This window comes from Jiella mangrovi (genome assembly GCF_017815135.1).
GTDB classification, from domain to species: domain Bacteria; phylum Pseudomonadota; class Alphaproteobacteria; order Rhizobiales; family Rhizobiaceae; genus Jiella; species Jiella mangrovi.
The window spans coordinates 54,563-111,517 of record NZ_JAGJCF010000015.1; the positions used below are offsets into that span (position 1 = coordinate 54,563).

The 56,955-nt window shown below is 64.5% G+C and carries 53 protein-coding genes (2 of these 53 only partly in view); 21 read left to right on the top strand and 32 right to left on the bottom strand.

Annotation, left to right across the window (positions count from 1 at the left end):
• A protein-coding gene (locus tag J6595_RS17125) for an outer membrane protein (RefSeq protein WP_209595941.1) crosses the window boundary here: on the bottom strand, positions 1–657 show its 5' portion. 132 nt of this gene lie to the left of the window's left edge; 657 of the gene's 789 nt are visible here — the first part of the coding sequence; its start codon is at positions 655–657; its stop codon lies off the left edge, out of view.
• Between the two features lie 529 nt (positions 658–1,186).
• Between J6595_RS17125 and J6595_RS17130 the strand changes: the two genes are divergently transcribed.
• A complete protein-coding gene (locus J6595_RS17130; RefSeq protein ID WP_209595943.1) occupies positions 1,187–1,633 on the top strand; it encodes a c-type cytochrome in 447 nt (148 codons plus the stop codon).
• 109 nt (positions 1,634–1,742) lie between these two features.
• Here J6595_RS17130 and J6595_RS17135 read toward each other — a convergent pair whose 3' ends face one another.
• From J6595_RS17135 to J6595_RS17150, 4 genes are all read right to left on the bottom strand, one after another.
• The gene (locus tag J6595_RS17135) at positions 1,743–2,306 is read right to left on the bottom strand and encodes an NUDIX hydrolase (RefSeq protein ID WP_209595944.1); all 564 of its coding nucleotides are present in this window, start codon (positions 2,304–2,306) and stop codon (positions 1,743–1,745) included.
• 140 nt (positions 2,307–2,446) lie between these two features.
• A complete protein-coding gene (locus J6595_RS17140; protein ID WP_209595946.1) occupies positions 2,447–3,112 on the bottom strand; it encodes a DsbE family thiol:disulfide interchange protein in 666 nt (221 codons plus the stop codon).
• Complete coding sequence (gene ccmD, locus J6595_RS17145) at positions 3,109–3,300, bottom strand: heme exporter protein CcmD (RefSeq protein ID WP_209595948.1); 192 nt, start codon at positions 3,298–3,300, stop codon at positions 3,109–3,111. Before ccmD ends, J6595_RS17140 begins: the two co-directional genes overlap by 4 nt.
• A gap of 22 nt (positions 3,301–3,322) precedes the next feature.
• A complete protein-coding gene (locus tag J6595_RS17150; RefSeq protein WP_209595950.1) occupies positions 3,323–4,084 on the bottom strand; it encodes a heme ABC transporter permease in 762 nt (253 codons plus the stop codon).
• A 272-nt stretch (positions 4,085–4,356) separates the two neighbouring features.
• Between J6595_RS17150 and J6595_RS17155 the strand changes: the two genes are divergently transcribed.
• The 4 genes from J6595_RS17155 (at position 4,357) to J6595_RS17170 (ending at position 6,481) form a co-directional block, all read left to right on the top strand.
• Positions 4,357–5,382 carry a GGDEF domain-containing protein gene (locus J6595_RS17155; protein ID WP_209595952.1) on the top strand — a complete coding sequence of 342 codons (1,026 nt, stop codon included), beginning with the start codon at positions 4,357–4,359 and terminating at the stop codon, positions 5,380–5,382.
• Positions 5,383–5,493: 111 nt separating this feature from the next.
• Positions 5,494–5,763 (top strand): type II toxin-antitoxin system Phd/YefM family antitoxin, encoded by a 270-nt coding sequence (locus J6595_RS17160; RefSeq protein ID WP_209595954.1) that lies wholly within the window; start codon positions 5,494–5,496, stop codon positions 5,761–5,763.
• Positions 5,760–6,026, top strand: a complete 267-nt coding sequence (locus J6595_RS17165) for a Txe/YoeB family addiction module toxin (RefSeq protein ID WP_209595956.1) — start codon at positions 5,760–5,762, stop codon at positions 6,024–6,026. Before J6595_RS17160 ends, J6595_RS17165 begins: the two co-directional genes overlap by 4 nt.
• Positions 6,027–6,085: 59 nt before the next feature.
• The gene (locus J6595_RS17170) at positions 6,086–6,481 is read left to right on the top strand and encodes a hypothetical protein (RefSeq protein WP_209595958.1); all 396 of its coding nucleotides are present in this window, start codon (positions 6,086–6,088) and stop codon (positions 6,479–6,481) included.
• Positions 6,482–6,556: 75 nt separating this feature from the next.
• Here J6595_RS17170 and ccmB read toward each other — a convergent pair whose 3' ends face one another.
• The 3 genes from ccmB to J6595_RS17185 form a co-directional block, all read right to left on the bottom strand.
• Positions 6,557–7,216 (bottom strand): heme exporter protein CcmB, encoded by a 660-nt coding sequence (gene ccmB / locus J6595_RS17175; RefSeq protein ID WP_209595959.1) that lies wholly within the window; start codon positions 7,214–7,216, stop codon positions 6,557–6,559.
• Positions 7,217–7,448: 232 nt separating this feature from the next.
• The gene (gene ccmA / locus J6595_RS17180; RefSeq protein ID WP_209595961.1) at positions 7,449–8,186 is read right to left on the bottom strand and encodes a heme ABC exporter ATP-binding protein CcmA; all 738 of its coding nucleotides are present in this window, start codon (positions 8,184–8,186) and stop codon (positions 7,449–7,451) included.
• Between the two features lie 4 nt (positions 8,187–8,190).
• The gene (locus J6595_RS17185) at positions 8,191–8,805 is read right to left on the bottom strand and encodes a pyridoxamine 5'-phosphate oxidase family protein (RefSeq protein ID WP_209595963.1); all 615 of its coding nucleotides are present in this window, start codon (positions 8,803–8,805) and stop codon (positions 8,191–8,193) included.
• Positions 8,806–9,219: 414 nt separating this feature from the next.
• Between J6595_RS17185 and acnA the strand changes: the two genes are divergently transcribed.
• Positions 9,220–11,979, top strand: a complete 2,760-nt coding sequence (acnA, locus tag J6595_RS17190) for an aconitate hydratase AcnA (RefSeq protein WP_209595966.1) — start codon at positions 9,220–9,222, stop codon at positions 11,977–11,979.
• 326 nt (positions 11,980–12,305) lie between these two features.
• Complete coding sequence (locus J6595_RS17195) at positions 12,306–13,106, top strand: DUF1223 domain-containing protein (protein WP_209595968.1); 801 nt, start codon at positions 12,306–12,308, stop codon at positions 13,104–13,106.
• Positions 13,107–13,177: 71 nt separating this feature from the next.
• Here the strand turns inward: J6595_RS17195 and J6595_RS17200 are convergent, their stop codons facing one another.
• Positions 13,178–14,179, bottom strand: a complete 1,002-nt coding sequence (locus J6595_RS17200) for a 2-hydroxyacid dehydrogenase (protein ID WP_209595969.1) — start codon at positions 14,177–14,179, stop codon at positions 13,178–13,180.
• A 211-nt stretch (positions 14,180–14,390) separates the two neighbouring features.
• Here J6595_RS17200 and J6595_RS17205 point away from each other — a divergent pair, with 211 nt between their 5' ends.
• Together J6595_RS17205 and J6595_RS17210 are read left to right on the top strand one after the other, a co-directional pair.
• Positions 14,391–14,969: an SH3 domain-containing protein gene (locus tag J6595_RS17205; RefSeq protein WP_209595971.1), complete on the top strand. Its 579-nt coding sequence runs from the start codon at positions 14,391–14,393 to the stop codon at positions 14,967–14,969.
• 95 nt (positions 14,970–15,064) lie between these two features.
• Positions 15,065–16,069, top strand: a complete 1,005-nt coding sequence (locus J6595_RS17210) for an adenosine kinase (RefSeq protein WP_209595973.1) — start codon at positions 15,065–15,067, stop codon at positions 16,067–16,069.
• Between the two features lie 284 nt (positions 16,070–16,353).
• Here J6595_RS17210 and J6595_RS17215 read toward each other — a convergent pair whose 3' ends face one another.
• Complete coding sequence (locus J6595_RS17215; RefSeq protein ID WP_209595975.1) at positions 16,354–17,649, bottom strand: capsular biosynthesis protein; 1,296 nt, start codon at positions 17,647–17,649, stop codon at positions 16,354–16,356.
• Positions 17,650–18,158: 509 nt separating this feature from the next.
• Positions 18,159–19,307 carry a ribonuclease D gene (gene rnd / locus J6595_RS17220; protein WP_209596119.1) on the bottom strand — a complete coding sequence of 383 codons (1,149 nt, stop codon included), beginning with the start codon at positions 19,305–19,307 and terminating at the stop codon, positions 18,159–18,161.
• A gap of 230 nt (positions 19,308–19,537) precedes the next feature.
• Here rnd and J6595_RS17225 point away from each other — a divergent pair, with 230 nt between their 5' ends.
• Positions 19,538–19,912, top strand: a complete 375-nt coding sequence (locus J6595_RS17225) for a SecDF P1 head subdomain-containing protein (protein ID WP_209595977.1) — start codon at positions 19,538–19,540, stop codon at positions 19,910–19,912.
• Between the two features lie 178 nt (positions 19,913–20,090).
• The gene (gene aspS / locus J6595_RS17230) at positions 20,091–21,878 is read left to right on the top strand and encodes an aspartate--tRNA ligase (protein ID WP_209595980.1); all 1,788 of its coding nucleotides are present in this window, start codon (positions 20,091–20,093) and stop codon (positions 21,876–21,878) included.
• A 19-nt stretch (positions 21,879–21,897) separates the two neighbouring features.
• On the opposite strand, the gene J6595_RS17235 is transcribed toward aspS, so the two are convergent.
• The 5 genes from J6595_RS17235 to J6595_RS17255 all read right to left on the bottom strand — a co-directional run bounded on the left by J6595_RS17235 (position 21,898) and on the right by J6595_RS17255 (position 26,112).
• On the bottom strand, positions 21,898–22,197 hold the full coding sequence (locus J6595_RS17235) for a hypothetical protein (RefSeq protein WP_209595982.1): 300 nt from the start codon (positions 22,195–22,197) through the stop codon (positions 21,898–21,900).
• Between the two features lie 112 nt (positions 22,198–22,309).
• Entirely contained in the window at positions 22,310–23,584 is a 1,275-nt protein-coding gene (locus tag J6595_RS17240) for a PAAR domain-containing protein (RefSeq protein ID WP_209595984.1), read from the bottom strand.
• A 65-nt stretch (positions 23,585–23,649) separates the two neighbouring features.
• Positions 23,650–24,162 (bottom strand): 2'-5' RNA ligase family protein, encoded by a 513-nt coding sequence (locus tag J6595_RS17245; RefSeq protein WP_209595986.1) that lies wholly within the window; start codon positions 24,160–24,162, stop codon positions 23,650–23,652.
• 7 nt (positions 24,163–24,169) lie between these two features.
• Entirely contained in the window at positions 24,170–24,730 is a 561-nt protein-coding gene (locus J6595_RS17250) for a DUF421 domain-containing protein (RefSeq protein ID WP_209595988.1), read from the bottom strand.
• 185 nt (positions 24,731–24,915) lie between these two features.
• Positions 24,916–26,112: a hypothetical protein gene (locus J6595_RS17255; RefSeq protein WP_209595989.1), complete on the bottom strand. Its 1,197-nt coding sequence runs from the start codon at positions 26,110–26,112 to the stop codon at positions 24,916–24,918.
• A gap of 235 nt (positions 26,113–26,347) precedes the next feature.
• On the opposite strand from J6595_RS17255, the gene parC reads away from it, so the two are divergent.
• Positions 26,348–28,597, top strand: coding sequence for a DNA topoisomerase IV subunit A (gene parC / locus J6595_RS17260; protein WP_209595991.1), 2,250 nt, complete (start codon positions 26,348–26,350; stop codon positions 28,595–28,597).
• Between the two features lie 135 nt (positions 28,598–28,732).
• Here the strand turns inward: parC and J6595_RS17265 are convergent, their stop codons facing one another.
• The 5 genes from J6595_RS17265 to J6595_RS17285 form a co-directional block, all read right to left on the bottom strand.
• On the bottom strand, positions 28,733–29,662 hold the full coding sequence (locus J6595_RS17265; RefSeq protein ID WP_209595993.1) for a DMT family transporter: 930 nt from the start codon (positions 29,660–29,662) through the stop codon (positions 28,733–28,735).
• 100 nt (positions 29,663–29,762) lie between these two features.
• Complete coding sequence (locus J6595_RS17270; protein ID WP_209595995.1) at positions 29,763–30,512, bottom strand: arginyltransferase; 750 nt, start codon at positions 30,510–30,512, stop codon at positions 29,763–29,765.
• Positions 30,513–30,529: 17 nt separating this feature from the next.
• Positions 30,530–32,356: an SLC13 family permease gene (locus J6595_RS17275; protein ID WP_209595997.1), complete on the bottom strand. Its 1,827-nt coding sequence runs from the start codon at positions 32,354–32,356 to the stop codon at positions 30,530–30,532.
• Between the two features lie 148 nt (positions 32,357–32,504).
• Positions 32,505–32,975 carry an RDD family protein gene (locus J6595_RS17280; RefSeq protein ID WP_342453236.1) on the bottom strand — a complete coding sequence of 157 codons (471 nt, stop codon included), beginning with the start codon at positions 32,973–32,975 and terminating at the stop codon, positions 32,505–32,507.
• 152 nt (positions 32,976–33,127) lie between these two features.
• Positions 33,128–34,408 (bottom strand): NAD(P)/FAD-dependent oxidoreductase, encoded by a 1,281-nt coding sequence (locus J6595_RS17285; protein ID WP_209595999.1) that lies wholly within the window; start codon positions 34,406–34,408, stop codon positions 33,128–33,130.
• A gap of 246 nt (positions 34,409–34,654) precedes the next feature.
• Between J6595_RS17285 and J6595_RS17290 the strand changes: the two genes are divergently transcribed.
• Both J6595_RS17290 and J6595_RS17295 read left to right on the top strand, forming a co-directional pair.
• Positions 34,655–35,368 (top strand): class I SAM-dependent methyltransferase, encoded by a 714-nt coding sequence (locus J6595_RS17290; protein WP_209596001.1) that lies wholly within the window; start codon positions 34,655–34,657, stop codon positions 35,366–35,368.
• A gap of 150 nt (positions 35,369–35,518) precedes the next feature.
• The gene (locus J6595_RS17295) at positions 35,519–35,950 is read left to right on the top strand and encodes a MarR family winged helix-turn-helix transcriptional regulator (protein WP_209596003.1); all 432 of its coding nucleotides are present in this window, start codon (positions 35,519–35,521) and stop codon (positions 35,948–35,950) included.
• Between the two features lie 3 nt (positions 35,951–35,953).
• Here the strand turns inward: J6595_RS17295 and J6595_RS17300 are convergent, their stop codons facing one another.
• On the bottom strand, positions 35,954–37,270 hold the full coding sequence (locus J6595_RS17300) for an NAD(P)H-dependent oxidoreductase (protein WP_209596004.1): 1,317 nt from the start codon (positions 37,268–37,270) through the stop codon (positions 35,954–35,956).
• A 198-nt stretch (positions 37,271–37,468) separates the two neighbouring features.
• Here J6595_RS17300 and J6595_RS17305 point away from each other — a divergent pair, with 198 nt between their 5' ends.
• The 3 genes from J6595_RS17305 (at position 37,469) to J6595_RS17315 (ending at position 39,787) form a co-directional block, all read left to right on the top strand.
• Entirely contained in the window at positions 37,469–37,690 is a 222-nt protein-coding gene (locus J6595_RS17305; RefSeq protein ID WP_209596006.1) for a hypothetical protein, read from the top strand.
• A 391-nt stretch (positions 37,691–38,081) separates the two neighbouring features.
• Positions 38,082–39,359 (top strand): 5-aminolevulinate synthase, encoded by a 1,278-nt coding sequence (gene hemA / locus J6595_RS17310; protein WP_209596123.1) that lies wholly within the window; start codon positions 38,082–38,084, stop codon positions 39,357–39,359.
• A 50-nt stretch (positions 39,360–39,409) separates the two neighbouring features.
• On the top strand, positions 39,410–39,787 hold the full coding sequence (locus tag J6595_RS17315; protein ID WP_209596008.1) for a cupin domain-containing protein: 378 nt from the start codon (positions 39,410–39,412) through the stop codon (positions 39,785–39,787).
• A 43-nt stretch (positions 39,788–39,830) separates the two neighbouring features.
• On the opposite strand, the gene J6595_RS17320 is transcribed toward J6595_RS17315, so the two are convergent.
• The 7 genes from J6595_RS17320 to J6595_RS17350 form a co-directional block, all read right to left on the bottom strand.
• Positions 39,831–40,934: an AbrB family transcriptional regulator gene (locus J6595_RS17320; protein ID WP_342453237.1), complete on the bottom strand. Its 1,104-nt coding sequence runs from the start codon at positions 40,932–40,934 to the stop codon at positions 39,831–39,833.
• Complete coding sequence (locus J6595_RS17325) at positions 40,931–42,100, bottom strand: pyridoxal phosphate-dependent aminotransferase (RefSeq protein ID WP_209596018.1); 1,170 nt, start codon at positions 42,098–42,100, stop codon at positions 40,931–40,933. The genes J6595_RS17320 and J6595_RS17325 overlap by 4 nt, the downstream gene beginning before the upstream one ends.
• Positions 42,101–42,514: 414 nt before the next feature.
• On the bottom strand, positions 42,515–44,647 hold the full coding sequence (pnp, locus tag J6595_RS17330) for a polyribonucleotide nucleotidyltransferase (protein WP_209596020.1): 2,133 nt from the start codon (positions 44,645–44,647) through the stop codon (positions 42,515–42,517).
• Positions 44,648–45,064: 417 nt separating this feature from the next.
• Positions 45,065–45,334, bottom strand: coding sequence for a 30S ribosomal protein S15 (rpsO, locus tag J6595_RS17335; protein WP_209596023.1), 270 nt, complete (start codon positions 45,332–45,334; stop codon positions 45,065–45,067).
• 266 nt (positions 45,335–45,600) lie between these two features.
• Positions 45,601–46,224, bottom strand: a complete 624-nt coding sequence (locus tag J6595_RS17340) for a sulfotransferase (protein WP_209596026.1) — start codon at positions 46,222–46,224, stop codon at positions 45,601–45,603.
• A 337-nt stretch (positions 46,225–46,561) separates the two neighbouring features.
• Complete coding sequence (locus J6595_RS17345; protein WP_245198665.1) at positions 46,562–46,909, bottom strand: DUF2147 domain-containing protein; 348 nt, start codon at positions 46,907–46,909, stop codon at positions 46,562–46,564.
• A gap of 222 nt (positions 46,910–47,131) precedes the next feature.
• Entirely contained in the window at positions 47,132–47,470 is a 339-nt protein-coding gene (locus J6595_RS17350) for a DUF2147 domain-containing protein (RefSeq protein ID WP_209596028.1), read from the bottom strand.
• Between the two features lie 490 nt (positions 47,471–47,960).
• On the opposite strand from J6595_RS17350, the gene J6595_RS17355 reads away from it, so the two are divergent.
• The gene (locus J6595_RS17355; protein WP_245198667.1) at positions 47,961–48,236 is read left to right on the top strand and encodes a sel1 repeat family protein; all 276 of its coding nucleotides are present in this window, start codon (positions 47,961–47,963) and stop codon (positions 48,234–48,236) included.
• 67 nt (positions 48,237–48,303) lie between these two features.
• Here the strand turns inward: J6595_RS17355 and J6595_RS17360 are convergent, their stop codons facing one another.
• Together J6595_RS17360 and J6595_RS17365 are read right to left on the bottom strand one after the other, a co-directional pair.
• On the bottom strand, positions 48,304–49,416 hold the full coding sequence (locus J6595_RS17360) for a pyridoxal phosphate-dependent aminotransferase (RefSeq protein ID WP_209596029.1): 1,113 nt from the start codon (positions 49,414–49,416) through the stop codon (positions 48,304–48,306).
• Between the two features lie 123 nt (positions 49,417–49,539).
• Positions 49,540–50,067: a gamma carbonic anhydrase family protein gene (locus J6595_RS17365; RefSeq protein ID WP_209596031.1), complete on the bottom strand. Its 528-nt coding sequence runs from the start codon at positions 50,065–50,067 to the stop codon at positions 49,540–49,542.
• Positions 50,068–50,291: 224 nt separating this feature from the next.
• Between J6595_RS17365 and J6595_RS17370 the strand changes: the two genes are divergently transcribed.
• From J6595_RS17370 to J6595_RS17380, 3 genes are all read left to right on the top strand, one after another.
• Positions 50,292–51,428 carry a metallophosphoesterase family protein gene (locus J6595_RS17370; protein WP_245198669.1) on the top strand — a complete coding sequence of 379 codons (1,137 nt, stop codon included), beginning with the start codon at positions 50,292–50,294 and terminating at the stop codon, positions 51,426–51,428.
• 1 nt (position 51,429) lies between these two features.
• On the top strand, positions 51,430–54,093 hold the full coding sequence (locus J6595_RS17375) for an AAA family ATPase (protein ID WP_209596035.1): 2,664 nt from the start codon (positions 51,430–51,432) through the stop codon (positions 54,091–54,093).
• A gap of 428 nt (positions 54,094–54,521) precedes the next feature.
• Positions 54,522–55,730 carry a porin gene (locus J6595_RS17380; protein WP_209596037.1) on the top strand — a complete coding sequence of 403 codons (1,209 nt, stop codon included), beginning with the start codon at positions 54,522–54,524 and terminating at the stop codon, positions 55,728–55,730.
• 735 nt (positions 55,731–56,465) lie between these two features.
• On the opposite strand, the gene J6595_RS17385 is transcribed toward J6595_RS17380, so the two are convergent.
• Positions 56,466–56,955 carry the 3' portion of a glucokinase gene (locus J6595_RS17385; RefSeq protein ID WP_209596039.1) on the bottom strand. It continues 536 nt past the right edge of the window, so the window shows 490 of its 1,026 coding nt (coding positions 537–1,026); its start codon lies off the right edge, out of view; it ends in the stop codon at positions 56,466–56,468.

The window sequence follows — 56,955 nt, forward strand, 5'->3', positions numbered from 1 at the left end:
CGTGTAGAGATACTCGACACCGAAGGACAGATTCTGCGTCGCCATGTAGTCGACGCCGGCGCCGACCGCGTAGCCGACCGAGTGCTTGTCGCTGTCGGTCGTGAAATCGTAATCTGCGAATTCCGAACCGGCCGCCGTCGAGGGCGTTGAGGTGCTCTGCTTGACGTCGCCATAGGCAAGACCGCCGGTGCCGTAGAACAGGACGTTGTCCATGGCGTAGCCGAGGCGGGCGCGGACGGTGCCGAGATAGTTCAGCTTGGTCTCTGACGAGAATTCAGAACCGTCCGGTGTGGTGTAGGAGGTGTCTTTCTTCCGGTTGATGTAGTTGAAGTCGGCGACGGCACCCAGAACGACGTTGTTCTGGAACTGGTAGTCGTAGCCGATGTTGGCGCCGCCGATGAAGTTGCCCGTGTCATCGCCGTCGACGTCGCCCTCACCGAAGGCGGCGTTGCCGCCGGTGTCGAAGCTGGCATCGCCGTTATGGCCGAAGACACCGCCGGCCTGAACGCCGAGATTGAGGCCGGTCCAGGTGGTGGTCTGGGCGATCGGCTCGATCACCATCGGGGCCGGCGCCGGCGGCTCGGGCGCGATGATGTCGGCAGCCATGGCCGGGGTTGCGAACGCTGCGGTGGTCAGAAGCAGTGCAAAGCGTTTCATGTGTCATTCTCCTAGGTCGCGGGTCGCGACGGAAAGGCAGGGGGCTGGCCTCCTGCATGCGTCGGATTCAGCTGTCAGCCGAATTCGGAACGATCCCTGATCACTTTGGTTGGCTGAATGATGGCAGGAATGCGGTCTTATTTCTGCTGTTGCAAAAGGGTCTCAGCCTGGGTTGCCGTCGCGATTTCGATGGCCCCAAATGCGGCATAAAGCCTTTATAATCGCTGAAAAATCTAAGTTAATTAAAATTTCCTCAAAAGCGTCAGGGGTTTACGAGTATGGCGAAAGTGTGGAGACATTATTCCCAAGCGGAAGCTGCCAAACGCCGTCGGTTGCATTCCCTGGCGACTGCTATCGCGGTCAGGGCGGACGCTCCGACCGCCGGCGAGGCGACCGTGCCCCACCATGCGTTTGGTCGCAGACATTGGATTCGTTCGAAACTTTGATTGCCAAGCCGAGCCAGGCTCCAATATTCTGAGGCCGTGGGTGCTTGGACAATGCGACCAGGTTCGTACGATTGGGAGGTTTCATGCGTAAATTCAGTCTCGTTTTCGCCTCGACGGCGCTTGCTTTCGCCGCCGGTGCCGCTTCGGCCCAGGACATGGGCGATCCTGCGGCCGGCGAGAAAGTGTTCAACAAATGCAAGGCATGCCACGCCGTCGGCGAAGGCGCGAAGAACAAGATCGGACCGCAACTGAACGGCATCGTCGGCGAAAAACCGGGGGCCGACCGGGGCGGCTACAAGTTCTCCAAGCCTTTCCAGGAGTGGGCCGCCGACAAGACGGCGTGGAATCAGGAGCTGCTGACGACCTGGCTTTCGGACCCGCGCGGCACGGTCAAGGGCACCAAGATGGCCTTTGCCGGCCTGAAGAAGCCCGAAGAGATCAACAATGTCATCGCCTATCTGGCGAGCTTCGACGAAGGCGGTGCCAAGCGCGATCCGGCCGAGGCTCTGAAAGCCGCCGCCTCGCAATAAAGACAGCATCGGCCGCGGCTTGTGGCCGGATCATGAAAGAGGGCGGTCCCGTCCGGGGTGACGGGGCCGCCCTTTTGTCATGTGCCGGGAAACGGGCCGTTGCGGCAGCTCAGACTTCGCCATCGGCGATGGGCTGGCCATCGGGCATCCGGCTGCCGCTCTCGCCGGGCGGGTTGGAGAACGGCACCGGCGGCGCGCCGGCTTCGGCCTCCGCGTCATGGGCGAGCGCCCAGTGCACGGAGGGGAAGGCGAGCTCGCCATAGGGGATCGCCGCTGGCTCGAACAGCTGAACCTCCAGGCTTTCGGGGCCGGGAGCGACGTGCGCCGTCTTGAGCTTCGCCCGATAGATCAGCTGCACCTGGCTGATGCGCGGCACCGAATAGACTGCGAGGAGCCGCTCGATGCCAAGATCCGCTTCCGCCTCCTCCATGGCCTCGCGCCTTGCCCCGTCCTCCGGTGTCTCATTCAGCTCCATGTAGCCGGCCGGAATGGTCCAGAAGCCGCGCCGCGGCTCGATCGCGCGGCGGCAGAGCAGGATCCGCCCCTCATGGCGCACCACCGAGCCGACGACGATCTTGGGATTTTCATAGGCGACGTAATCGCAATGGTCGCAGATCCTGCGCGGCAGGTTGTCGTCGTCGGGCGTGCGGAGGGAAAAGGACGGATCGATCATCGGCCTATAGATGGTCCGGCATGGTCATCGGGAAATGGGGGATGCTGTCGGTCGACGGGCCGGCGGGTTTCCTCGAGTCGGTCCATCACGGAGATGCAACCGGGTGGTTTCGCGGGCGGGGCGAGATGCGTCGTCATTCTTCAGCTCGTCGGCGCGCGGGCCTTCGGCTCGCGCTTCAGCGCCTCTTCGACGGCGGGCATCAGCCCGGTCTTGATCGATTCCGGCGAGAATGGGCCGGTCTGCTTGTAGAGGATCTCGCCATCGGGGGCGATGAGGAAGCTTTCGGGCACGCCGTAAACGCCCCAGTCGATGGTCGCGGCACCCTTCTGGTCGACGCCGATGGCGGCATAGGGATCACCGAGATTGTTCAGGAAGGCGCGGGCGTTTTCCGGCTTGTCCTTGTAGTTGATGGCGACGAGCCTGAAGCGCTTGTCCTTCGACAGCTGCATCAACAGGGGATGCTCTTCCCGGCAGGGCGCACACCAGGATGCGAAGACGTTGACGAGAACCGGGCGGCCGTCGCCGGGGCCCGAAAGATCGAGGCCGGGCGTCGGCGAGCCGTCCGGCAAGGTCGCGCCTTCGAGCGCCGGAAGCACCGTCATCGGCGCGGTCTTGCCGATCAGCACCGAGGGGATTTCCTTGGGATCATGCCCGGAAACGAGCTGATAGAGAAACACGCCGGCAAGGCCGAAGAACAAAAACAGCGGCAAAAGGACGACAAGCCGCGGTCCGCGACGCCGGGCCGGCTGGGGCTCGTCGGCCGGGGCGGTTTCAAGAAGTGTGTCCTTGTCCGCGCCTGCCGTCACTGCCCGGCCTCCGAAGCGCTGCCCGCGGCGCTTGCCTGCGACCGGCGGCGGATGCCGCGGGCGTCGAGGCTCCTCAGGGCACGGCGCTGGGCCCGCGCATCGAAGAGGATCCAGGCGAAAAGCGCGGCGATGGCGACGGCGGAGATGCCGTAGGCGCTGGCGATGAAGGCGGAATATTCGGCCTGCATGATCGATCTTTCGAATGTCGGCTCAGGCTTCGGCCCGCCGGGCGGCGAGGCGCGACAGGGCCGCGACCCGGCGGCGCAGGATTTCGGTGCGCATCGCCGTCAGATGCAAAGCGAAGAAGAGGAGGGTGAAGCCCAGCGCCGAGATGAGCAGGGGCGTCAGATAGGCAGCCGGCATCGCCGGCCCGCCGACCCGCAGAACGCTCGCCGGCTGGTGCAGCGTGTTCCACCAGTCGACGGAGAACTTGATGATCGGAATGTTGACGAAGCCGACGAGGACGAGGATCGCCGCCGATCTGGCGCTCTTGCCCGGCTCATCGAGCGCCCGCGTCAGGGCGATCAGCCCGAGATACATCAGGAACAGGACGAAGACGGAGGTCAGCCGCGCGTCCCAGACCCACCAGGTGCCCCACATCGGCCGGCCCCAGATCGAGCCGGTGATCAGGCAGAGCGCCGTGAACACCGCGCCGATGGGCGCTGCCGCCTTGACCGCGACATCGGCGAGCGGATGGCGCCAGACGAGGGTGCCGAGCGCCGAGATGCTCATCACCGTCCAGATCATCATCGAAAGCCAGGCGAAGGGCACGTGGATGAACATGATCTCGACGGTCGAGCCCTGCTGATAGTCGGCCGGGGCCGTCAGGCCGAGAAAGAGGCCGATGGTCAGCGCGATCAGCGCCGCTCCGTAGAGCCAGGGCTGGAGCCTGCCCGACAGCTCCAGAAAGCGGGTCGGGTTGGCGAGGATCGAGAAGCGCGAGGGTTTGGCGCTGGCGGGAACATCGGTCATAAGACGAATTTAGACGCTCTCGAAGAGGCGGGCAAATGGCGCTTTCGTCATTTTGCACGAAAGCGCTGCCGCGTCGCCTGCCCGAGGCGACGGGAGTCTGGTCGGGCTGTGATTAAAACGAAGTTCACACTTGTGTCCTAGAAACGCAAAGGCCGCTCGAGACTGCGGATACAGATTGTTGGACTGCGGCTTATTCTTTTGAATGCTTCGGGTGGTCTGTTCGACAGCAGTCCTGTTCAGAAACCGAGATCTGAAAGAACGAGCGTCAAGCTTTGGCGAAAGAACCGATCATCGCTGATACTGTCGAGGCGTTCCGGCGATCGATCCTTCTCGCTTTGTTGGGTTTCACGAGCAGTTTCGGCCTGATCTTTGCCATCCTTAATTACTACAACGACAATTATGCGGCGATGATCGGCGAGATCGCCATGGGAAGTTTCGCGTTTTTTCTTATCCCGGTCGTGAGAAGAACGAGCCATCTCATTCGATGGTCCTTTATTTATCTCGTCCTGTTCAATTCGACGATGATGCTGATCCTGACGACGCCGATGGCGGCCCCATCCGTCTTCGCCTGGGTTCTCCTGATTCCGATCCTGTCGCAGATGCTTCTCGGCCGGGCCTTGGGCGGCGGCGTCACCATCGTCTTCATGGCGATCGCCTATTCGATCTACGTCATGCGCTATTCCGAGAGCGCGGTGAACGGCAATCCCCGCGCGCTGTTCAACATCGCCGGAGTGGCGATGTGCATCTTCGGCTTTTCCTTCATCTATGAAACCTCCAGGTCGCGCGCGGAAAAGGCGCTGAAGCGTCAGGCCTATACCGATCCTCTCACGGGCCTTGGAAACCGGGCTTATCTGCATGAGCGGTTCGAGGAGGAGAAAACGCGATACGAGCGCGACGGGAGCGCCCCCGCCATCCTGCTTCTCGACATTGATTTCTTCAAGAAGATCAACGATTCCTACGGCCATGAGGCCGGCGACAATGGCCTGAAGGCGATGTCCGCCCTGTTGATCGCCAACATCCGACAGAACGACGACGTCTTCCGCTACGGCGGCGAGGAGTTCTGCGTGCTTCTGGCGAATGCCTCCGCGCAGGAGGCGCGGGATACGGCGGAGAAGCTGCGCCGGATCGTCGAGACCTCGTCCTTCGACGAGTCCGGAGAGGCGTTGCGCCTCACGACGAGCATCGGCGTCGCCTCCTGTCCGGGCGATGGCACCGATCTCCAGACCCTTCTCGGCGCCGCCGACAAGCGGCTTTATGCGGCCAAGGTCGCGGGGCGCAACAGGGTGGTCTGGGCGTGACGGGCTGTCGGCACGATTGTGGCCCTCGATCGCATGACGTCTTTGCCACCGATATTGACGCCCGCACCTTGTGTACGTAAATATGTACATCGACTGAGGTGGAGAATGATCATGGCTGATGTCGGTTTCACGCAGTTTCGCGCCAATCTTGCCAATCACTTCGACGAGGTGATCCGGTCGCGATCGCCGCTTCTCGTCACGCGGCAGGGAAGCGAATCCGCCGTGGTCATGGCCGCGAGCGAGTGGGAAAGGGTGCAGGAGACGCTGCATCTTCTCGGCAGTCGCAACAATGCCGGGAAACTGTTCGGCGCGATCGCCGAACTCGACGCCGGGCGCGGGGTCGAGAACGATCCCACCACCGATATCGAAGACGGGGCATGAAGCTCGTCTGGGCCGAGCAGGCCTGGAGCGACTATCTGCATTTTCAGGCGACGGACGAGACGATCCGGAACCGGATCAACGCGTTGATCAAGGAAGCGAAGCGAACGCCTTTTCGGGGCATGGGAAAGCCGGAGCCGCTGAAGGGCGATCTGAAAGGGTGGTGGTCCCGCCGCATCACCGGCGACCACCGCCTCGTCTACCGCGTCGTGGGTAAGGCCGACGACCAACGCCTCGAAATCGCGGCATGTCGCTATCATTATTGACCGCAGGGATCTGAAATAGAATTGCGAATTCTGTTCCGAAAGTGACGGAGAGGCAGGAAGTGCTGGACGAGCAGTTGCGGGTTCAAAAGGCTTCTGCCGATGACATTTTTTCCGATATCGTTCGTATCCCGGAGGACCATCGAGTTGGCGGCTCTGGGGGAACCATCCGGAATGGCGCAGTCATCCGCATTGAGCACAAAGGGCGAAAGACCTTTGCAATTGTGAGAGGGTTGGATTGTGCGCAACCCATTGTCCAGATGGACGAATTCATTCGCGACCGGCTTTGTGTGAAGCCGGGGGAATTCATCAGGAAAAGCGGAATAAGGTTGGCGAGGTGGTACGAAAAGCCTTGGTGGCTTTTATTTGTCACCAACCCAACGGTGCATGTTAGCGCTTGGCTGGCCGTGATATCGGTTGGGCTGGGCGCCCTCTCGATTTTTCTTGCTCTGTGTTGAAAGAGAATCATCGTATTCTGTTTCACGTTGCCGATGCGCAAGGATGGCATAAAGGCGCCAAGCGCCGCTTGCCTCTCAATCCCCGCTCGCCTTCAGCGCCGCCCCCGCCGCCAGCGGCCCGAGCGCCCCGAAGAACAGCGTCAGCGCGCATAAGATCATGAAGGGCGGCCAGAACGGGTCCGGCTGGTTGACCGCCGCATAGGTGGCCGAGACGCCGAAGATCAGGACGGGGATCGAAAGCGGCAGCACCAGCACCGAGACGAGGAGACCGCCGCGGGGCAGCGCCACGGCGACGGCGGCGCCGACGGCGCCGATGAAGACGATGGCCGGGGTCCCGACGAAGAGGGTCGCCATCACCGCGAAGAGGGCGGCGGGCTGAAGGGCGAGGAAGAGGCCTAGGACAGGGGAGGCCAGCACCAGCGGCAGGCAGGAGGCGGCCCATAGCGCGAGGCATTTCGCCAGGACGACGATGGGCATCGGGAGGGGGCCGGCGATCAGGAGATCGAGGGTGCCGTCCTCCCGGTCGGCCTGGAACAGCCGGTCGAGGGTGAGGAGCGCTGAAAGGAGCGCGCCGATCCACAAGATCGCCGGGCCGATGCGCGACAGAAGGTTGAGGTCGGGGCCGACGCCGAAGGGTATCGTCGCGATCACCGCGAGAAAGAAGATCACGCCGGTGGTCGCCCCGCCGCCGCCGGAAAAGGCGAGCCGCAGGTCGCGGAGGAAGAGGGCGGTCACGGACGGGCCTCGGCGGGCAGGTGTGGCAACGGCGAGACGTGACGCGCCACCCCCACCGCGTCGTCATTCTCGGGCCCCGTCCCGAGAATCCAGCGATCGTCGGGTCGGTTTCGTTTCAGCTGCGCGAGGAGCGAGCGGCCGAAGCTGCGGCCGCCGCCCCTGGATTCTCGGGACGGGGCCCGAGAATGACGGTGTGTTGAGGGGCAGCGGCTCTTTTGCATGATGAGAGGCGTCACAGCCAGCCCTCGGCTTCGGCGAGTGCGGTGTCGTCGATGGCGGGCGCTGGTTTGTCGTTCAGGCCGGCAGCGCCCTCCGGTCCGACACGCGGTGCGATGTGGAGCGTCTTCGCGGCCTTCAGACCGAGCGGCTGGTGGGTCGCGGCGATGACGATCCCGCCGGCCGTGAGGTGAGTTTCGACGAGGCCGGCGAAGCGTTCCTGCGAGGCCGCGTCGAGGGCCGAGGTCGGCTCGTCGAGGATCCAGACCTTGCGCTCTGCAACGAGAAGCCGGGCAAGGCTCGCCCGGCGCTGCTGGCCGGCGGAGAGATAGGAAAAGGGGATTGCGTCGAGACCGGGCAGGCCGACCGCGGCGAGCGCTTCGGCTGGCGTGGCGAGGCGATCGCGGGCCTTGGCCGCGCCGCCGAGATAGCGCGCCCAGAAGGCAAGATTGTCGCCGACGGTGACAGGGCCCTTCATGCCGTGGCGATGGCCGACGTAATGGGCCGCATCGGCCAGGCGCGCGGCCGGTTCGCCGTCGGCGGCGTCGATCCCCTCCAGGCTGATCGCGCCGGTAACGGGCGGGAGCAGGCCGGCCAGCGTGCGCAGAAGCGTCGACTTGCCGGCACCATTCGGGCCAGTGACGACGAGGGCTTCGCCCGCCGAAACACCGGTGTCGAACGGACCGGCGGCGGCGACGGAGCCTCGGCCGACGACGAGGCCGCGAAGCGCGACATGGCTCACGGAAGCTGCCATCGAATCAATAGAGCGTCGCTCGGCAGCCCTGCTCCAACGCCCGGTCGATCTCGCCAAGATCGCCTTCGAGCCCGGCCTGATCCTTCAGCATCGCGCCGAGCGTCGGCATCGTCTCGCGGTCGATGCGCGTTTCGGGGTCCCAGAGCTTCGAGCGCATGAAGGCCTTGGCGCAGTGGAAATAGACCTCGTCCGTCGCAACGACGAGGGCGGAGATCGGCGCTTTGCCGCGCACAGCCATGCGATCGAGAATGTCGCGGTCGGTGCGGATCTCCGCCTGGCCGTTGATCCGTAAGGTCTCGCCCATGCCCGGAAGAAGGAAGAGGAGCCCGACCGCCGGATTGGCGATGACGTTTTCGAGGGTGTCGAGCCGGTTGTTACCCGGCCAGTCCGGTATGGCAATCCGGTCGTCGGAAAGAACAAGCGTGAATCCCGGCCTGTCGCCCTTGGGGCTGACATCGGGCAATCGTCCCGGCGCCGACGAGCCGATGAGGACGAAGGGGCTCTTTTCGAGAAAGCGCCTGGCATGGGAATCCAGCCGGCGCATCTCTTTTGTCACCGCCAGTTCCTGCGGTTCGCCGTAAAGCGCCCGCAATGCCTCGGAGGTCGTGATGGCGCTCATCGTCTCGTCCTTCCTCGCCTTTGCCTGCCTCGCGACCGACTCGCGGCGGCTGCGTCATGGGAGCGGGTGCTCGCCCTCAGGCAGTCCGCAGCAGCCTTGTCGCGCAGTCCGCGCAGACAGGCAAGAACCGCCGGGCGGCACGGCCGCCGGACGGCGCAGGGCACAAAAAGCGTCCGCTCGGCCTCTTCAGGCCTTTATAGCCATTACAAACTTGCCTATAACCCCCTCAACCACTCCAGCGACCGGCGTGGAATCATCAAGCGCCGATCTCATGGCGCCCGCACGGCACCGACGGGCGTCAGGGCGGACAGCGGAAATGGTCGTACCCGCATCTTCGAGCGCGCTCTTCCGCGGCGCATGAAGGCCGTTCGCCCTTCGGACTATCCCATCGGTTCGAGAAGGAATGTGAGCCTCGTGACCAATCATCCCGACAGTTTCAAAGCCAGGAAGACGCTTGCCGTCAATGGCAAGGACTATGTCTATTTCGATCTGAAGGAAGCCGAGAAGAACGGCCTTTCCGGCGCCTCGCGCCTGCCGTTTTCGATGAAGGTCATTCTGGAAAACCTCCTGCGCAACGAGGACGGGCGCACCGTCACCGCCGACGACGTCAAGGCCGTCGCCAAGTGGCTCGACGACAAGGGCAAGGCCGGTCATGAGATCGCCTACCGCCCGGCCCGCGTTCTGATGCAGGACTTCACCGGCGTTCCGGCGGTCGTCGATCTCGCCGCGATGCGCGACGCGACGAAGAATCTCGGCGCCGACCCCAAGAAGATCAACCCGATGGTCCCGGTCGATCTCGTCATCGATCACTCGGTGATGGTCGACTTCTTCGGCCAGAAGGATTCCTTCGAGAAGAACGTCGACGCCGAATATGGCCGCAACGGCGAGCGCTACACCTTCCTGCGCTGGGGCTCGGAAGCCTTCCGCAACTTCCGCGTCGTGCCTCCCGGTACCGGCATCTGCCATCAGGTCAATCTTGAGTATCTCGCCCAGACGGTCTGGACCAAGGACGAGAACGGCGAGACCATCGCCTATCCCGACACGCTCGTCGGCACCGATTCCCACACCACCATGGTCAACGGCCTGTCGGTTCTCGGCTGGGGCGTCGGCGGCATCGAGGCTGAGGCGGCCATGCTCGGCCAGCCGATCTCGATGATGATCCCCGAGGTCATCGGCTTCAAGCTCGAAGGCAAGCTGCCCGAGGGCACGACGGCGACGGACCTCGTCCTCACCGTCACCGAGATGCTGCGCAAGAAGAAGGTCGTCGGCAAGTTCGTCGAGTTCTACGGCCCGGGCCTGTCGAACCTCACCCTGGAAGACCAGGCGACGATCGGCAACATGGCGCCGGAATATGGCGCGACCTGCGGCTTCTTCCCGATCGACAAGGACACGCTGGCCTATCTGGAAGCCACCGGCCGCGACAAGGACCGCATCGCCCTCGTCGAGGCCTATGCGAAGGCACAGGGCATGTTCCGCGAGGACGGCACCGAAGATCCGGTCTTCACCGACACGCTGTCGCTGGACCTTTCCACCGTCGTTCCCTCGCTTGCCGGCCCGAAGCGCCCGCAGGACCGCGTCGCGCTGACCGAGGCGGCAACGAAGTTCGTCGACGCGCTCGACGAGATCAAGGGCGGCCGCAAGAAGAGCGAGACGCCGCAATCCGATCAGGATTCGCGCTACATGGACGAGGGCGCCGTTCCGCCGAACGAGACGCCGGAAACCGTGCGCCACTCGGTCGAGGGCGCCGATCACGGCCTTGCCGACGGTGACGTCGTCATCGCGGCGATCACCTCCTGCACCAACACCTCGAACCCGAACGTGCTGGTGGCCGCCGGCCTCGTCGCCCGCAAGGCGCATGCGCTCGGCCTGAAGGTGAAACCCTGGGTGAAGACCTCGCTCGCGCCGGGCTCCCAGGTGGTGACCGAGTATCTTCAGAAGGCCGATCTCCAGAAGGATCTGGACGCGATGGGCTTCAACCTCGTCGGCTATGGCTGCACCACCTGCATCGGCAATTCCGGCCCGCTGCCGGAGCCGATCTCCGAGGCGATCAACGCCAACGACCTCGTCGCCTGCTCGGTGCTTTCGGGCAACCGCAACTTCGAGGGCCGCGTCAATCCGGACGTGCGGGCGAACTATCTCGCCTCGCCGCCGCTGGTCGTCGCCTATGCCATCGCCGGCTCGATGTTCACCGACATCACCAAGGAGCCGCTCGGCAAGGACAAGGACGGCAAGGACGTCTTCCTGAAGGACATCTGGCCGACCACCCAGGAGATCGCCGAGATCGTCCGCGAGACCGTCACCCGCGAAATGTTCGAGGACCGCTACAGCGACGTCTTCAAGGGCGACGAGCACTGGCAGAAGATCGACGTCTCCGGCGGCCTCACCTATGACTGGGACGACCGCTCGACCTATGTCCAGAACCCGCCCTATTTCGAGGGAATGGACGCCGAGCCCAAGCCCGTCACCAATATCGAGGGCGCGCGCATCCTCGGCCTGTTCGGCGATTCGATCACGACGGACCACATCTCGCCGGCGGGCTCGATCAAGAAGGACGGCCCGGCGGGCGACTATCTCGTCTCCCATCAGGTCCGTCCGGTTGACTTCAACTCCTATGGCGCCCGGCGCGGCAACCATCAGGTGATGATGCGCGGCACCTTCGCCAACATCCGCATCAAGAACCAGATGCTCGACGGCGTCGAAGGCGGAATGACGAAGTACTATCCGTCCGGCGAGGAAATGCCGATCTATGACGCGGCGATGAAATACAAGGAAGACGGGGTTCCCCTCGTCGTCTTCGCCGGCAAGGAATACGGCACCGGCTCGTCGCGCGACTGGGCGGCGAAGGGCACCATCCTTCTCGGCGTCAAGGCGGTGATCGCCGAGAGCTTCGAGCGCATCCACCGCTCCAACCTCGTCGGCATGGGCGTCGTGCCGTTCGTCTTCGCCGAGGAAGGCACGTCCTGGTCGTCGCTCGGTCTCAAGGGCGACGAGAAGGTCACCATCGAGGGGCTGACCGAGATCAAGCCCCGCCAGGAGATGGAAGCCAAGATCGAGCGCGCCGACGGTTCCACCGAAACGGTCAAGATCAAGGCCCGGATCGATACCGAGGACGAGCTGGAATACTACAAGAACGGCGGCATCCTGCATTACGTGCTGCGCCGTCTCGCCGCCTGATCCCGAACAGGCAAAGGGCCGGGCGGTCTCACCGCCCGGCCCTTGCCGCTCACTCGTCCAGCGGCCGGCGGCATTGCGCTGTCCGGTTTTATTCCGTTCGAAAACGTACATTCACCCGCAATTGACTGGCCCGTGTTACGGGCGATCCCGTAGGGTCCGCCGCGAACGGGGCATGAGCGTATGCATTGCAATCTTACCGCCGGAACGAGACTGTCAGCCAAGAGAGCGTCTTCCTCTCGAAGCGTGGTCCGCGTTTCAGTCGAGGGCTCGGCCGAACTGGCGCTTCGGGGCGTCGCCCGTCGAGCGGTCTTGGCGGGTCTTTCATGATGCGGCGTGTTCGAACGCGTCTTCTCCTGAGAAGCTGCACCGCAATTTTCGCACTTTTAGCCGCGGTTTTCGCAACGTCGCCTCAGGCCGTCTCCGGCGAGCGGGTGAAGAACCGGATCACCCATGTGCTGGAGCTCTTCACCAGCCAGGGCTGTTCATCCTGCCCTCCGGCGGACGAACTTCTGGCCAAGTTCGCCGACCAGCCGGACGTTCTCGCGCTGTCCTATCATGTCGATTACTGGGACTATATCGGTTGGCGCGATACCTTCGGCTCGGGCCATAACAGCGAGCGCCAGCGGGCCTACGCCAAGGCCTTTTCGAACAAGATGATCTATACGCCGCAGCTCGTCGTGAACGGGCTCTATGACATGGTCGGATCCCATGTCGGCAAGATCGAGCGAATGATGAAGAAGACGCAGCTGCCGGCCGGAGGCACGGCGGTGAGCGTGAAGATCCAAAGGATCGGCGACAGCATCCATATCAGCGTCGGCCCGGTTCAGACCCCGCCAGGTGAGCGCAAGCCCATGCTGGTGCTGGTCAATTTTGCCGACAGCGCAGAGGTGAAGGTCGATCGCGGGGAGAACCAGGGCAAGGTTCTCGTCAGCACTCACCCGGTCCGGGGCTGGCAGTTGATGGGCATGGTCGGCAGCGACGGGATGAATGTCGACATGCCGGTCTCGTCCGTCTTGCCCGACGGCAACGAGACCTATGGCTGCGCCGCGATCCTGCAGGCCGTTCGAAAGGACGGCTCGCCCGGCGCGATCCTCGCCGCGACCCAGATGGAAATCGATCCGGACTGAGCCTTCTTTCGACACGATCGCCCGGCCGGTTCGTCGGTTCGTCGAACCCTTGCGGTCGTTTGTGCCTTGCCTCAGTGGCGGCCCGGCAGGATACGGTCCGGTGGGCGGTGGCCGTCCATCAGGGTGCGGATGTTGATGATCACCTTCTCGCCCATCTCGATGCGGCCCTCGAGGGTCGCCGAGCCCATATGGGGAAGGATCACCACGCGGTTCTCCTCGGCCAGCCGCAACAGCTTCTTCGACACCTGCGGTTCTTCCTCGAAGACGTCGAGACCGGCGCCGGCGATCTTTTCCGCCTCAATCGCGGCGATCAGCGCCTTTTCGTCGATGACCTCGCCCCGGGCGGTGTTGACGATGAAGGCATGGGGCTGGACCAGCGCCAGGCGCCGGGCCGACAGGAGGTGATAGGTGGCTGGCGTATAAGGGCAGTTGACCGACAGGATATCCATGCGGGCGAGCATCTGGTCGAGGCTCTCCCAATAGGTCGCGCCGAGCTCGGCCTCGGTCTTCGGGCTGACCTTGCGGCGATTGTGATAGTGGATCTCGAGGCCGAAGGCCTTGGCGCGGCGCGCGACGGCGGTGCCGATGCGGCCCATGCCGACGATGCCGAGCTTCTTGCCCCAGATCCGTCGTCCGAGCATCCATGTCGGCGACCATCCCGGCCAGCGCGCGCCGCCGACCAGCCTCGTTCCGCCCTCCACCAGGCGCCGCGGCACGGCGAGGATCAGCGCCATGGTCAGATCGGCCGTGTCCTCGCTGAGGACGTTCGGCGTGTTGGTCACATGAAGATTGCGGGCGAGCGCCGTCTCGACGTCGATATTGTCGACGCCGTTGCCGTAATTGGCGATCAGCTTCAGCTTTTCGCCGGCCTGCTCGATCACCGCCCGGTCGATCCGGTCCGTCACTGTCGGCACCAGGACGTCGGCCTCGCGCACCGCCGCGACGAGCTCTGACTGGGTCATCGGCCGGTCGGTCTCGTTGAACCGCGTGTCGAACAGCTCGCGCATTCGCTCTTCGACCGGCAGCGGCAGCTTGCGGGTCAGGATCACGAGTGGCTTCCTGCGCTCGTCCATCGCCCGCTTTTCCCTCAGCAATTTCCGTTGACGTCTAAGACGTTGTTAACCGAACCGGCGGATTATTCCGGTCAGTGCCGGTGGCCATACCTAGCAGCCGGGCCGCGGCAGGAAAAGTTCCGGTCGCTCCGCCCTGGCAAATTCGCCGGCCTCGCATCTCGAGGCCGCGACACAGTGTGACATTCCGGCCGTGCCAATGGAGATCGCCGCCATGTCGTTTGCCGCCCTTTGCCCGTCGCCATTTAGCGTTTCGCTGCGAAAGCTGGCGCTCACGCTGGCCGGGCTGTGCATGATCGGGGCCCCGGCGACCGCGATCCTGGCGCCGGCTCCGGCGCAAGCGCTGGAGCTCGGTCCGGTTTCGAAACTGCCCTTGCCCCGTTACGTCAGCCTGAAGTCGTCCCGCGTCAACGCCCGCATCGGCCCGGGGCGCGATTATCCCGTGACCTGGCTCTATCTGAAGCCCGGCCTGCCGGTCGAGGTGATCCAGGAATTCGGCCTGTGGCGGCGCATTCGCGATTCCGAGGGTGCGGAGGGCTGGGTCTACCATTCTCTCCTGTCCGGCGAGCGGACCTCGATCGCCGCTCCCTGGCTGAAGGGCAAGGCGACGATGATCGACGTTCATTCGAGCCCGGCCGTCGATGCGCCGCTCGTCGCGCGGCTCGAGCCGGGCGTCGTCACCAAGGTCAAGGAGTGCGGAACCGGCTGGTGCGAAATCCACGCATCGGATCGCGAGGGGTTCGTTCGTCAGGAAGACATCTGGGGCGTCTATCCGAACGAAAGCTTCAACTGAGCCCCGATTGCCGTCCGATTTTCGGGCCGATGCTGTAGCCACGGCCGGTCCGAGCCGTTACCGCTGCGGGCATGTGCAACGCAGCGGACAGGATCATGGCCGAATACGACCTTCTCACCATCGGTAACGCCATCGTCGACGTCATCTCGCGCGAGACCGACGGCTTTCTGGAACGGGAAAAGATCCAGAAGGGCGGCATGACGCTGATCGACGCCGAGCGGGCCGAGCAGCTCTACGCCGCCATGGGGCCGGCCATCGAAACCTCCGGCGGCAGCGCCGGCAACACGATTGCCGGCATCGTCAGCCTGGGCGGGACGGGTGCCTATTTCGGCAAGGTCGCCGACGACCAGCTCGGCGGGATCTTCACCCACGACATCCGTGCGCTCGGCGTGCGCTACGAGACGAGACCGCTCGAAGGCCAGCCGCCGACGGCCCGCTGCATGGTCGTCGTCACCCCCGATGGCGAGCGCTCGATGAGCACCTATCTCGGCGCCTGTGTCGAGCTCGGTCCCGAGGATATCGACGAGGCGATCGTCAAGGCCTCGAAGGTCACCTATTTCGAAGGCTATCTGTGGGATCCCCCGCGCGCCAAGGAGGCGATCGTCAAGGCGGCCGGCATCGCCAAGACCAACGGCCGCTCCGTGGCGATGACGCTGTCCGATTCCTTCTGCGTCCACCGCTATCGCTCGGAATTCCTCGATCTTCTGCGGTCCGGAACGGTGGGCATCGTCTTCGCCAACGAGGCCGAGGCGCTCGCCCTTTACGAGACCGAGGACTTCGATGCGGCCTGCGCCGGGCTCGGCCGGGACGCCGGCGAGATCGCCGTCGTCACGCGATCGGAAAAGGGCTGTGTCGTCGTCGAGGGGGATCGGCGCATCGACGTGCCGACGACACGGGTCGAGAATCTGGTCGATACGACAGGGGCGGGAGACCTCTTCGCGGCCGGCTTCCTGCGGGGGCTGACGGCCGGGCTCGACCGCGAAGCCTCGGCACGTCTCGGAAACGTGACCGCCAGCCACATCATCCAGCAGATCGGCCCGCGTCCGCAGTCGTCGCTAGCCGAGCTTGCCGGGGTGAAGGCGATTTTCGGCGCCCGCTGATTGCATGCCCGAGGTGCCGGTTTTCGGCCGGCACCGGGCTTTGAGGGCTCAGGCGGCCGGACCGGCCGGCGACAGCCGAAACCCGTCAGGCTTGAAGGGGCGCAGCGTTCGGGCGCGAGGCGGCTGGCGATCGGCCAGCCGGCGGGCCGGGGCCTCTGATGTCTTCGCCTTCGATCTGAGGTCCATGCTCGTCGCTCGCCCGGACATGTCCGGGCGGCTTTCAAGAATGCGCAAATCAGGGCGGTCCCGCGCCAAAGCGCCCGGCCTTCATCCCGTTTCGCATCCTATTCGGCAGGCACGAGCGCTTCGTGAGCGAGGCTGTCGATTTCCGCGTTGCCGTCCCGAACGCCCTGCGAGACAGGGCTCGGGATCGTGCTTGCCTCGGTGAGAGACAGGATCCGCTGCGCCATTTCGGGGATCAGAATGGCCAGGGACTCCGGCGTATGGAAGCCGCCATTCAACTGACAGGTCGAAAGGAGATAGTTCCGGTAGAAGCGGATCATTTTCGGATCCGGCTTTGGGGCCTTCGACCAGAATTCGGCGAGCGGGCCCTGAAAGGTCAGCCCCTCGACATCGTAGACGGCCTTGCCGAGGCACTTGACCGGAATGCCGTTCATCACGCCCTGCAGTCCGCCGGTCGAGTTGATGGTGACGAGGCAGTCGGTCCGGTCCATCAGGCCGGCGATGCCGGCCTTGCGCATGTAGACGGCCCGTCCCTCAAGATTAAGCTCGCCCGCCAGTGTCTCGAAGCATTGCTGCAAGCGTTCGATGCCGTAGTCGAGCGGATGCTGCTTGACGACGAGAAAGGCGTCCTTCGGCGCATTCTTGGCAAAGGAGGTGAGGACCTCTTCGAGAAAGCGCTTGTTGGTGCCGAACGGAGAGTGGAAGCGAATCTGGCCGTCGCCGGGCTTCTGCATCAGGACCAGATAGACCCGCGCGCCGCGCTTGGCTTTGTGCGCGTCGATTTTCGCCAGCAACGCGCTCTCGTCATGCCACAGGCGCCAGGAATATTCGCTGAAATAGCCAATGCCCTGCCTGGCGATGCTATCGCCGTAATAATGCGAATTATACGGCAGGATCGGCTTCAGGAGGATGCTCCAGAAGAAGTGGCGCATGGTGTTGACTACATGCGGCCGCATGCGCACCGGAAACTCCTGACAAACTTTCTGCGGCTTCGGCGCCTCGCTGATCACGGAGGGATCGCAGCTCAATTCGCTGTTTCCGTTCACCCCGTTCTGCGCGAGGGTCACGTGATGCGGCCGCAGATAGCCGTTTTCGAGAACGAGGCGGGTCAGGCCGAGGCGCTTGGCGATCGCCAGCGCCGTCCGGTTGCGCGGGAGGGTGTCGTTATATGTGACGACGGTCTGGATGGCCCGGGACCGGATGACCTCACGCAGGAAGCGGGCCCAGCTGATCGAACGGTCGAGCATGATCCTGTTGCGCGCCGGGGTTTCGACCCAGTCGCCACCTTCCAGAACCACCCGGTAGACTTCCGCACCTTGGCTCTCGAGCGTCGCGGCCAGCTCGCGAAAAAAATGGCCGAATGGAGCGCCAATGAACAGGATGCGTTTCGTCGCCATACGTCGGAGCGTTCCTCAATTTTCCGGTCCTGCGGCACGCCACCGCTCGGCGAACCCCGTTTTCGCTGCCATAGCGGGTTTACACCCGCCGGGTCTTCTCCCGATCGTCTGATCGCGAGGGTCCGACAGTGTTTCTGCCAAACCGGTGCAAGACCGCAACATCGACTATGCCATTCTCAGGTAACCCTACGGAAGATCCGCATGGTCACCACTCGGCCTCTCTCGAAAACTATGCCTTTACGGCTATTTTCCGACCGCCTTCGATTCTTAGACTAGAGCCTTCGGGCCATATGGCAAAACACACATATCGACGCATGTGTAATATCACGAGGTGGTGATCATTTCCATGCCGGCATTGCATTGCAGCATCACGGCGCGCGCTCTGGTGCCGCCGAGTCACAGTGCTTCGACGCAGCGCAGGCGCCGTTCGCCAGTCTAAAAAAAGGGCGGATTGCTGCGATGGCGAACGGCCCAGGCCGATGCCGGCGGGTCGCCTCGCGACGAGGTGGCTATTCCAGCGTCAGGAGTTCGACCCGGCGATTGCGATAGATGAGGCCGGCCTTGCCGGACAGAAGCTCCAGAGCCCTCGTCCCGAACAGCTCGCGCCGCCAGCCCGACAGCGCCGCAACCTCGGCATCCTCGCCCTTCGAGGCGAGCTGCTCGAGATCGCTCGAAGAGGCGATCAGCTTGGCGGCAACGCCCTCTTCCTCGACGACGATCTTCAGGAGCACCTTCAAGAACTCCACCGCCGCGGCGGTTCCCTCAGGCAGGGGCTGGGGCCGGGGGACGGCCGGAAGTTCGGATTTGGGCATGGCCAGCGCACGGTTGACCGCGGCGATGATCTCGCGGCCGGGGCCGCTGCGCTCGAAGCCCTTGGAGAGGGAGCGCAGCCGCGACAGCGAGGCTTCGTCGCGCGGCTGCTGCTGGGCGATCTCGTAGATCGCGTCGTCCTTGAGGATGCGGCCGCGCGGCCTGTCGGCGTCGCGCGCCTCGCGCTCGCGCCAGGCGGCGACCTCCTTCAGGATCTGCAGTTCGATCGGCTTCTTGACGCGCAGCTTCAGGCGCCTCCACGCCTCGTCGGGATGCAGGTCGTAGGTCTCCGGCGCGGCGAGAAGCGCCATCTCCTCGTCGAGCCAGCTCTTGCGGCCGCTCTTTTCGAGCTGCGCGTCGAGCGCATGGTAGACGTCGCGCAGATGCGTCACGTCGGCGAGCGCGTAAGCGAGCTGCTTGTCGGTGAGCGGCCGCCGGCGCCAGTCGGTGAAGCGGGAGGTCTTGTCGATCCGGGCGTCGGTGAGCCGGGCGACGAGCTGGTCATAGGCGATCGATTCGCCGAAGCCGCAGACCATCGCCGCGATCTGGGTGTCGAACAGCGGCTCGGGCACGCGGCCGGCGAGCTTGTGCAGGATCTCGATGTCCTGGCGCGCGGCGTGAAACACCTTCAGCACCGTCTTGTCCGCCATCAGCGCGTAGAGCGGCGACAGGTCGATGCCGGGCGCCAGCGGATCGATGATGACGCCCTCATCGGGCGAGGCCATCTGGATGAGGCACAGCTCCGGCCAGAAGGTCGTCTCGCGGATGAATTCGGTGTCGATCGTGACGAAATCGAACGTCGCGAAGGTCTTGCAGGTCTCGGCGAGTTCCGCCGTCGTCGTGATCAGATGCATGATTCTTCTTTAGCCCGAAGAAACGGCTGGGCAAAAGAAAAATGCGTCACGAAAAAGAGACAGCGGGAGGCTGTTCTCACGGTCGCCGTGCAGCGGCCGTTACGTCCGTCGTCTTCACAGGCCTGTCACGGCGGATTGACGGCGCCGGACCCATGCCGCCGCTTTCAAGTGGGACGACCGATGATACCTAACTCATCAAATGCAACTCAAGCAGGAACCTTGCCATGTCTTCCAGTGCATCGATCATTTTCCTCGCGGCTGTGATCGCACTTTCGGCCGGCGCGGCGTCGGCCGAGGAGATCACGATCCAGGTTGATGACGCGGCCGCGATCCGCGCGGACGGGGGAGCCTCAACCCTCAAGCTCCAGCTCGATGAAATGTCGGCCGCTCGCTTCGCCAGCTTCACCATGTCCAACATGGGCGAAAACGTCGACATCCTCGTGGACGGTCGGGTGGTCGCGTCTCCGCGGATCACCGGCGTCATTGAAGATGGGCGGCTTTCGCTGGCTTCGACGGTCGAGACGTTCGGTGAATTGCAGGAAATCGTTCGCCAGCTGAATGCCGGCGACGCCAGCGCCGCGGCGCTCTCGCGCGACTGAGCACGGCCCGAGGTCTTTTCCCCTGGACCCGCTCCCCTGTCTGCCTCACCCGTAGAAGCGGACGCGCCTTGACATCGCAAGGCGCCCATGTGCTTGTCCGCCACCGAATCCGAACAGTTTTCGCGTCGTTTCGCCGTCTGGCGAAGCGCGCCGCCATTTTAGCCCGACGAGACCTGCCATGCACCGCTACCGCACCCACAGCTGCGCCGCCCTGAAAAAGGACAATGTCGGCGAGACCGTGCGCCTTTCCGGCTGGGCGCATCGCATCCGCGACCATGGCGGGCTTCTGTTCATCGACCTGCGCGATCATTACGGCCTGACGCAGGTGGTGGTCGATCCCGATTCGCCGGCCTTCAGGACCGCCGAGACGGTGCGCGGCGAATGGGTGATCCGCGTCGACGGCAAGGTGAAGGCGCGCTCCGACGAAACGGTGAACGCCAAGCTTCCGACCGGCGAGATCGAGATTTTCGCCGAGGAGATCGAGGTGCTGTCGCAGGCCAAGGAACTACCGCTGCCGGTGTTCGGCGAGCCGGAATATCCGGAGGACATCCGCCTTAAATACCGCTTCCTGGATCTGCGCCGCGAGACGCTGCACAAGAACATCATGCGGCGGACGCAGATCATCGCCAAGATCCGCTCTTTGATGCAGGAAACCGGCTTCACCGAATTCCAGACGCCGATCCTCACCGCTTCGAGCCCCGAGGGCGCGCGCGACTTCCTGGTGCCGTCGCGGCTCCACAACGGCATGTTCTACGCCCTGCCGCAGGCGCCGCAGCAGTACAAGCAGCTCCTGATGATGTCGGGCTTCGACCGCTATTTCCAGATCGCGCCCTGCTTTCGCGACGAGGACCCGCGCGCCGACCGCTTCTATGGCGAGTTCTACCAGCTCGACGTCGAGATGAGCTTCGTCGAGCAGGAAGACATCTTCCAGACCATGGAGCCGGTGATCCGCGACGTCTTCAAGACCTTCGCCGACGGCAAGAAGGTCTCCGAGACCTTCCGGCGGATTCCCTATGCCGAATCCATGAAGAAATACGGCTCCGACAAGCCGGATCTGCGCAATCCGATCGAGATGCAGGCGGTGACCGAGCATTTTGCCGGTTCCGGCTTCAAGGTCTTTGCGGGCATGATCGCGAATGACGACAAGGTCGAGGTCTGGGCGATCCCGGCCAAGACCGGCGGCTCCCGCGCCTTCTGCGACCGGATGAACTCGTGGGCGCAAGGCGAAGGCCAGCCGGGCCTCGGCTACATCTTCTGGCGCGAGGAGGGCGGCGCCGTCTCCGGCGCCGGGCCGCTCGCCAAGAACATCGGCGAGGAGCGCACCGACGCCATCCGTACCCAGCTCGGCCTCGAAGCGGGCGACGCCTGCTTCTTCGTTGCCGGCCGTCCGGAGAAGTTCGTGTCCTTCGCGGGCGCTGCCCGCACCCGCGTCGGCGAGGAGCTGAACCTCCTCGACCGCGACGCCTACGAGCTCGCCTGGATCATCGACTTCCCGTTCTATGAATATGACGAGGACGAGAAGAAGGTCGATTTCGCCCACAACCCCTTCTCGATGCCCCAGGGCGGCATCGAGGCGCTGGAGAACGAAGAACCCCTGTCGATCAAGGCGTTCCAGTACGACATCGTTTGCAACGGCTACGAAATCGCATCCGGCGGCATCCGCAACCAGCTGCCCGAGACGATGGTGAAGGCCTTCGAGCTTGCCGGCTACACCCGCGCCGACGTCGAGGAGCGCTTCGGCGGCCTCTACCGCGCCTTCCAGTACGGCGCCCCGCCCCATGGCGGCATGGCCGCCGGCATCGACCGCATCGTCATGCTGCTCTGCGGCGCCAAGAACCTGCGCGAAATCGCGCTCTTCCCGATGAACCAGCAGGCGTTTGATCTGCTGATGGGGGCGCCGGCCGAGGCGCAGCCGGCGCAGCTGCGCGAGCTGGGGCTGCGGGTGGCGAAAGGGCAGAAAGAGTAGCTCGGCGCTATTATTCCGACTACCTACGCATCGTGGTCGAGCGAATCAGCTTATTATCTTTGTCGTATTCCAAGATACGTATGCTTTTAGCGTCTTGTGGATCGACAAGCCTCCCGTTTTCATCGTGTGAAAAAATTTTGATTTTGACAACTGGAACGAATTTTTCGGCCTGACTTACGTCGTTTGTTTCTATTCCATGACGCGTCAACATGACAAATTGCTGCTCGGGCGGCAATGAATCGTGAGGAATATTCTCGACTTCACCGGAGAAGGCTGTCATAATCTCGACTGTACCTGGGTGATGAGGTCTAAGCGACATTACTTTGTCTCCTGCCCGGCAGTAATTTGGAACTGCTAGGGTTGCAATAAATATTACTGCTCTAACGGTTACGCAGCGTATCGTCGAATTTCGATTTATAAGCAAATTCTCCTTAGTGATCGCGCTGGCTAAGAGCGTCCAAAATAGCGTAGCGATTCGGAAAAAGTTTTTTGGCCGTTTCTTCGCATTTCGTACCTTTACTTAGCGTGTAGGCGACCATTGACTCCGCAAAATCTTCGGCGATATCGGTGTCCGAATATTTTGACGGCGACCGAGGATCGAATTTCATGGCCTCTTGCCATGCTTGTTTATTTATTTCGTCTTTCCATATCTCTTGTTGATAAATATGCCCGCCTTCATGTATAAGTGTTGATTCTATCCAGGCAGAATTTGAATTACTATTGTTGGGATAAAATGTTACGCGGCCGGCGCCACCGGTGGCACCCGAAACAAAGTTAGGAATGTTGTATTTTTTTTCCCAATATTCGTCTAATGGATTTTTGTTCGGACTGATGACAACTTCCTTCATGGTCGCTAATTGCTGCGCTGGCACCGAGCCAAGGCCAATCGCAATGGTTTCCGCTAACGGCATACTTTTTGGCGGTTTGATTTTCGGGTATGTAGCAGGGGATATTATTTTTATTTTATTACTTCCGATGAGAACGACGTATTCATGCGAGTTTGTAGCCTCGGTATCTCCCGGAAAAACATGCTTTGTACAAGCTGCCGAAATCAACTTATAATTTTTCCTGATTCGATCAAAGTGTTTTTTCTCTGCTCCAACGGTCTCGGTTTTTCGCAAGAATGAGCATTCGGGCGGGATATCTTTATCTTTGATGGTGGGGTATACGGGCGGCGCAGCGGGAATTGGAAACTTTACGCCTTGGGGCGCATATCGGCCAAGGGACTGCTGCCCGATAATCACGCTCGCGCACCCCATCGCGATCCGGTTCGACTTCCCCGACGCTTCGAGGATCGTATCCCCCTGGCGGCAGGCGGGAAGACCGTTGATGAGGACGGTGGGGGAGCCGTCGATGACGACGCCGGGGCCGTGGCGGCAGAGGTGTTTGTCGGCGCCGCCGGAAACGGCCGTGATGGTGGCGCTTATGCCGGCGAGTTCCGCGGCCTTGATCGCGATCTCGGCGGCCTTGGCGGCGGGCGCGGCGGGGGTGGCCATGGCGGCGCGGGTGGCGGCCTCGGCGATCTGGATGCGGGTGTCCGAGGCTGTCTTTGCCGCCCTCAAACCGACGGCGTTCCCGATCGGAATGCCACGCCAGGCCGGCTTGCCGCCGATGATGACATTGGCGCTTGCGGGCCCCGGCAGGAGCTTGCCTGGGACCTTGTGAGCGACCGGGTCGAGACGGCGGGCGGCCGGGCCTGTGGGCATTTTGCCCTCATTGGTTGTTAATATGATTGATAAAACAACCAATGAGAGTGGCGGTCAAGCTGGTCTTACCGGCCGGTGAAGGGGAAACCTCCCGCTTCTTCCCAGGGGCCATCCAGATAGTGCCAGAGAAGCAGCCCGGTGCCTGTCGCCGCAAAGGGCGTGAAGTCGGCCCTGAGTGTCTCGAAGGTCGCCCTGGCCTCGTGTGCCGGCACCTTGTTCTGGATCGTCACATGGGGGCGAAAGCCCTGGGCATCCTGCGGGGTCAGGTCGCCCTGAAAGCGCTGGGCGAGGACCTTGCGAAGCGCCGTGAGCGGGGCGGAGTTGATCTCGAAGGCGCTGCCGAAACCGAGGAAGCGCAGGCCGGAGACGTTAAGGGGAAGCGGCGGCGTTTGGCGCGTCAGTTCGCGGAGCGCGGCGGCGATTTCGGCCTCCTTCCCGCCCGGCAGATGATGAAACAGGGTCAGATGCGCCGGGATGAGATTGCGCGACGGCGGAAAGTGGCGCCGGCGCAGCCCGTCGAAGACGGCGAAGCTCTGATCGTCGAATTGCACGGTGAGGATCAGCGGGGTGTCGGCCATGGCGTGGTCACGGCTTTTGGCTGGCGCTCTTCGCATCGTCGCTCGCGGCGCCCGCAATGTCCTCGGCGCCGCGCACATGGGTGAGAAGCTCCGGCTCCAGGCGATCACCGTGAAGCACCGAGATGTCGCCGGTCGTCTCCAGCACCACGGCGCGGACCTCGCTCATCGCCTGGATGTTGGCGCCGCGCAGCTTGGCGTAGACGTCGCCGGGCGACACCCGGCTCTCAGCCATCGCGGCGTCGATGAAGCTGCCGTCGCGCATGAGGAGAAGCGGGTCGTTGTCGACGACAGCCGTGATGGTTCGCGAACGGCGCCGGCCAAAGGCCAGCGCGACCTGGATGCCCATCAGGACGGCGATCGCCACCACGGCCTTGAGGAAGGCCGGCCAGTCGGACGTCGTCGCGGCCGAGGCGAGAAGCGAGCCGGTCGCCAGGGTGATGACGAAGTCGAAGGCCGTCATCTTGGAAAACGATCTGAGGCCGATGACACGCACCAGAGCGATGACGGCGGCAAGGGCGATGGCTGCAAGGATGATGCCGCCGAGAACGGCGTCGGGGACGGGGGGCAAGCCGAAGATGACGGTTTCCTTTGCGTCTTTGCTTTTGAAGGCGTGACCGCAGCACAACCTCTCGACACTTGCCGAAAGCTTTTCGCGGCTCAAAAGCAAAACGCCGACCGGGCGAGAAAGACCGGTCGGCGTCAATTTTTTTTGGCTCTGCCGATACTTCGGCCCCGAATGCCGGGGCTTTGGCGTTATTCGCTGGTCGCGTCGTTCGCCGTCACGTCGAGCGAGAGCACCTGCGGCAGGGTCTGCGGCGCGCCCATCGCCGCGCCCATGATCTGCATGGCGGGGATCGGGCTTTCCGGGTCGATCGAGATCGACAGCGACTTCGGATCCTTCAGGAAGGTCGAGACGGCACCCGACACCTTGTTCTGGAACTCCGGGTTCTGCAGCTGTGAGAGCATTGCGGGAACGGTCTGCTCGATCTGCTGGATCAGCTGGTCACGGGTGGTGCCCTGCTTCTTGGCGTAGAAATCGAGAAGCTTGTCCGTCAGGCTGTCGTCGACGAAGGTGATGTCGGCCGAGCCGAGCGAAAGCTGCGACAACAGGCCCATCATCGCCATGCCGGAATTCTGGTTGCCGTCCGGGTTCTGCTGCATCTGCTGCGAGATTTTCTGCATCGACTGGATGAAGGCCGGGGTGTAGCCGGCCATCTCGTAGGTGAAGGAGAGATTGCCGGCATTTGCGACATTGATGTCGAACGGATCGAGCGAAACCGTTCCGGTCTTCGGATCCCAGCTCGCGCTGCCCTCGGCCGTCCCGGAAAGATTGCCGTAGCCCAGATCGGACATCGTCTTGGCCGTCTCGGGGTCCGCCTTGGTGAAATCGGCGTCGAAGGTGCCGAGATTGAAGTCGGACGAGAAGCTGTCGTCGCCGTCATTGGTGGTGTTGTCGATCGAGGCGCCGGTGAGGCCGAAGACCTTCGCGCCGGCCTTTTCGACGGTCATCGACTGAAGCCCCGCCTTGTCGAAATAGACTTCCGAGAACTGCTTGGCCGGCGGCAGGCCGGACCGATCGGCGGGCAGGATTTCGGCGCCCTCGATGGACATGCCGGTAATCGTCGTGCGCGTGTCACCCTCGGTGACGTCGATGTCGTCGATCGGAATGCGGGCGATCTTCCAGCCGTCCTCGGTCGAGCCGGTGACGTTCTCGAAGGTGATGTCGCCGAGCTTGGCCGGTTCCTCGCCCTTCGGCGACGCGGTCATGCCCTTGAGGATGACGTTGTCCCCCTCGGATGTGGCGCTGTCATAGGCGATCGTCATGTTCTGATCGGCGGCGACTGCCTTCAGCCGCTCGCCAAAGGCGTTCGCGTCGGCGGCGAAGGCCGCTGTCGTGCTCATCAGCGCGACGGCGATCGTGGTCAGGGACACGGATGTCTTGGCGAACATTGAAACCTTCTTTCAGCTTTGAGCCCGGCGCGAGGCGCAACTTCTGACCATGCCCCGGGCAGGACTTAGCGCGGTCGAATGCGGCAATCTACGGAGAATTCGGGCAGCGAGAAGACCCCGGGGGTGCCCGGGGGCGCCGGAAGGAAAAATATCTGGCGTTCAGGGGTCACAAAAAGCTGAGGATCCTTCCGTTCCGGTCTTGTTCCGCGCCGCGACCTCCGCTAGACGCGGGGACATGGGCAAGGCAGCGGAACCGCCCGGCGGCGGCGACATCGAACCGATCGACCTCAAGACGGCGCTCGAGGAGCGCTATCTTGCATATGCGCTGTCGACCATCATGGGGCGCGCGCTGCCGGACGTCCGCGACGGGCTGAAGCCGGTTCACCGGCGCATCGTCCATGCCATGCGCATCCTCAGGCTCGATCCCGGCGACGCCTACAAGAAATGCGCCCGCATCGTCGGCGACGTGATGGGCAAGTTCCATCCCCATGGCGACGCGGCCATCTACGACGCGATGGTGCGCCTCGCCCAGGATTTCTCGGTCCGTTACCCGCTGATCGACGGCCAGGGCAATTTCGGCAATGTCGACGGCGATAGTGCGGCGGCCATGCGCTACACCGAAGCCCGGATGACCGACGTCGCGACGCTGCTTCTGCGCGGCATCACCGAGGACGCGGTCGATTTTCGCCCGACCTACAACGAGGAGGACGAGGAGCCGGTCGTCCTGCCGGGCGCCTTTCCGAACCTCCTCGCCAATGGCTCGTCCGGCATTGCCGTCGGCATGGCGACCTCGATCCCGCCCCACAACGCCGCCGAGCTCTGCGACGCGGCGCTGAAGCTGATCGAGGAGCCGGAAGCGACCACCGATCAGCTGCTGCGCTTCGTCCAGGGTCCGGATTTTCCGACCGGCGGTGTCGTCATCGACAGCCAGGCCCAGATCCGCGAGGCCTATGAGACCGGCCGCGGGGGGTTCCGCGTGCGCGCGCGCTGGGAGAAGGAGGATGTCGGGCGCGGCAACTATGTTGTCGTCGTCACCGAGATCCCCTATCAGGTGCAGAAGTCGCGGCTGATCGAGAAGATCGCCGAGCTCTTGCAGGCGCGCAAGCTGCCGCTGCTGGCCGACATTCGCGACGAATCCGCCGAGGATGTGAGGATCGTGCTCGAGCCGAAGAGCCGGGCTGTCGATCCCGAGCTGTTGATGGAGTCGCTGTTCCGGCTGACCGATTTCGAGAGCCGCATTCCGCTCAACCTGAATGTGCTGTCCGGCGGCAAGGTGCCGAAGGTCATGTCGCTGAAGGAGGTGCTGGCCGAATGGCTGGCCCATCAGCGCGACGTGCTGCAGCGGCGCACCCGCTATCGGCTCGGGCAGATCGACAAGCGCCTCGAGATCGTCTCGGGCTATCTCGTCGTCTTTCTGAATGTCGACGAGGTGATCCGCATCATCCGCGAGGAGGATGAGCCAAAAAAGGAGCTGATGGCGACCTTCGATCTGACCGACAATCAGGCCGAGGCCATCCTCAACATGCGGCTGCGTTCCCTGCGCAAGCTGGAAGAATTCGAGCTCAGGCGCGAATACGACGCGCTGACGGCCGAGAAGGCCGAGAAGGAAGCGCTTCTCGGCTCAAGCGACAGGCAGTGGGCAAAGGTCGCCGAGGAAGTGCGCGAGGTTCGCGAGACCTTCTCCAAGAAGACCAAGCTCGGCCGCCGACGCACCCGCTTTGCCGACGCGCCGAGCCATAATCTCGACGACATCGCCGTAGCGCTCATCGAAAAGGAGCCGGTGACGGTCGTCCTGTCGCAAAAGGGCTTTTTGCGCGGGATGAAGGGGCATCTGGCCGATTTCTCGGCCTTCACCTTCAAGGAAGGCGACGCCTTGAAGCTTGCCTTCCATGCGATGACCACCGACAAGCTGATCTTCCTGTCGACGGGAGGGCGGGCCTTCACGCTCGCCGCCGACAGGCTTCCCGGCGGCCGCGGGCAGGGCGAGCCGATCCGCCTTGCCGTCGAGATGGAAGACGAGCACGACATCGCAACCGGCTTCGTCGCCGATTCCGAGCGCCAGCGGCTGATGGTCTCAACCGACGGCACCGGCTTCGTCGCCAGCGAGGCTGACATGCTGTCCGGCACCCGCAAGGGCAAGCAGCTGGTCAATGTTTCGGGCAAGGCCCGCCTCGGCCACGCTGTCACGGTTTCGGGCGGCGACACGGTGGCGATCGTCGGCGAGAACAGAAAGCTCCTCGTCTTCCCGCTCTCGCAGGTCCCGCAGATGGCGAGAGGCAAGGGCGTGCGCCTGCAGCGCTACAAGGATGGCGGCGTCTCCGACGTGAAGGTGTTCAAGCTCGCCGAAGGCCTGTCATGGACCGATTCCGCCGGCCGGGCCTTCCTGCGTCAGGAAGCCGAGCTGCTCGAATGGCGCGGCGACCGCGCCCAGGCCGGCCGGCTGGTGCCGAAGGGTTTTCCGAAGAACAACAAGTTCGTGGGGTGAGGGGCCGGCCCTGACAGGTCGTCATTCTCGGGATGGCGGCTTACCACCCTCACACATGCCGAAATACGCTTTCAAGACAGCGCCGTCTGACGAAACTTGGAAAATGCCCCAAGGCACGGTTTGAAGGCGCCTGCCTCAACGCTTCGTCATTTTCGGGCCCGCCCCGAGAATCCTGTGTTTCGGCTTGAGCTCGACGAAGGCGTGGATGCCGAGCGTTGCGATGATGACGCCGCCGCCCAGAAGCGAAAGGTTGGAGGGGCGTTCCAGAAAGATCAGCCACATCCAGATCGGCGCGAGCACCGTCTCCAGGAGATAGCCCATGGAAACGACGGGCGAGGGCACGAACATCGGCCCCGCCGCAAGACAGATGAGGGCGAGCGGCATCAGGATCGCCCCGTTCACCACCAGCCAGCCGACCGCCTCGGATTCGATGCCCCCGCCGGTAACGACGAAGGGCAGCGCGATCAGCGCCGGCACGATCGCCGCGAGGGCGGAGGCGTAGCGCATGTCCTGCCGGCTGCGCCGGGCGAGGGTGAGGGCAAGGGCGATGAGAAAGGCCGTCGCCAGGGCGGCGAGATCGCCGATCCAGTGGCCCGCCTCGAGCCCGGCGCCGATAATCAACAGGACGCCGAAAAGCGTTGCCGGAATGGCGAGGAGCGTTGCGCGGGAAGGCTTTTCGCCGGCGATCGCCCAGGACAGGAGCGCGGCAAATATCGGATTGAGGGCGAGGATGAAGACCACGTTGGCGGCCTTGGTCTCGTAGACGGCGACGAGGAAGGTGAGGGTCGCGACCGCGTAAAGGCCGGTGACGAAAAGGCCGAGCCGTCCGGCGATCAGGGGGCCGCTCGCGCGGCCGAGGCGCCGCGCGAGCCACCACAGGAAGACGGCCGCAAGCGACGACAAAGCGCCGCGCACCAGAACGACCGTATAAAAGCCGCTCTCGGAAAGCCGGATGAGGGGGATGTCCCCCGACAGGACGATGCCGCCGAAGCCGACCAGCGTCAGTCCGGTGGCGTATCGCGCGGCCGCGTTCGTCTCAACGGCGTCGAGAGATGGGGCGGCCATGAGGTGGGGTCCGGCTGTTCGGGGATCTTGCACCGCAGGTCAGCGGCTCGTGGCGTCGCGGCAATGGAGCCGTGCGGGGCTGCCTCGGGCGTCTGTGTCTTCAGCCCGAGTAGCGTTCCCAGCCTTTCGGGGTCAAGTGCTCCTGGGGCTGGAAGCGGATCTTGTAGGCCATCTTCTTGGAGCCCTCGACCCAGTAGCCGAGATAGAGATAGTTCAGGCCGAGCTTCTTCGTGCGCTCGATGTGATCGAGGATCATGAAGGTGCCGAGGCTGCGCTGGTCCTGCGACGGCTCGAAGAAGGAATAGACCATCGACATGCCGTCGGCCATGACGTCGGAGAGCGCCACCGCCAGGAGCTCGCCGTCGGAGGATTGGGTGAAGCGGGAATCCGGCCCCTTGACCCGATATTCGATCAACCGCGTATCGACCTGGCTGTCCTCCACCATCATCGCATAGTCGAGGACGCTCATCTCGGCCATGCCGCCGGTCGCGTGGCGGTGGTCGATATAGCGGCGGAAGAGGGAATACTGTTCGCTGGTCGGGCTCGGCGCCGCCATGCGGGCGACGAGGTCGGAATTCTTCGACAGGATGCGGCGCATCGAGCGTGCCGGCTCGAACTCGTCGACCAGGATGCGCACCGAGACGCAGGCGCGGCAGCGCTCGCAGGCCGGGCGATAGGCGATGTTCTGGCTGCGGCGAAACCCGCCCTGGCTGAGAAGATCGAGAAGGCCAGGCGCACGGTCGCCGACGAGATGGGTGAACACCTTGCGTTCGGCCCTTCCGGGCAGATAGGGGCACGCCGATGGCGAGGTCAGGAAGAACTGCGGCGTCTGCGGGTGGTGGACGGTCACGTGCTATCCCGAAAAAATCAAAGCCCGTAATACCATGGTGCGACGATGGTGAAAGTTAACCACACCAGGAGCACGAGGGGAACACCGGCTTTGATGAAGTCGATAAAGCGGTAGCGACCCGGCCCCATGACGAGAAGATTGGTCTGATATCCGATCGGCGTCGCGAAAGAGGCGTTCGCTCCAAAAATGACGCAGGCGAGCCATGGTTCCGGCGAAACGCCGAGCCGGCGCGCCATGTCGAGCGCGATCGGGGTGAACAGGACAGCCGTCGCATTGTTCGACAGGAAGTTCGTGGCGATCGCGATCACCAGGAACAGCCCCGACAGGAGCACAATCGGCGGCGCGTTGCCCAAGGCGTCGAGAGCGCTTTCGGCGATGAGATGAGCACCGCCGGTGCGTTCGAGAGCGGTCGCCGCCGCGATCGAGGCGCCGACCAGCATCAGGATCGAGCGATCGATGGAACGGGCCGCTTCGCCGATCGTCAGGCAGCCGGTCGCGACCATGGCGACGGCGCCGCAGACCGAGAGAACCTCGATCGGCAGAATGCCGAGTGCGGAGATCGAGACGATGGTCACGAAGATCAGGGTGGCGAGAAGCGCCTTGGCCGATTGCGGGATCGGCTGGGCCGAATATTCCAGGAGAAGCAGATCGTGATTGCCGCGTAGCGAGGAAATGTTGGCTTCGCGCCCGCACAGGAGAAGCGTGTCCCCCGGCTCCAGCCGGATCTCCGAAAACGCCGCCCGTGCCATCCGGCTCTTGCGCTGCAGGCCGAAGAGGGTGATGCCGAACTGGGTGCGCAGGCCGGAAAACTGCATCGTGCGGCCGGCATAGCGCGAGCCCGGGGCGACGACGGCCTCGGCCATCACCATGTCCGGCCCGATCTTGTTGTCGCGCCCGGCCTTCTCGCCGCCGGTCGGATCGAGCGTCTTGACCTTGAGATTGCCCCGTGAGAGCGCCCGGGAAAAGGCGCGCCGCGTCGCCGTGACGATCAGCCGGTCGCCGACGGACAGCGCGATGTCGTCGAAGGGCGGCAGGATGGCCTGCTCGTTGCGGATGATCATCCGCGGAGTGAGGTCGGAAAGGCCGGGAAACAGGCCGGATCGCGCGGTCAGCCCGAGAAAGGCGTGTTCCTCGGTGATGTCGATCTCGCCGAGAAACTGCTTGCCGCCCGGATCGACGACGCGGCCGTCCTTGGCTTCGCGCGGCGTGAGGATGCGCGGCATGACCTTGATGACGTAGACCGCGCCGACGACGGCGATGGCGAGCCCGGGCACCGTGATGTCGAAGAAGCCGAGCGTGATGCCCGAGCGCGCGGCAACGCCGGCGACGAGGAGATTGGTCGAGGAGCCGATGAGCGTCGTGACGCCGCCGAGAATCGAGAGGAACGACAGCGGCATGAAGACGTGGTTCGGCGAAATGCCGCGCTGCGTCGCCAGCATCGTGACGATCGGAATGAAGATGACGACGACCGGGGTGTTGTTCAGAAAGGCCGACAGCACGGCCGCCGAGATCAACACGATGGCGATGGCGCCCGCCTCGGCGTTACCGCCGACGCGCGCCATCCACGCCGCCGGCCGCGACATGGCATCGGTCGCAAACAGGCCCTGGCCGACGATGAGCAGCGCCAGGACTGTGATCAGCGCGGGATTGGCAAAACCGGACAGAAGGTCGGCTGTCGTGACGGCATGGCCGCTGGCGTCCGTATAGGGAAACAGCGAGAACAGGAGCAGAAACGCGCTCAGGGACGCTGCCGCGACCGCTTCGATGGGCCATCGCTCGGCGGCGTAGCCCACGACGCTCACTGCGATCAACGCGTAAGTGAGCCAGATGTGAAACAAATCCATGAAGCATCGCGAGCTGTTGTCCCCGCGACGTTATCTCCGGCCCGGAGCCGGCTGACAACCCGGCGCCGTATGAATCATATGCCAGCCGGTGATTTCACGCCCTGATTGCACTTTCGCGGTCCGGCTCCGGCGGCAGGCCCGCCGCGTCTCAGTATTCGCGGTCGCGGACGACAACGGTGCCGAGCAGGAGATCGTGCAGCAGCTGCTTGCGCGGCGTGAACAGGGCGACGAGGAGCACGAACGGCGTCAGCACCGCATTCGACGCCCAGAACAACACGCCGTGGAGTACGGCCAGAGGCGGATCGACCTCGCCGCCGTCGAGCCGGGCGATCCTGACGCCGGCCATCCGCATACCGGGTGTCGCCTGGTTGGAGCCGCCGAGGGTGAAGGCGAGGTAGAGGATCGCGATCACCGGCAATAGAAAGGCATAAAGGCCCCAGGCCAGCCCGAAGGAGAGGATGCCCAGAACGAAGACGACGATCGCCGCGGGCACCGAGAGAAGCAGGACGATCGTATAGTCGAAGACGAAGGACATCATCCGCCGCGTGCGAACGCCGCTATAGGCGCGCGGAGCGTCGATCTGATCCGTCCGGGTCTCCCTGAGCGTGGTGTCGGTCACGGGCGTTCTTTCTCCACAAGTGCAAGTGTTCGCCCACAAAGATGGTGATGCCCCGGCGTTGCTGCAATGTTTCGGCGTATTCACCCGCGCGGTTGTCCCTGGCGAGGGAGCGGGAAGACTTCGCGTGATTGCCAGCGCGCTCTCGCTTGATCTCAGCCTCTGTTCTTCAAAGCCGCGAGATGAGCCTTGAGATCGAAGTCCTCGGCCGCGACTTCGCTTCGTGCGATGACGAGATCCTCGGCGAGGATCCGGCGGCCGAGCATGTGTTCGCCGGGCCGGTTCACGGTCTCGATGCCAAGCAGCTTGTCGCCGCGGAAGCAATAGGCGACGAGCTTGCCGCCTTCGCCGAGCGCTGCCATCTCAACATGGTCGGCGCCGGCCGTCATGCCGACGATCTGCAGCTTGAACGGGCCCTGGTCGCTCCAGAACCAGGGTACGGCGCGATAGGGCGCAATCGCTGCCGTGTCCTCGCCCGCAATGATGCTCGCGGCAACGAGCTTAGCCTGATCGACCGCGTTCTGCACCGATTCCAGCCGCACGGTCCGCTCCGCAAAGGGCGAATGAAACGCGGCGCAGTCGCCGATGGCGAAGATGCGCGGATCTTCGGTGCGCATATGGTGATCGACGAGAATGCCGTTGTCCGTGGCAAGGCCCCCATCACGCGCCAGCCCGTCATTGGGCAGGACGCCGGCGGCGATCAGCACCAGATCGGCGGCGACCTCGCTGCCGTCGGAAAGCGTCACGGCGCGGACCCGCTCCCTGCCGAGAATGGCGGAAACGGCTGTGCCGAGGCGGATGTCGGTTCCCATCTTGCGGTGTTCTTCAAGGAAGAAGCGCGAGACCTCCTGCGAAACCGTGCGGCCCATCAGACGGTTTGCTGCTTCGACCACGGTCACCTCCTTGCCGATGGCGCGCAGCGCGGCGGCGACCTCGAGGCCGATGAAGCCGCCGCCGGCGACGGCGATCGTGCTTGCGTCGGTGAGGCCGGCGCGCAGGCTTTCGGCATCTTCGGCCGTGCGCAGCTGGTGGACGCCGGCAAGGTCTCGTCCCTCGATCGGCAGGACGCGGTTCGATGCGCCGACGGCAAGGACGAGATGGTCGAAGGGCAGGCGCTCGCCCGATGAGAGCGCCACGAAGCCGGCTTCGCGATCGATGGCATCGACGGTCTCGGCCGGACGATAAGCGATGGCGTTCTTTTCGAAGAAGCTGTCCGGCTTCAGAAGCAGGCTGTCGAACGCGGCGTCGGTCTTGATGTAGGTTTTCGACAGAGGCGGCCGCTGATAGGGCAGGCGGGGCTCTTGCGAGATGATCGTGATGGAATCCGAATAGCCGCCCTGGCGAAGGCTTGCCGCCACCTGAAAGCCGGCCTGGCCACCGCCGGCGACGACGGTGCCGACTGCATCGGGTTTTGATCCATTGGCTGCAAAACTCATATGCCGCCTCCTTTCCAATCGTCGCGAGCCGGACATCTGCGTTCAGACCACAGCCGCTTCGCCAATTATGCAGGGCGGCCGCGGCGTCCGATGCCTGAAAGCGTCCCGATTCGCGTTGCTGTCACGGGCCCGTTTTGACAGGTCAGCCTGCGCTGATGAAGTGTCCGATCACCGGCGTTTTGCTGCCGGGCCGTCGGGGCATGATCGGCGCCGGGTCTAGCGTTCGACGAGACAAGGATTTTTCCCATGCAGACACCCGAAGCGTTGAACGCGGCTTTCGCCTCCGGCAGATCCCACGATGTGGTGGTCGAGAGCTTGCGTTTCGCCGGCGTCACCTCGGTCCTCGATATCGGCTGCGGCGAGGGCCGGCTCGTCTCGCGGCTTCTGGACGAAGGCTTCGTGGCCGCCGGGGTCGATCCCAATGACGTCGCGCTGGAAAAGGCGAGGACCAGGGCTCCGGCGGCGCGCTTCGAGACGGCTGGTGCGGAGCAATTGCCCTTCGAGACGGCGAGCTTCGATGCTGCGGTGTTCCTCAACTCGCTCCACCACGTCCCGATCGACCGGATGTCCGCGGCGCTGGACGAAGCCGGGCGTGTGACCGGGGCGAACTCCATCATTCTCGTCGTCGAGCCGCTGGCGGAGGGGAGTTATTTCGAGGCGATGCGTCCGGTGGAAGACGAAACGTCGATTCGCGGCGCTGCCGGTGCCGCGATCGCTGACGCGGTGCGGGCGGAACGATTTCATTTACGCGGCAATGTCGTTTTTAACGAAACAGTCCGTTTCAAAAACGTTGACAGTTTCCTGTCGCGACTCGTCGCTGTCGATCCCGCCCGGACCACCGCCGCAGAGCGCCACAAGTCGGAGGTCGAACGTCTGTTTCACTTACATTGTCAACCGGATGGCACCGTATTCAATCTCGTGCAGCCGATCAGAATCTACTGGCTCTCGCAGGCGGCCTAGATTGGAAAACTTCCAATTTCATCGATCGTTTCTTCACGCGTGATATATTTTTACAATCACTTCGCAGTCGCGAAGAGAGATCGCGCAGCCTATAGTGCTTGTGACTGCTTCAAGTGGTCGCTTGTATAAATCAGGGCATCTTGAGACGACATGACGGAGTCTGACACCGCAGCCGCGCTGGCCGGCCTCTTCGAACAGGTAGCACGCCGCCTCCATTCAAACGGTTACGCATCGCATCTGTTTCCTGCGCAATGGTCTGCGCTGCGATACATTCATCACGCCGATGCCGATCGGCGTACGGCGATCGATCTCGCCCGGCATCAGGGTCTGGCTTCGGGCGCCGTCGCGCGCACGGTCCGAACCCTCGTCGAAAAGGGTCTCGTTTCGAAGATGGGGACGATCGGCCGCGGCCGGGCCGAGCGGCTGGAACTGACCGAGAAGGGCCTTCAGCTCCTGAAGAGCGACCCGCTCCGCTCGGTCCGCAAGGCGATGGAAGACCTGTCGACCCACGAGCGCACGGTGCTCGCCAAGGGGCTGGAAACCGCCATCGACGCGACCCGCCTCCCGCCAAGCCGGGTCTGACCGTCAGCCGTCTGTCACGCCATCGGCAGCGTCGAGTTCGGCGCGCATCCGCGTGACGAGCAGGGTCTCGTCCCATGCGCAATTGTCGTGGGTGAGAAGCTCGCCGACGGCGATCGGCCGGGTCACGCGGGCATGTTCGGCCAGGCCGAGGGGAAGCGCGCGTTTGCCTCTGGCGTCGCGCCATTCCAGCGCATAGCCGCGATAATCCGCCATGCCGATCCGGCCGAGGATCTCGCCTTCGCCAAGCGCTCGTTTGGCCACGGCGCCGCACTCTGCGACCGGCCGATCGACCGGGACCATGTCCGGCCGCCGGTGCATCACCGCGCGCGCCGCCGAAAGCGGCGTCTCGAGGCTCGTCAGATGAAACGGCCGCACGAGAGCGAAGCAGGGGCCGGGACCGACCTTGAGATCGGCCATGCGCTCGATCGCGCGCGGGTGACGCGGCTTGACCACGCAAAACACCCCCGGCGCGACGCCCTTGCCGATCGTGTAATCGACGCGTCCTGCTGCCGATAGAACCCCGCCATCGGCCTCTTCGCACAGGGTCTGGGCGAGATTGTCGAGCGTCGCCTCCGGGCCGTGCATGCCCGGCACGTCGGGGATGAGGCCGGTGGAATTGGCGATCGCCGTCATCTCGACCATCGTCTTCGAACCGTCGATGAACTCGACGAGCATGCGGGCGTTCATCTCCCGCAAGCGCGCCTCTTCCTCGTATTCCTCGGGCACGGCGTCATGGCGCAGCGGGTTGTTCTTGCCCTTGCCGGCGGCGATCACATCCATGCCCAGCGACTGGGCGAAGGAAATCAGCTCCAGCGTCGCGGCCGGTTCGTCGCCGGCCGAGCCGGTGTAGACCGTGCCGGCCGCCTTGGCCCGTCTTGCAAGAAGCCGGCCGACGGTGATGTCCGCCTCGACGTTCAACATGACGATGTGCTTGCCGTTCTCGATGGCGAGTAGGGCGAGCCGCGTCCCGATCTCGGGGCTGCCGGTCGCATCGACGACGACATCGATCCGGCCGCTCGCACAAAGCGCGGCGATGTCGTCGGTCACCGCGATCTTACCGGCCTCGATCGCCGCGTCGATCGCAGAAGGCGACGAGGCGACGACGCCATGGGCTTCGTCGAAACCGGCCATGGCGATCGCCGCCATCGGCCGCGTCGGCCGGTTGGCCGCGATCGCGCCGACGCGCACCCCGGTCATCAGCGCGGATTGCACGACGATGTCCGTGCCCATCTGGCCGGCGCCGGCAAGTCCGATCGTCACGGGTCCGTTGCGGTCCGTATAGGCGGCGAGTTCGGCGGCAAAGCCGATGCGGTCGATCATGGTCTAGCTTCCCCCCGGCATCTCGCCGCATTTGAGCCGCGGCAAAGCCGACGCTTCTTCATCAAACGCCGATCTACCGGTTTGGACAGGGCTTTGTCACCCGCTGGCATGGGACTTGGCGACGCTCGCGAAGGCGTGATGGCCCCTGGCGCTGTTCAAAGTCTGGCCTTTCCACTTTGGAATCGATACATCCGGGCCATGACAAAAGCCCCTTCCGACAAGGCCAAGTCCAGCCGCGAAGCGCGCCTCCAGAAGGCGCTGCGCGCCAATCTCATGCGGCGCAAGGTCCAGCTGCGTGCTCGCCGCGACGCGGCCACCGACACGCTCGAATCCGACATGTCGAACGAGCGGCAAGGCGAGCCGGCCGAGACGGCGGAGCGGGAGGAGCCGCCTGGTCAGTTCGCCGAATCAGACCGCTGAACGCCGGTATGTTGGCGGTTTTGTTCAAGGTCGAACTCACCGGCCTGGCTTAGATAAACCGATCACACCGCCAAGGTGGAGAGCGAAGGGCGCCATGTGGGCCAACGCGGGGGCTGCGCGCATGCGACGGCTGACGAACCGCCGTTTGAAGGTTGAAGCGAAGGACGACTGCGGGCGCAGGGTGACGACGACCGCCCTTTGCGACCGATCCGAACCACAGCCCGATGGGGGGCGGAATGTCGGTGTCGACCCGTGAGTGTCAATTCGGGTTGTCATCCACCTTGGAATATGTGTCATATAGATTGGACAGTCGTTGGCGGCCGAGATGGCCAGGGATGTGGACAAGCCGCGTGGGCGGTCTTAGAACCATTCCGATCAGGAGTGCACGATGATTGACTACCAGCGCCATTTCGATTCCGCGATCGAGGCTCTTCACGCCGAGCGTCGCTATCGGGTCTTTGCCGATCTGGAGCGAATTGCCGGCCGCTTTCCGAAGGCGATCTGGCGGCACGAGGGCGACGCGCGCGAAATCACCGTGTGGTGTTCGAACGACTATCTCGGCATGGGCCAGCATCCAGACGTCATCGGCGCAATGACCGAGACGGCCGGCGTGATGGGCTCGGGGGCGGGCGGCACGCGCAACATCTCCGGCACCAACCACCCGCTGGTCGAGCTGGAGCTCGAGCTCGCCGACCTGCACGGCAAGGAAGCCGCGCTGGTCTTCACCTCCGGCTTCGTTTCCAACGAGGCCTCGATCTCGACCATCGCCAAGCTCCTGCCGAACTGCCTAATCCTCTCCGACGAGCTCAACCACGCCTCGATGATCGAGGGCGTCCGGAAGTCCGGCGCCAAGAAGCAGGTGTTCCGCCACAACGACCTTGCCCATCTCGAAGAGCTTCTCGCCGCAGCCGAGCCCGACCGGCCGAAGCTGATCGTCTTCGAAAGCGTCTATTCGATGGATGGCGACGTCGCCCCGATCGGCGCGATCTGCGATCTCGCCGACAAATACAACGCCATGACCTATATCGACGAGGTCCACGCCGTCGGCATGTACGGCCCTCGCGGGGGCGGCATCTCCGAGCGCGACGGGGTCGCCCACAGGATCGACGTCATCGAGGGAACGCTCGCCAAGGCCTTCGGCGTACTCGGCGGCTATATCACCGGCTCGAAGGCGCTGATCGACGCGGTTCGCTCCTATGCGCCCGGCTTCATCTTCACCACCGCCCTGCCGCCGGCACTCGCCGCCGCGGCGACCGCCTCGATCCGCCATCTCAAGACCAGCCAGGTCGAGCGCGATGCCCAGCAGCGCCAGGCCGCCCAGGCCAAGGCGATCTTCGCTTCCGCCGGCCTGCCGGTGATGACTTCCGACACCCACATCGTGCCGGTTGCCGTCGGCGATCCGGAGCTGTGCAAGAAGGCGAGCGACCGGCTGCTTTCGGAACACGGAATCTATATCCAGCCGATCAACTATCCGACCGTGCCGCGCGGGACCGAGCGGCTGCGGATCACGCCGACACCGCTCCATGACGACACGCTGATCGCGACCCTGCGTGACGCACTGGTCGAGACCTGGAACGCCCTCGGCATTCCGTTTGCGGCGGAACGCCCGGTCAGCCTTGAACGTTCGGAGAAGGTCACACCGCTGGTCGTTTCCCAGGCCGGCGGCTGAAAGATCCGCGTCGCTTCGAACCGCGGATCCGCCCTGTCGAGGATCCGCCGATGAAAGCCTCCTTCGCCGAACTGATCTCGCGATTGCCGCAACCGGCCACGAACGCGTGGCCCGACGGGCGATTCGACGTCGAGGCGATGGCCCATGGCACCATGTCGCTGCAGCTTTTCGCGCCGCGCGGGCTGGATCGCCAGCCCCCCCACAGCCAGGACGAACTCTATATCATCGCCTCCGGCGACAGCGACTTCGTCCACGAGGGCGAGCGGTTTTCGGCCAAGGTCGGCGACGCGCTGTTCGTCGCCGCCGGCGAAGAGCATCGCTTCGAAAACATGTCCGACGACTTCACCACCTGGGTGATCTTCTGGGGGCCGGATGGCGGCGAGGCGGAAGCCCCGAACCCGGACCTCTACGCCTCTGTCGATGCCTGACCGGGACGGGCCGTGGCTTTCGCCCCTCGCCAGCGGTAACCGTTCATTCGCCCGGCGCGCTGATCGTGTCGCCGCCGGCGTTCTCGCGCGCCTCGCGGCGCGAAACGCGCTTGGCGAGGAACGGCACCACCATGGCGATGGCGAAAAACCGCACCACGTGATGGGCGGCGACATAGGCGGGATCGATGTCGAACTGGAAGGCGAGCACCGTCAGCGCCTCGAGGGCGCCCGGCGCATAGGCGAGCGCGACGTTGGGCGCCGGCAGGTCGACCAAGACCACCGCCGCGATCCCGGCCAGCCCCGTGCCGACGAGGGAGAGGGCGAAGCAGCCGAGTGAGGGAACGAGCAGTCTTAAGAATGCGCCGATCTTGATGCCGCTCAGTCTCGCGCCGACGATGATGCCGAGAAGAACGAGGCTCGGCAGGGCGAGAAAGGCGGGCAGCGAGACAGAAACGATGTCGGTCGCGTGCAGGACGGCGCTGCCGATCAGCGCGCCGAGCATCATGCCGCCGGGAATGTTCAGCTTTGCCGCGAGCCAGGCCGTGACGGCGCAGGCCGAGAACATCAGCGCATATTCGAAGGCGGAGCCGTCGCCGGACGGCCGGATCGACGAGCCCATGACGTCGCCGCCGCCCTCCAGCGCTCCGAGCAGCGGCACCAGCGCCGCGATCAGCATCAACAGCCGGATCGACTGGATGATCACCACCCGGCCCATATCGGCCCGGGTCTCGGAGGCCGCAGCGACGACGAAGGACAACGCCCCCGGCAGCGAGGCGAAAAGCGCCGAGGCGTGATCCCATCGCAGGCCGCGCCTCAGATAGGCGTAGCACAAGACGACGGCGAGAAAGACGCCGACGAACTGGATCAGGAAGGACAGCGGCCAGAGGGCGATCTGCGATGCCACCTGCGGCGAGACGCCGGAGCCGGCCTGAATGCCGAGGACGAAGAAGGCGAAGGTCTTCAGAAATTCCGGCGGCCGCGTGTCGAGGCCGGACAGGCTGCAGAGCGTCGCTGCGACGACCGGGCCGAGCAGCCATGCGACGGGGAGCGCGAGAGCGTTGGCGACGACGCCGCCGACAAGCGCGGCGGCGATGGTGATGGCAAGGTCACGCAGCTGGCGCGGGGCGGCGCCACGTCGGCCCGTCACACCTGATATCCGATCCATTCGGCCAGCCGGTGGGCGGCCGCTTCCACCTCGTCGAGCCGGCGGTGGAAGCAGGCGCGGAAGAACGGCGCGCCCTGCGGCCCGAAGGCCGTGCCGGGTGCGACTGCGACCTTCGCCTCATCGACGATGCGAAACGCCGCGGCCCGGGTATCGGTGACGCCGTCGATCTTGAAGAAGGCGTAGAAGGCCCCGTCGGGCGGCGACAGCTCGACCTTGTTGGTCGCCGTCAGGATGTCGCAGAAGATGTCGCGGGCGGTCTCGGCCCGGGCGATCTGGTTCTCGACGAATTCCTCGCCCTGGGTGAGGGCGGCGATGGCGCCGCGCTGCATGAAGGCGGCGACGCCCGAGGTCGAATACTGGATGAGGTTCTCGACGATCTGGCCGAGCGCCGGGCTCGTCTCGATCCAGCCGACGCGCCAGCCGGTCATCGCCCAGTTCTTGGAGAAGGAATTGATGAAGATGATCGCGTCATGGGCCGCCATCACGTCGTGAAACGAGGGCGCGCGCAGGCCGTCATAGTAGAAGCGCGCATAGATCTCGTCGGCGATGATGACGACGCCGGCCTCGCGCGCGATCTTCAGGATTCCAGCCAGCGTCTCCTGGTCGGCGGTCCAGCCGGTCGGGTTAGACGGCGTGTTGACGAAGAGCGCCTTGGTGTTTGGACCGATGGCGCTCTTCAGCTTGTCGAGATCGAGGTGCCAGCGCCCTTCGGCGAAATCGAGGCTCACCTCCCGCCGGCTGGCGCCGAGCAGCCCGGCCGCCGCCTCGAAATTCGGCCAGACCGGGCCGATATAGACGACCTCGTCCCCCGCCCCGGCCAGCGCCATCAGCGCCAGCTGGATCGCATGCATGCCCGATCCGGTGACGAAGAAGCGGTCCGATTCGAGATTTTGGCCGTAAAGCCGGCTCGAATACTTGGCCAGCGCCTCGCGCAGCTCCGGCAGCCCGCGCTGCCAGGTGTAGAAGGTCTCGCCCTCGGCGAGGCTGTGAGCGGCGGCATCGGCGATGAACTTCGGCGTCGAAAGATCGCCCTCGCCGGCCCACATGGGGATGAGCCCCTCCTTGCCGCGAGCATGATTGACGACGGCAACAATGCCGCTTTCAGGCGCCTCCACGGCTTCGCGGCGCAGGCGGGTGAGATCGAGCATGGGGTGGGGCTTTCAGGTGTCGGGTGTTCCGCGCCGTGCGACCAAGTCAAACCCAGGTCGCCGCGCTGATGATTTCATTGGGGCATAGCATTCCGATCACCGGCGGAAAAGCGGCGATGCTGCGGCGCGAGAGGTTGTGATCGCCTCCGCCGGAGCTTTTCTGCGACCGGACTTCTTCGGCTCGTCACGGTGGGTCTGGGGAATTTTGCTCTCCCGCAAGCGGTTCGCTGGCCGAGTACGACTGTCTCGGTTGCGCAAGATCAACTCGGAGAAGCGCTCGTTTCTTTCGCATCCGCCAATCTCATCGCCGGTATGCTCTCATTTCCGGTGCCGCAAAACGAAAACGCGCCCGGGTTTCCCCGAGCGCGCGCATTATGTCCGTTGAGGCTTTCGCCTCGAAAAGCGCCGTGAGGCTTACGCCTCTTCGTCGGCGGTCTTCTTGATCTCTTCACCGGTGGTCTGATCCACGACCTTCATCGAGAGCCGCACCTTGCCGCGCTCGTCGAAGCCCATGAGCTTGACCCAGACCTTCTGGCCTTCCTTGACGACGTCGGTCGTCTTGGCGACGCGGTCGGCGGCGAGCTGGGAGATGTGGACGAGGCCGTCCTTGGAGCCGAAGAAGTTGACGAAGGCGCCGAATTCGACGGTCTTCACCACCGTGCCCTCGTAGATCTCGCCGACTTCCGGCTCGGCGACGATGGAGTGGATCCACTTCTTCGCCGCTTCGATCTCCTTGCCCGAAGCGGACGCGATCTTGATCGTGCCGTCGTCGTCGATGTTGATCTTGGCGCCGGTCTTTTCGACGATCTCGCGGATGATCTTGCCGCCCGAGCCGATGACGTCACGGATCTTGTCGGTCGGGATCTGCATGACCTCGATGCGCGGTGCGAACTCGCCGAGTTCGGCGCGGCCTTCCGACAGAGCCTTCGACATCTCGCCGAGGATGTGCTCACGGCCACCCTTGGCCTGGCCGAGCGCGATCTTCATGATCTCCTCGGTGATGCCCTGGATCTTGATGTCCATCTGCAGCGAGGTGATGCCCGACGCCGTGCCGGCGACCTTGAAGTCCATGTCGCCGAGATGATCCTCGTCGCCGAGAATGTCGGAGAGGACGGCGAAGCGCTCACCTTCCTTGATCAGACCCATGGCAATGCCGGCCACCGGTGCTTTCAGCGGAACGCCCGCATCCATCAGCGCCAGCGAGGTGCCGCAGACTGTCGCCATCGAGGACGAACCGTTCGACTCGGTGATCTCCGAGACGACGCGCAGCGTGTAGGGGAACTGCTCGGGCGCCGGCAGCAGCGGATGGAGCGCCCGCCAGGCGAGCTTGCCGTGGCCGATCTCGCGGCGGCCGGGCGAGCCCATGCGGCCGGTCTCGCCGACGGAGTAGGGCGGGAAGTTGTAGTGAAGGAGGAAGTTCTCCTTGTAGGTTCCCGTCAGGGCGTCGATGAACTGCTCGTCCTCGCCGGTGCCGAGGGTCGCGACGACCAGCGCCTGGGTCTCGCCGCGGGTGAACAGCGCCGAGCCGTGGGTGCGCGGCAGGACGCCGACTTCCGAGACGATCTGGCGGACCGTATCGAGCGAACGGCCGTCGATGCGCGAGGAGGTGTCGAGGATGTTCCAGCGGACGATCTTGGCCTGCAGCGACTTGAAGACCGCGCCGACCTCTTCCTTGGAATATTTGGTCTCTTCCGCGCCCTCGGGCAGGAAGTGCTCGGTCACCTTCTTCTTCACCGCGTCGACGGCAGCGTAGCGCTCCTGCTTGTCGGTGTTCTTGTAGGCCTCGCGCAGCTCGGTCTCGGCCAGCTGCAGCATCTCGCCCTCGAGCGCCGAGTGATCGGGCACATTGTGCTCGCGCGGCTCCTTGGCGGCGACTTCGGCGAGCTTGATGATCGCGTCGATCACCGGCTGGAAGCCCTTGTGGCCGTGCATGACGGCGCCGAGCATGATCTCCTCGGAGAGCTCGTTCGCCTCCGATTCCACCATCAGAACGGCATCGCCCGTGCCGGCGACGACGAGGTCGAGAGCGGATTCGTCCATCTCGTCGACATGCGGGTTGAGCTTGTACTCGCCGCCGATATAGCCGACGCGGGCAGCGCCGATCGGGCCCATGAAGGGCACGCCGGAAAGCGTCAGGGCAGCGGAAGCTGCGACCATGGCGACGATGTCGGGATCGTTTTCGAGGTCATGCTGCAGGACGGTGAGGACGACCTGGGTGTCGTTCTTGTAGCCCTCGGCGAAGAGAGGGCGGATCGGGCGGTCGATCAGGCGGGAGGTCAGAACCTCCTTCTCGCTCGGACGGCCTTCGCGCTTGAAGAAGCCGCCCGGGATCTTGCCGGCCGCAAACGTCTTTTCCTGATAGTTGACGGTGAGCGGGAAGAAGTCGAAGCCGACCTTCGGCTGCTTCTCGGAGACCACGGTGGCGAGAACGGCGGTTTCGCCATAGGTCGCGAGCACGGCGCCGTCGGCCTGGCGGGCGATCTTGCCCGTTTCCAGGGTGAGCGGGCGGCCGGCCCAGTCGATTTCCACCTTGTGGGATTTGAACATTCGGTTTGCCTTTCGTCCCCGCAATTCGCCGCCATTGGCGGCCATGCGGGTCGTTTCACGTTTGTCGTTTTTCAAAACGCGCCACGGGCAAGACGGCGGGAGGCTTCGCACGGCGCCCGGCATTCGGGCGCCCGGCCATCGTCTGGCCCTCCGGAAGCATCCGGCAATCCTGCCCCGTGACCGTTTGGCGGTCCGAAGCCCTGCCGTGTCCGGCACTGAAGCTTCGGGGTCAGGTGCGGCCGCTTTCGCTGCGGCCGGGATCAAAGCGGGATGAGGGTCGCCCCTCTTCGGTATCCCGCTCCATCGTTGTCAGGCGCATGATCAGCCGGGAATCTCGGCTTTCGCCTTTCGGGATCATGCTGTGAAAAACCGGCGGGCCTTCGTCGCCTTGCGGCCGAGGGCCCGCCGAAGGATCGGTCAGCGACGCAGGCCGAGGCGCTGGATCAGCGTCTGGTAGCGGCTTTCCTCGCGCGACTTCAGATAGTCGAGAAGGCGCCGGCGCTGCGAGACCATCTTCAAGAGGCCGCGGCGCGAGTGGTTGTCCTTCTTGTGGGACTTGAAGTGTTCGGTCAGGTTGTTGATCCGTTCGGTGAGGATCGCAACCTGCACTTCGGGCGAACCGGTGTCGCCCTCTTTCGTCGCATATTCAGTCAGGAGCGCGGATTTGCGCTCTGCGGTGATCGACATCGCGATACCCTTTCTTTTGGTTTTCGTGGGGTCGTGACGCCCTTTGCCGGGATGTCGTCCAGCACGGGCCGTGAGTGCGTTCGTCCGCAAAGCGGCGATCGCTGGCCGCGATATAACGGATTGCGCGCACAATTGCTAGCCGGGTGGCGCCGGCCGGGGTTGACCCGTCATCAGCGATCTGCCGACCGGGATGGGGCCGTCGTCAGAGCGTCGATGGAACGCCGCCTTGGCGATATTCGCTCCGCCCGCAGGCGCGCCGTCGGCGGTCAGCCGGCGACATAGTCGGGCTTCTTGTAGGATCCCGGCGCGAGGAAGGCCTTCAGCGATTCTTGTCCCCTTGCGTCGGGATAGGGCAGGTCCACGAATTCGGCGATATCCGCCACGGCCTGCAGGGGCTCGCGCACGATGCGTTCGTAGCTCAGGAGCAGAACCGGCCGCGCCAGATACATCGCCAGCATGAAATTGCGATGCTGCAGGTTCATCGTTCCGGCAAGGCTCGGCCTTGGATCGGCCCCCTTCAGGAGACGCACGAAATTCGTCTCTGAGGCGACGGGGTCCCGGAACACGATGATCAGATAAGGGTTGCGCAGCTTCGGCATGAGCGCATCGAGATACAAGGCCGCATGGGGGTCCTTCCAACCCCAGACCGGATGAGATGCGTTGCGGCTGTCGACCGCCTTCAGCCGCGTCGTGTTCGGCTGACCGATGAAGTCGGGGTCCTCGTAAGTGTCCGGCAGGTTGCTCCCCATGAAGACACCGAGCCTCTGCAGCGTTCCCCCCACCGCGCTGGTTCCGCCGCGCGCCGTGCCGAGACAGATGACCGTCCTTTCCGCGGGCGTGGCGCTTTCACGGTGCCATGAGACGGAGGTCGACTTCGGTTGCTGCGACATGGGCTCTCCTCACTGGGTCTGCTCGCCCGGATCGTGAAACAAAAACCTTAAATGGACAAGAGAAATAAAACGATCTGTGCGTGTAAATTGATGCAGGCCGATGCTCCCGCCGGTCTGTCGCAGAGACCGCGACAAGCCTCGGCGACCCGAACGGCCTTACCTTTTCCGCGACGCCGGTCTCTCCTTGATCCGGCCGGCCACGACAGCCCCGAAGCGTACTTTGAGAAAGCCGGGGTGGCGTGACGCGGCACCGACGCTGCTCGTTGCCGAACGGCGCCGGTGCCTTGCCGCGGATCGGTCGCCCCCGCCGATCACGCAGTAAAAGGGACAGCGGGTGCTATTTCCGCGTCCAGGTCTGCGACTTGCAGAAGATCTTCAGTGCGCAGCCGGTCAGCTTCATGGAGTTGCCGCTGACCTGGGCGCTGCCCTCATAGGTCTTGCCGTTGGACGGATCGGTGATCCGCCCGGTGTAGCTCGCGCCCGAACCGCTCATCTGGCCGATCCGCTTGCCCTTGTGCTGGCCGGTCATGATCGTCGTGCAATAGGCATTGCCGCAAGGCGCGATCTTGGCGGTTTCGCCGCTTGACGTCCGCCAGTTCCCGACGATCGGAGCGGAGGCGGCGAATGCACTGGAGACGCAGGCCGTCAGTGCGCCTGCGGTGATGAATGCCAGAAGTGTTTTCAAGACGGTTTCCTCCCCGGTTCGACGGCGCCATGCTTCATGGGTTTTTACGCCGTTTACGTAAAGGTAAACCGTTTTCAGCGGCGAAGCAAAGGCTCGCACGTGGCCGCGTTTGCGCCGCTTCGTCACATGATCGGGGAAGCGGCGCGACCGTCACTCGCCGCTCGGCAGTCAACGGCCAGCCGGCGTCAGCCGTCCGCCGACGCCGCTTTGCAGAGTCTTGCGCTAGACCCGGACCCAGACCTGCGTCTTGCAGAAGACCTTGAGGGCGCAGCCGGTCAGTTCCAGCTTCGTCTCGGTGACGCGGGCCGTGCCGGAATAGGTGCGGTCGTCGCGCGGGTCGGTGACCTCGCCGGTATATTGTCCGGCCGAACCGCTCATCCGGCCGACCGACTTGCCCTTGTGCTCGCCGGTGATCACCGTGGCGCAGAAGTTGTTGCCGCAATTGCTGACGCTGACGATGCCGCCGCCGGGGGCGCGCCACTTTCCAAGGATCGGCTCGGCGGCGAGCGAGGGCGTGGCGAAGCTCGCGGCGAGGGCGGCTGCGAGGATCAGGGATTTCATCGGATCATATCCTTCGGTCATCAAATCGTTCGTTGCGGATCCCGGCCAAGCCGGCATCGTGTCGATGGTCCGCTGCAGGCAGCTCCGGCCGTCGCCCGAAAACCGTCGCGGCTGTGCTTCGCCGCCTCCGCGCCATGTCGTTACGACTGGAAACATGCGGGGGCCAACTCGCCGTCGCGGCGGCTCAACCAGCGGCTGCCGTTCCTCCACCAGTTCGATGTGGCAAGATGGTGGCTCCTGCCGTTCGCTCACGGCCTTGTGTCATCGGCGTGTCAGAACAACGTCCCGGGACTGGCAGTTCTCGCGGCTTTCAGCTTGATCGGTGCCCGGTAGAGAGGGAAGGAGCCAACCGCGCTTTCTGGCGGTGCACTTTATTTGCCCTTGCGGCAGTTGCCGGCATTCACGGCGAATTAAGCGAAAATTTTAAGCGCCTCTTCAAGCGATGGCGGGATGATCCTTCCCATAAGAAACCAGGAACGGGACAGGGATCATGGCACATATCGACAACACCGCTTTCACCACCGCCACCGCGACCAGCGGCGCTGCCCATGTCGACGGCGCGGTTCTGATGAATCTCGGCCTTCGCGCGGCGCTGGGCCGTGATGGCGCGGTCGATCTCGTCGCCGCCCACATGTATTTCAACCTCGCCGACCGCAGGGGTGCCGAGGGCGCGGCGGCCCATCGCCAGGAAGTCGCCTGCGACATGTCGAAGGGTGAGATCGCCACGGCGCTTCGGGCCGCGCGCAAATGGTTGACGCTGCACTGAGCGCGCCGATCGCGAGGCCCTGCCGGCTGCTGCCTGCCGCCGGTGCTCCATCTATCCAGCTTAAGGCTCAGGTCGCCGTGGGGCGACCGACCTCGGCGATGGCGCCCATGAGCGCGTCCTCGAAAAGGGCGAGATCGTCCGGCGTTCCGACCGAGACCCGGATCATCCGGTCCAGCGGCTCGACGCCCGGCATGCGGATGAAGACGCCGCGCTTCAGAACGGCGGCCAGCAGCGTGCGAGCGTAGTCGCCGTTGCCGCCGCAATCGATCGCGACGAAATTGGTGGCGGAGGGAAGTGGGGTCATGTTCGCCCGCCGTGCGATCGCGGCCAATTCCTCGCGCGCGTGCGCGATCCTTATAATTGTCGCCCTGAGATGGTCCTGATCGGCGAGCGCGGCGAGCGCACCGGCCTGGGCCATGCGCGAGACACCGAAATGATTGCGGACCTTGTCGAACTGGGCGATCGCGGCCGGTTCCCCGACGACATAGGCAACCCGCACGCCGGCCATGCCATAGGCCTTCGAAAAGGTGCGAAAGCGCAGGAGGTTTGGCCGCATCAGCGAGATCGGCGGCAGGCTGCCGTCGGGCGCAAGGTCACTATAGGCCTCGTCGAGGACGAGGATGGTCTCTTCGGGGACCGCGTCGATCAGCCGCCCGATCGTCGCTGCGTCATGGACGCTGCCGGTCGGATTGTCGGGATTGGCGAAATAGAGAAGCTTTGGACGGACATCCCGTGCCCGCGCGGCCAGGGCTTCGGGATCCTCGTGGTCGTCCGCCCGGTAGGGGACGAAGTCGAGCCGGGCGCCGTGGCCGGCGACGTGGTAGTTGAAGGTCGGATACGCGCCGTAGGAGGTCACGACCCGGTCGCCGGGGACCGCCGCGAGATGGACGAGATGGCCGAGCAGGCCGTCGATGCCCTCGCCGATGGCGATGTTCTCCATGCCGATGCCGTGGTGATCGGCGATCGCGCGCTTCAGCTCGTATTGCTCCGGATCGCCATAGGCCCAGCTCTCTCGCGCCGCCTCAGCCATGGCTTCGAGCACCATCGGCGATGGGCCGAAGACGCTTTCGTTGGCGCCGAGCCGGGCACGGAACTTTACTCCCATGCGCCGCTCCAGCGCCTCCGGGCCGACGAAGGGGATGGTCGCGGGGAGCGAGCGGGCAAGGTCGGTAAACAGCATTGCAGGGTTCCGGCGGTCGCGCGGCCGGCTTTACCGGCTGGCCGCGAGGGACGTTTCACGAAGGTGATGCGTCTTACGCCCAGTTGCCGCTCGCGAAAAGATGCGCGCAGCCGGTCGGCTCGGCTACTCGGCGATCGGCTTCAGGCCGGCGGCAAAAAGCTGGCCGTTCTTCTCGTAGTGGCGTGCCGATTCCCGCAGCTTTTCGGCCGCCGCCTCATCGAGCGTGCGCACCGCCTTGGCCGGCGAGCCGACGATCAGCGAGTTTTCGGGAAACTCCTTGCCTTCGGTGACGAGGGCGTTCGCCCCGATGATCGAGTTCCTGCCGATTCTCGCGCCGTTCAGCACCGTCGCGCCCATGCCGATCAGGACGTTTTCCTCGATCGTGCAGCCATGGACGATCGCGGCGTGTCCGATGGTGCAGCCGGCAGCGATCGTCAGCGGCGAGCCCATGTCGCTGTGCAGGACGGCATTGTCCTGGACGTTGGTGGCTTCGCCGATCTCGATCCACTCATTGTCGCCGCGAATGACCGCGCCAAACCAGACGCCGGCGCCCCGGCCGAGCCGCACCCGCCCGATCACCTGAGCATTCGGTGCGATGAAGACATCCTCGCCGATCTGCGGGCGATCCTCGCCAAGTTGATAGACCGGCATCGCCGTCCTCCCGTTGGTTTGCTTTGCGGCAAGCTTGCGCGCCGCCGACGGCGAAGGTCAAGCATGGGCGCGACGTCCCGCCCCGAGAGACGAAATGCGGACCGGCTGGAATGCGTCTTCCCGAGAAAGCCGTTGAAAAGGTTGACGCCCGGCCTTGCGGTCTTGCACCCGCACAGGGTGAGGGCCACCGTGCGGCCCGCATCGACGGCGTTGGGACGCAGCACATGATCCGACTTCTCCACACGGCGGACTGGCAGATCGGCAAGCCCTTTGGCGGGTTCGACGAGGAGCGGCGGGTCGAATTGCGATCCGCGCGCTTTGCCGCCGTCGGGCGGATCGCCGCGCTGGCGCGAGACCGGGCCGTCGATGCCGTGCTCGTCGCCGGCGACGCCTTCGACGACAACACGGTCGCCGAACGGGACGTGAACCGCGTGCTCGACGAGATGGCGGCCTATCGCGGCCCGTGGATCTTCCTGCCCGGAAATCACGATGCGGCGGTGACCGGCAGCGTCTGGGCGCGGCTGCGCGGACATCTGTCCCGGCGGGGCCTTGCCAATGTCGTCATTGCCGACGAGCCGGCGGCGATCGATCTTCTGGACGGGCGCCTCGCCATCCTGCCGGCGCCGCTCGTCCGCCGCCACGAAGGTGCCGACCTGACCGGCTGGTTCGACCATGCCGAAACGCCGCCGGGTGCGGTGAGGGTCGGGCTTGCCCATGGCGCGCTGGAAAACCGGCTGCCGGAGGCCGCCGATGCGGCCAATCCGATCGCCGAGACCCGCACGACGACCGCCAGGCTCGACTATCTGGCGCTCGGCGACTGGCATGGCTTCCTCGCCGAGGTCGCTCCGAAGACGGTTTATGCCGGAACGCCGGAGCCCGATCGTTATCCCTCCAACGAGCCCGGCCATGTGGCGCTCGTCGAGATCGACGGGCCGGGCGACCAGCCCCGTATAGAGCGCGTGCCGGTTGCTCTTTATAGATGGACCGCGCGAAGCGAGCGCCTCGATGGCGATGCCGGCGGGCTCGAAGCGACGTTTTCGACCTTCGACGATCCCGGCAAGACGCTTTTGAAGCTGACGCTCGCCGGCAGCCTCTCCCTGCGCGAAAGGGTGCGCCTGGAGGAGACCATCGCCCACTGGCGCGACCGCTTCTTCTCTCTCGACATTCGTGACGACGACCTCTTCGACGAGCCGGACGAGGACGACCTCGATAAGATCGATCTCTCCGGTTTCGTCAGGACCGCGATCGAGGCGCTGCGCGCCAAGGCCGCCGACCCGGCCGATCCCGAACGCGAAGCCGCGCGGCTGGCGATCCGCATGGCCTATGTGGAGCATCGCCGGCTCTCGGGGACGGAGGGCTGAGATGCATCTGAAGTCGCTTCGCGTCACGGAATTCGCCAGCATCATGGACGCCTCGCTGGAGGGGCTCGATCCCGGCCTCAACGTCGTCGTCGGCGACAACGAGGCCGGCAAGTCGACGCTTCTCAAGGCACTGCGCGCCGCCTTCTTCCAGAAATATCGCGGGCGCGGCGAAGCGGTGGAAGCCTTTCTGCCCTATGGCGGCGACGGACGGCGGCCGACGGTCTCGGTCGGCTTTTCCCATGACGGCGCCGACTATCTGTTGTCGAAGAGTTTTCTCACCCGCCCGGCCGCCGAACTCGCCGGGCCCTGGGCGTCTCCGGTTTCCGGCGATGCGGTGGAGGAAAAACTCGCCGAGCTGCTCGGCTTCGTTCATCCGGGGCGGGGCGATTCCAAACTCTCCGAGCACCAGGGCGCCTTCGGCCTTTTGTGGGTCGAGCAGGGTCGCTCCAATATCGGCCTCGACATCGGCGCGGGCCGCGACGCGGTCACGGCGTCCCTCGAAGGCGAGGTCGGCACGATCCTCGGCGGCGAGCGCGGCCGCGCGCTGATCAACGCGGCGAAGGCGCTGAACGACCGGCACTTCACCGCCACCGGCCGGATCGGCGCGAATGCGCCGCTGAAGGCGATCGACGACGAGCTCGCCACCGCCCGGCAGGAGCTTTCGCAAAAGCGCGCGGCCTTCGGCGAACTGGAGCAGAAGCTGAAGCGTCTGGAGGATCGCCGCCGGGCGCTGAAGGGCTATGAGGACGCAAAGACGCTTGAGAAGGCGAGCGAGGCGCTGCGCGCGGCCGAGGCCGCCTTGCGCCGTGCCGAGGACCGGGACCGGGAATGGCAGGCGGCACACGCGGCGGTGAAGCAGGCCGAGGCGATGCGGGCCGGCGCCGTCGAGGCACTGAAGCGGCGCGATCATCTGACCGCGCAGTCCGCCGCGTCGCAGAAGGCGTTCGAGGCCGCTGCCGCCGATTTCGCCGAGATCGACGCGGCGGCCCGCAGCGCGGCCGAGACGGTCAGCGCCGCCGCCAAGGCCCATGACGACGCGCGCGCCGCGCTCAAATCGGCCGAGGACCGCCACGAGGCCCATCGCCGGCGCGCCGATCTTGCCCGCGAGAGCGCGGCGCGCGACCGGCTCCGCAGTGTCGTCGAGCAAGCCGGAAACCTGGCCGAAAAGATCGCCGCCCTCCTTGCGAGGCGCGATCTCATCGCAATCGACCAGAAGGCGCTGACAGCCATCGACAGGGCCGAGCGCGCTCGGCGCGACTGCGAGGTGCGGCTGCAGGTCGCCGCGCCGGCGGTGACCTTCGAACCGGAAGCGGGCGGCGGCGTCCGCGCGCCGGACGGAAGAGCGATCCTTTCCGGTGAGACCCAGCGCGTCGTCTCGCCCAGCCGCTTTCTTCTCGAGGGTTTCGGCGCCGTGACGATCGAACCCGGCGGCGGCGCGGCCAATCTGGAATCGGAACTGCGCGAGGCGACGGGCGCGCTGGACAAGCTTTTGAAGGCATGCGGGTCCGAAAGCGAAGCCGATGCCCGCCGGCTTTTCGCCAAGCGTCAGGAGCTTGAAGCGGAGCTCAAACTTTTGTCCACCCGCCGGGACGCCCTCGTGCCGGAGGGGCTCGATGCGGCGAGGGCGCGGCTTGGCGCCGCCGAGGCGGCCGTCGGCCGGCTGACGGCAGCCGTTGCCGGCGAGCCGGACGGCGCCGGCAATCTGGCCGACGATAGCGAGACCGCAGGGGACCGTCTCGTCGCCGCGCTGGAGACGGCACGCCGCAATGCGGCCGCAGCCGACGAGGCCCTGCGGATCGCATCGCGCGAAAGCGAGGCGGCGACCCTTGCAAGGGTCAGCGCCGAAAGCGACCTCACCCACTTCAAGTCGCAGGCCGAGCGGGCCCGTGCTGATGTCGAGGCTGCCGAGGCGGGCCTCTCGCGCGCGGCCCTGTCGGAGCGGCTGGCCGAGGCCGACGCGGATCTGGAAGCAAAGCGCGGACGGCTCTCTCTCACACAGCGTCAGCGCGAGGAGGAAGGCGCGGAGGCCGCCGAAGCCCGGCGCAAGGCGGCCGAAAAGGCGCTCCGCCAGATTTCCCAGACGCTCCAGCACTTGCGCGACGAAACCATCGGCCTCGAAGGCGAGGTGCGCGCGGCCGGCGGCAGCGGTGTCGGCGAGGCGGTGCAATTGCTGGAAGAGCGGATCGCCGATCTCGAACGCCGGCGGCAAAGGACGTCACTCGAGGCCGACGCCGCGCGACTTCTTTACCGGACGCTGCTCGATGCCCAGCGCACGGCGCGCGAACACTGGCTTGGGCCGATCAAGACCCGCGTCGCGCCCTTCCTGAAGCTTTTGCATCCTGAAAGCGATATCGATCTCGACGAAGAGACGCTCGAACTGAGGGGCCTGCGCCGCCAGGGCGTCGAGGAGCGCTTCGACCGGCTTTCGGCGGGTGCCCGCGAGCAGGTGGCGGTGATCACGCGGCTGGCGCTCGCCCAGGTTCTGAAGCAGGGCGGCCATCCGGCTGCGGTGATCCTCGACGATGCGCTGGTCAACACCGACGAACTTCGTCTCGAGCGCATGCATGAGGTGCTGCGGGCGGCCTCCCGCGAGCTGCAGGTCATCGTTCTGACCTGCCGCGAACGGGATTTTCGCGACCTCGGCGCGCCGATGTTCCGGCTCTGATTCGCTGGTCGGAAGCCAAAACCGCGTCAATGCGAAAGCGATGCCGAAACAGCCTTTCGGCCGTCGTCAAGCCAGGCGCAAGCTTCAATCCACCGCAGAACGGGCCGTCCGCAGCGGCAGCGACGCGGTCGGACCCGTCCATCTTGCGAAAAACCGCGAAAAACGCCCAGAAACGCCGGATCTGAGCGTGTGGTTACTGGTGGGTGAATGAAAAAGTGGCATCGGCGCAACAGGGGTGTGTCCAAAGCGTCCCAAGAGGCCCAGTGTGTCCTTTATGCGATTGCATCGAATCCGCGTGTGGATATTGTCGCTTTCAGAAAGATCGCGGGGGCAAACGGCTTCGGACTTTCAAAGAGGGGATGGGGCAGGGAAGGCTGTCCTTCATACAAGGCCCAACCCTAACCTATTAATTGACTGGAGGTCAGGACATGAACATTAAGAGCCTTCTTCTCGGCTCCGCTGCGGCCCTCGTCGCAGTTTCCGGCGCCCGCGCTGCGGACGTCATCGTTCCGGTTGCACCGGAGCCCACGGATTACGTCAAGGTTTGCGACGTCTACGGCACCGGCTTCTACTACATCCCGGGCACCGAGACCTGCCTGTCGATCAACGGCTACGTCCGTTACAAGATCACCGCTTTCGGCGGCGTCACGGACGATGCAGGCACGGAATTCCTCACCAACGACGAGGGCGACAACTACTCGGTCAACTCGACCGTCCGCGTTCGTCTGAACTTCGACGCTCGTGAAGAGACCGAGCTCGGCACCCTGCGCGCCTTCGCTCGCGTTCAGGCCAGCAACGGCGGCGTTCCCGGTGAAGACGCCGGCTATGCGATGGACATGGGCTACATCCAGCTCGGTGGCCTGACCATGGGTTACCTCGACACCCTCTGGACCGAGGACGACGGTCTCCTGACCGATACCGACCTCGCGCTCGGCGACTTCCAGGTCAACCGCATCTCCTACACCTACGCTGCGAACGGTTTCTCGGCTGCGGTGTCGATCGAAGACGACGCAACGGGCGACTGGAAGCCCGACGTTGTTGGTCGTCTGGCCTATGCCGGTGGCTGGGGCCGCGCCTACATCGCTGGTTCGTATGACGAAGCCGAGCGTGGCGACGGCCTGCCGATCGCCGGTCTCGACAGCGATGGCGACACCATCTTCGGTGTGCAGCCCGGCCAGGACGGCGCGTTCGCTCTGAAGGGCGGCCTGAGCCTCAAGGATCTCATCGCCACCGACTCCGAGCTCCGCGTCGAGGGTGGTTACGCTTTCGATCCGTCGTCTTACATGACCATCGGCATCTTCAATGGTCTCGGCAGCGATGCTTTCGCCACGGCGGTCAGCACTCTTCCGGTCGAGTGGCAGGTCGGTGCGGGCTACGCCCAGAGCTTCGGCAAGCTCGGCGTCGCGCTCTCGGGTGCTTACGGCCAGACGTTCGACTACTACAACGACTCGGACGTCCTGGTTGCCGACAACGGCAAGTACTACAAGGTCGTCGGCAACGTCGGCTACGAGATCACCAAGAACTTCGACATGCTGGCCGAAATCTCCTACACCAAGCTCGACGCCGACCTGATCGGCGACGACAGCGACAGCCTCGACCAGACGGCTGGCTTCATCCAGTTCGTCCGCTCCTTCTAATCGAAGCGGCGAAAGCTGAAGCAATCTGATGAAGGCCCGGCGCAATGCGCCGGGCCTTTTTCGTTCAGGCATTTCGATGATTGCTGTCTCGCCCTGGGGCAGGGCGGTTCTCAGAGCGCTCCGCGTCCTCTGAGGCGCCTGATTGCGCAACACGATGTTCGAGCGCCGGCCACGACCTGGATCAGAAGGCGCACCGTTCGACCCGACGTCATTCCCGGGTTCATCCGAGAAACTGGAACATACCGACAAAACAGAGGCTGAATCGGCGCACTGGATGCTCGGGACGGGGCCCGAGCATGACGAACGCGATGAAAGCGGACGCCTGATCCCGGAATGTCAGGCACTCGATCTGTGCCGTTCTCGTTAGAACGCCGTGCGTCCGAGTGGACGATCAACGAATGCTCTACAGCACCCGGCGATAACTTCGCATCGTCCGGTGCTGTAGATTCTATCGGGCGCGCCGGCTTATCGAAAAACCGGATTCCATTTTTTCGCTCGGCGCTCCAAACTTTTGAATTGCCGTAGCCGGCTCGACGGCCAATGCCCGATCATGACGTTATCAGGCCGGCGTTCCGTTCTCCGCGAACATTGGCAATCCTGGCGAAGCGGCAACGATTGCTGCAAAGGGGCAGGGCACGTCGGTCTCGAACCGGCCGCGCCATGCGTCATCACCCTCGATCGGCAGGCCGATCCGTCCGACATTGCACCGGCCGGCATTGCACCTGACGCAGGGCGTCAGCCGATCCAGCGGCGGCCGGTCGTCTCGAGGCCGAAGAAGCGCGGCGTCCGCGCGAAGGTCGCAAGGCCGGCAAGGGCGGCGAGCGGCTCGGTCACCACATAGAGCGGTATCTCCCGCATCAGTTCGCTGTGGGGAGCCTTGTCCTCGAAGGCGGCGCGCACGTGGTCCTTCTTCACCACCGGGATCAGGCGCTGGAAGATGCCGCCGCCGATGAAGACGCCGCCACGGGCCATGAAGACGAGGGCGATGTCGCCGGCGATCCGCCCGAGATAGGTCGCAAAGAGATCGACCGCTTCCTCGGCCTCGCGATCCATGCGGTTGATCGCCGCTTCGGTGATCGACTGCGGCGTGTCGAGGGAGGGTGCGTTGCCCTTCACCGCGCAGATGGCGCGGTAGAGATTGACGAGCCCGCGGCCGCAGAGGATCTGCTCGCCGGACACGCGGCCCTCGATCGTCTGCAGATGCGGCCAGATCTGAAGGTCGCGT

Bases quoted from the DNA above. Each gene is read 5' to 3' on its own strand.
- J6595_RS17365 (WP_209596031.1), bottom strand. From the start codon at position 50,067: ATGCCGGTCTATCAACTTGGCGAGGATCGCCCGCAGATCGGCGAGGAT.
- J6595_RS17290 (WP_209596001.1), top strand. From the start codon at position 34,655: ATGCAGACACCCGAAGCGTTGAACGCGGCTTTCGCCTCCGGCAGATCC.
- J6595_RS17275 (WP_209595997.1), bottom strand. From the start codon at position 32,356: ATGGATTTGTTTCACATCTGGCTCACTTACGCGTTGATCGCAGTGAGC.
- aspS (WP_209595980.1), top strand. From the start codon at position 20,091: ATGCACCGCTACCGCACCCACAGCTGCGCCGCCCTGAAAAAGGACAAT.
- J6595_RS17150 (WP_209595950.1), bottom strand. From the start codon at position 4,084: ATGACCGATGTTCCCGCCAGCGCCAAACCCTCGCGCTTCTCGATCCTC.
- J6595_RS17200 (WP_209595969.1), bottom strand. From the start codon at position 14,179: ATGGACGAGCGCAGGAAGCCACTCGTGATCCTGACCCGCAAGCTGCCG.
- J6595_RS17340 (WP_209596026.1), bottom strand. From the start codon at position 46,224: ATGTCGCAGCAACCGAAGTCGACCTCCGTCTCATGGCACCGTGAAAGC.
- J6595_RS17240 (WP_209595984.1), bottom strand. From the start codon at position 23,584: ATGCCCACAGGCCCGGCCGCCCGCCGTCTCGACCCGGTCGCTCACAAG.
- J6595_RS17135 (WP_209595944.1), bottom strand. From the start codon at position 2,306: ATGATCGATCCGTCCTTTTCCCTCCGCACGCCCGACGACGACAACCTG.
- parC (WP_209595991.1), top strand. From the start codon at position 26,348: ATGGGCAAGGCAGCGGAACCGCCCGGCGGCGGCGACATCGAACCGATC.
- J6595_RS17160 (WP_209595954.1), top strand. From the start codon at position 5,494: ATGGCTGATGTCGGTTTCACGCAGTTTCGCGCCAATCTTGCCAATCAC.
- ccmA (WP_209595961.1), bottom strand. From the start codon at position 8,186: ATGGCAGCTTCCGTGAGCCATGTCGCGCTTCGCGGCCTCGTCGTCGGC.
- J6595_RS17265 (WP_209595993.1), bottom strand. From the start codon at position 29,662: ATGGCCGCCCCATCTCTCGACGCCGTTGAGACGAACGCGGCCGCGCGA.
- pnp (WP_209596020.1), bottom strand. From the start codon at position 44,647: ATGTTCAAATCCCACAAGGTGGAAATCGACTGGGCCGGCCGCCCGCTC.
- J6595_RS17255 (WP_209595989.1), bottom strand. From the start codon at position 26,112: ATGTTCGCCAAGACATCCGTGTCCCTGACCACGATCGCCGTCGCGCTG.
- J6595_RS17205 (WP_209595971.1), top strand. From the start codon at position 14,391: ATGTCGTTTGCCGCCCTTTGCCCGTCGCCATTTAGCGTTTCGCTGCGA.
- J6595_RS17350 (WP_209596028.1), bottom strand. From the start codon at position 47,470: ATGAAATCCCTGATCCTCGCAGCCGCCCTCGCCGCGAGCTTCGCCACG.
- ccmD (WP_209595948.1), bottom strand. From the start codon at position 3,300: ATGCAGGCCGAATATTCCGCCTTCATCGCCAGCGCCTACGGCATCTCC.
- J6595_RS17360 (WP_209596029.1), bottom strand. From the start codon at position 49,416: ATGCTGTTTACCGACCTTGCCCGCTCGCTCCCCGCGACCATCCCCTTC.
- J6595_RS17355 (WP_245198667.1), top strand. From the start codon at position 47,961: ATGGCACATATCGACAACACCGCTTTCACCACCGCCACCGCGACCAGC.
- J6595_RS17375 (WP_209596035.1), top strand. From the start codon at position 51,430: ATGCATCTGAAGTCGCTTCGCGTCACGGAATTCGCCAGCATCATGGAC.
- J6595_RS17215 (WP_209595975.1), bottom strand. From the start codon at position 17,649: ATGGCGACGAAACGCATCCTGTTCATTGGCGCTCCATTCGGCCATTTT.
- J6595_RS17165 (WP_209595956.1), top strand. From the start codon at position 5,760: ATGAAGCTCGTCTGGGCCGAGCAGGCCTGGAGCGACTATCTGCATTTT.
- J6595_RS17235 (WP_209595982.1), bottom strand. From the start codon at position 22,197: ATGTCGCTTAGACCTCATCACCCAGGTACAGTCGAGATTATGACAGCC.
- J6595_RS17305 (WP_209596006.1), top strand. From the start codon at position 37,469: ATGACAAAAGCCCCTTCCGACAAGGCCAAGTCCAGCCGCGAAGCGCGC.
- J6595_RS17130 (WP_209595943.1), top strand. From the start codon at position 1,187: ATGCGTAAATTCAGTCTCGTTTTCGCCTCGACGGCGCTTGCTTTCGCC.
- J6595_RS17210 (WP_209595973.1), top strand. From the start codon at position 15,065: ATGGCCGAATACGACCTTCTCACCATCGGTAACGCCATCGTCGACGTC.
- J6595_RS17380 (WP_209596037.1), top strand. From the start codon at position 54,522: ATGAACATTAAGAGCCTTCTTCTCGGCTCCGCTGCGGCCCTCGTCGCA.
- J6595_RS17195 (WP_209595968.1), top strand. From the start codon at position 12,306: ATGCGGCGTGTTCGAACGCGTCTTCTCCTGAGAAGCTGCACCGCAATT.
- J6595_RS17325 (WP_209596018.1), bottom strand. From the start codon at position 42,100: ATGCTCGATCTCACCCGCCTGCGCCGCGAAGCCGTGGAGGCGCCTGAA.
- J6595_RS17315 (WP_209596008.1), top strand. From the start codon at position 39,410: ATGAAAGCCTCCTTCGCCGAACTGATCTCGCGATTGCCGCAACCGGCC.
- J6595_RS17245 (WP_209595986.1), bottom strand. From the start codon at position 24,162: ATGGCCGACACCCCGCTGATCCTCACCGTGCAATTCGACGATCAGAGC.
- J6595_RS17295 (WP_209596003.1), top strand. From the start codon at position 35,519: ATGACGGAGTCTGACACCGCAGCCGCGCTGGCCGGCCTCTTCGAACAG.
- J6595_RS17300 (WP_209596004.1), bottom strand. From the start codon at position 37,270: ATGATCGACCGCATCGGCTTTGCCGCCGAACTCGCCGCCTATACGGAC.
- J6595_RS17285 (WP_209595999.1), bottom strand. From the start codon at position 34,408: ATGAGTTTTGCAGCCAATGGATCAAAACCCGATGCAGTCGGCACCGTC.
- rpsO (WP_209596023.1), bottom strand. From the start codon at position 45,334: ATGTCGATCACCGCAGAGCGCAAATCCGCGCTCCTGACTGAATATGCG.
- J6595_RS17370 (WP_245198669.1), top strand. From the start codon at position 50,292: ATGATCCGACTTCTCCACACGGCGGACTGGCAGATCGGCAAGCCCTTT.
- J6595_RS17185 (WP_209595963.1), bottom strand. From the start codon at position 8,805: ATGAGCGCCATCACGACCTCCGAGGCATTGCGGGCGCTTTACGGCGAA.
- J6595_RS17225 (WP_209595977.1), top strand. From the start codon at position 19,538: ATGTCTTCCAGTGCATCGATCATTTTCCTCGCGGCTGTGATCGCACTT.